Source organism: Pseudomonas sp. SDO52101_S400, assembly GCF_054071635.1.
On record NZ_JBSVWF010000029.1, the window covers coordinates 1 to 57383 of the forward strand.

General features: G+C 61.3%; 49 protein-coding genes (1 of these 49 running past the window's edge). 23 read left to right on the forward strand and 26 right to left on the reverse strand.

Translation table 11 applies throughout. From position 1 onward, the window contains the following. Positions 1-133: 133 nt before the first annotated feature. From ACW9HX_RS15920 to ACW9HX_RS15945, 6 genes are all read right to left on the reverse strand, one after another. Positions 134-1183 carry a CobW family GTP-binding protein gene (locus ACW9HX_RS15920; protein ID WP_457381331.1) on the reverse strand — a complete coding sequence of 350 codons (1050 nt, stop codon included), beginning with the start codon at positions 1181-1183 and terminating at the stop codon, positions 134-136. A 51-nt stretch (positions 1184-1234) separates the two neighbouring features. Beyond that, positions 1235-1897, reverse strand: a complete 663-nt coding sequence (locus ACW9HX_RS15925; protein ID WP_457381332.1) for a UbiX family flavin prenyltransferase — start codon at positions 1895-1897, stop codon at positions 1235-1237. Beyond that, entirely contained in the window at positions 1894-3279 is a 1386-nt protein-coding gene (locus ACW9HX_RS15930; protein WP_457381333.1) for a UbiD family decarboxylase, read from the reverse strand. The genes ACW9HX_RS15925 and ACW9HX_RS15930 overlap by 4 nt, the downstream gene beginning before the upstream one ends. 246 nt (positions 3280-3525) lie before the next feature. Then, positions 3526-4431, reverse strand: a complete 906-nt coding sequence (locus ACW9HX_RS15935) for an amidohydrolase family protein (protein WP_007952854.1) — start codon at positions 4429-4431, stop codon at positions 3526-3528. Between the two features lie 4 nt (positions 4432-4435). After that, entirely contained in the window at positions 4436-5365 is a 930-nt protein-coding gene (locus ACW9HX_RS15940; RefSeq protein WP_011334798.1) for an amidohydrolase family protein, read from the reverse strand. Positions 5366-5749: 384 nt separating this feature from the next. After that, positions 5750-6697, reverse strand: coding sequence for a LysR substrate-binding domain-containing protein (locus ACW9HX_RS15945; RefSeq protein WP_457381334.1), 948 nt, complete (start codon positions 6695-6697; stop codon positions 5750-5752). Positions 6698-6815: 118 nt separating this feature from the next. Between ACW9HX_RS15945 and ACW9HX_RS15950 the strand changes: the two genes are divergently transcribed. From ACW9HX_RS15950 to ACW9HX_RS15975, 6 genes are all read left to right on the forward strand, one after another. Next, entirely contained in the window at positions 6816-7280 is a 465-nt protein-coding gene (locus ACW9HX_RS15950) for a (2Fe-2S)-binding protein (RefSeq protein WP_457381335.1), read from the forward strand. Then, positions 7280-9487, forward strand: a complete 2208-nt coding sequence (locus tag ACW9HX_RS15955) for a molybdopterin cofactor-binding domain-containing protein (RefSeq protein WP_457381336.1) — start codon at positions 7280-7282, stop codon at positions 9485-9487. Before ACW9HX_RS15950 ends, ACW9HX_RS15955 begins: the two co-directional genes overlap by 1 nt. Positions 9488-9493: 6 nt before the next feature. After that, complete coding sequence (locus tag ACW9HX_RS15960) at positions 9494-10384, forward strand: LysR family transcriptional regulator (RefSeq protein ID WP_457381337.1); 891 nt, start codon at positions 9494-9496, stop codon at positions 10382-10384. A gap of 77 nt (positions 10385-10461) precedes the next feature. Then, on the forward strand, positions 10462-11952 hold the full coding sequence (locus ACW9HX_RS15965) for a helix-turn-helix transcriptional regulator (protein WP_457381338.1): 1491 nt from the start codon (positions 10462-10464) through the stop codon (positions 11950-11952). Positions 11953-12144: 192 nt separating this feature from the next. Then, positions 12145-12387 (forward strand): DUF1652 domain-containing protein, encoded by a 243-nt coding sequence (locus ACW9HX_RS15970; protein WP_457381339.1) that lies wholly within the window; start codon positions 12145-12147, stop codon positions 12385-12387. 921 nt (positions 12388-13308) lie between these two features. Next, the gene (locus tag ACW9HX_RS15975) at positions 13309-13962 is read left to right on the forward strand and encodes a trimeric intracellular cation channel family protein (protein WP_457381340.1); all 654 of its coding nucleotides are present in this window, start codon (positions 13309-13311) and stop codon (positions 13960-13962) included. Positions 13963-14015: 53 nt separating this feature from the next. On the opposite strand, the gene ACW9HX_RS15980 is transcribed toward ACW9HX_RS15975, so the two are convergent. Together ACW9HX_RS15980 and ACW9HX_RS15985 are read right to left on the reverse strand one after the other, a co-directional pair. Beyond that, a complete protein-coding gene (locus ACW9HX_RS15980; RefSeq protein ID WP_085687598.1) occupies positions 14016-14783 on the reverse strand; it encodes an SDR family oxidoreductase in 768 nt (255 codons plus the stop codon). Positions 14784-14821: 38 nt separating this feature from the next. Continuing rightward, complete coding sequence (locus ACW9HX_RS15985; RefSeq protein WP_085732037.1) at positions 14822-15889, reverse strand: phosphotransferase family protein; 1068 nt, start codon at positions 15887-15889, stop codon at positions 14822-14824. A 190-nt stretch (positions 15890-16079) separates the two neighbouring features. On the opposite strand from ACW9HX_RS15985, the gene ACW9HX_RS15990 reads away from it, so the two are divergent. Next, positions 16080-16475: a DUF4280 domain-containing protein gene (locus tag ACW9HX_RS15990; protein ID WP_085732036.1), complete on the forward strand. Its 396-nt coding sequence runs from the start codon at positions 16080-16082 to the stop codon at positions 16473-16475. 209 nt (positions 16476-16684) lie between these two features. Here ACW9HX_RS15990 and ACW9HX_RS15995 read toward each other — a convergent pair whose 3' ends face one another. The 11 genes from ACW9HX_RS15995 to tssB all read right to left on the reverse strand — a co-directional run bounded on the left by ACW9HX_RS15995 (position 16685) and on the right by tssB (position 29810). Further along, positions 16685-17227 carry a toxin-antitoxin system YwqK family antitoxin gene (locus ACW9HX_RS15995; protein WP_457381341.1) on the reverse strand — a complete coding sequence of 181 codons (543 nt, stop codon included), beginning with the start codon at positions 17225-17227 and terminating at the stop codon, positions 16685-16687. Positions 17228-17239: 12 nt separating this feature from the next. After that, positions 17240-19249 carry a type VI secretion system tip protein TssI/VgrG gene (gene tssI / locus ACW9HX_RS16000; protein ID WP_457381342.1) on the reverse strand — a complete coding sequence of 670 codons (2010 nt, stop codon included), beginning with the start codon at positions 19247-19249 and terminating at the stop codon, positions 17240-17242. A gap of 722 nt (positions 19250-19971) precedes the next feature. After that, on the reverse strand, positions 19972-20682 hold the full coding sequence (locus ACW9HX_RS16005) for a hypothetical protein (protein WP_457381343.1): 711 nt from the start codon (positions 20680-20682) through the stop codon (positions 19972-19974). 53 nt (positions 20683-20735) lie between these two features. Beyond that, entirely contained in the window at positions 20736-21374 is a 639-nt protein-coding gene (locus ACW9HX_RS16010) for a YopT-type cysteine protease domain-containing protein (RefSeq protein WP_457381344.1), read from the reverse strand. A 37-nt stretch (positions 21375-21411) separates the two neighbouring features. Then, entirely contained in the window at positions 21412-23952 is a 2541-nt protein-coding gene (tssH, locus tag ACW9HX_RS16015) for a type VI secretion system ATPase TssH (RefSeq protein WP_457381345.1), read from the reverse strand. 1 nt (position 23953) lies between these two features. Beyond that, positions 23954-24979, reverse strand: a complete 1026-nt coding sequence (gene tssG, locus ACW9HX_RS16020) for a type VI secretion system baseplate subunit TssG (protein WP_457381346.1) — start codon at positions 24977-24979, stop codon at positions 23954-23956. Beyond that, positions 24943-26736: a type VI secretion system baseplate subunit TssF gene (gene tssF, locus ACW9HX_RS16025; protein ID WP_457381347.1), complete on the reverse strand. Its 1794-nt coding sequence runs from the start codon at positions 26734-26736 to the stop codon at positions 24943-24945. Before tssF ends, tssG begins: the two co-directional genes overlap by 37 nt. Continuing rightward, on the reverse strand, positions 26720-27163 hold the full coding sequence (gene tssE / locus ACW9HX_RS16030; protein WP_457381348.1) for a type VI secretion system baseplate subunit TssE: 444 nt from the start codon (positions 27161-27163) through the stop codon (positions 26720-26722). Before tssE ends, tssF begins: the two co-directional genes overlap by 17 nt. A gap of 15 nt (positions 27164-27178) precedes the next feature. After that, the gene (locus ACW9HX_RS16035; protein WP_457381349.1) at positions 27179-27676 is read right to left on the reverse strand and encodes an Hcp family type VI secretion system effector; all 498 of its coding nucleotides are present in this window, start codon (positions 27674-27676) and stop codon (positions 27179-27181) included. A 77-nt stretch (positions 27677-27753) separates the two neighbouring features. After that, positions 27754-29238: a type VI secretion system contractile sheath large subunit gene (gene tssC, locus ACW9HX_RS16040; RefSeq protein WP_039767165.1), complete on the reverse strand. Its 1485-nt coding sequence runs from the start codon at positions 29236-29238 to the stop codon at positions 27754-27756. Between the two features lie 29 nt (positions 29239-29267). After that, the gene (gene tssB / locus ACW9HX_RS16045) at positions 29268-29810 is read right to left on the reverse strand and encodes a type VI secretion system contractile sheath small subunit (RefSeq protein WP_169430825.1); all 543 of its coding nucleotides are present in this window, start codon (positions 29808-29810) and stop codon (positions 29268-29270) included. A 228-nt stretch (positions 29811-30038) separates the two neighbouring features. On the opposite strand from tssB, the gene ACW9HX_RS16050 reads away from it, so the two are divergent. The 5 genes from ACW9HX_RS16050 to tssA are packed head-to-tail and all read left to right on the forward strand — an operon-like array spanning position 30039 to position 37543. Continuing rightward, the gene (locus tag ACW9HX_RS16050) at positions 30039-30485 is read left to right on the forward strand and encodes a type VI secretion protein (RefSeq protein WP_457381350.1); all 447 of its coding nucleotides are present in this window, start codon (positions 30039-30041) and stop codon (positions 30483-30485) included. Positions 30486-30531: 46 nt separating this feature from the next. Beyond that, entirely contained in the window at positions 30532-31863 is a 1332-nt protein-coding gene (gene tssK / locus ACW9HX_RS16055) for a type VI secretion system baseplate subunit TssK (RefSeq protein WP_457381351.1), read from the forward strand. An 18-nt stretch (positions 31864-31881) separates the two neighbouring features. Next, on the forward strand, positions 31882-32646 hold the full coding sequence (locus tag ACW9HX_RS16060; protein WP_457381352.1) for a DotU/TssL family secretion system protein: 765 nt from the start codon (positions 31882-31884) through the stop codon (positions 32644-32646). Beyond that, positions 32643-36464, forward strand: a complete 3822-nt coding sequence (locus tag ACW9HX_RS16065) for a type VI secretion system protein (RefSeq protein ID WP_457381353.1) — start codon at positions 32643-32645, stop codon at positions 36462-36464. Before ACW9HX_RS16060 ends, ACW9HX_RS16065 begins: the two co-directional genes overlap by 4 nt. Beyond that, positions 36461-37543 carry a type VI secretion system protein TssA gene (gene tssA / locus ACW9HX_RS16070; RefSeq protein ID WP_457381354.1) on the forward strand — a complete coding sequence of 361 codons (1083 nt, stop codon included), beginning with the start codon at positions 36461-36463 and terminating at the stop codon, positions 37541-37543. The genes ACW9HX_RS16065 and tssA overlap by 4 nt, the downstream gene beginning before the upstream one ends. Here the strand turns inward: tssA and ACW9HX_RS16075 are convergent. The 3 genes from ACW9HX_RS16075 to ACW9HX_RS16085 all read right to left on the reverse strand — a co-directional run bounded on the left by ACW9HX_RS16075 (position 37540) and on the right by ACW9HX_RS16085 (position 39775). Beyond that, positions 37540-38508, reverse strand: a complete 969-nt coding sequence (locus ACW9HX_RS16075) for a 2-hydroxyacid dehydrogenase (protein ID WP_457381355.1) — start codon at positions 38506-38508, stop codon at positions 37540-37542. The genes tssA and ACW9HX_RS16075 overlap by 4 nt on opposite strands. A 139-nt stretch (positions 38509-38647) precedes the next feature. Beyond that, the gene (locus ACW9HX_RS16080) at positions 38648-39172 is read right to left on the reverse strand and encodes a cysteine hydrolase family protein (RefSeq protein WP_457381356.1); all 525 of its coding nucleotides are present in this window, start codon (positions 39170-39172) and stop codon (positions 38648-38650) included. A 219-nt stretch (positions 39173-39391) separates the two neighbouring features. Continuing rightward, positions 39392-39775: a tautomerase family protein gene (locus ACW9HX_RS16085; RefSeq protein WP_096820206.1), complete on the reverse strand. Its 384-nt coding sequence runs from the start codon at positions 39773-39775 to the stop codon at positions 39392-39394. A gap of 273 nt (positions 39776-40048) precedes the next feature. On the opposite strand from ACW9HX_RS16085, the gene ACW9HX_RS16090 reads away from it, so the two are divergent. The 5 genes from ACW9HX_RS16090 to ACW9HX_RS16110 all read left to right on the forward strand — a co-directional run bounded on the left by ACW9HX_RS16090 (position 40049) and on the right by ACW9HX_RS16110 (position 44401). Then, positions 40049-40243: a hypothetical protein gene (locus ACW9HX_RS16090; RefSeq protein ID WP_064597508.1), complete on the forward strand. Its 195-nt coding sequence runs from the start codon at positions 40049-40051 to the stop codon at positions 40241-40243. A gap of 48 nt (positions 40244-40291) precedes the next feature. After that, positions 40292-40462, forward strand: a complete 171-nt coding sequence (locus tag ACW9HX_RS16095; RefSeq protein WP_249486693.1) for a hypothetical protein — start codon at positions 40292-40294, stop codon at positions 40460-40462. A 255-nt stretch (positions 40463-40717) separates the two neighbouring features. Continuing rightward, a complete protein-coding gene (locus ACW9HX_RS16100; protein WP_457381357.1) occupies positions 40718-41998 on the forward strand; it encodes an HAAAP family serine/threonine permease in 1281 nt (426 codons plus the stop codon). A 137-nt stretch (positions 41999-42135) separates the two neighbouring features. Beyond that, the gene (locus ACW9HX_RS16105; protein WP_457381358.1) at positions 42136-42753 is read left to right on the forward strand and encodes a ParB-like protein; all 618 of its coding nucleotides are present in this window, start codon (positions 42136-42138) and stop codon (positions 42751-42753) included. After that, complete coding sequence (locus ACW9HX_RS16110; protein ID WP_457381359.1) at positions 42743-44401, forward strand: SulP family inorganic anion transporter; 1659 nt, start codon at positions 42743-42745, stop codon at positions 44399-44401. Before ACW9HX_RS16105 ends, ACW9HX_RS16110 begins: the two co-directional genes overlap by 11 nt. A gap of 67 nt (positions 44402-44468) precedes the next feature. On the opposite strand, the gene acnB is transcribed toward ACW9HX_RS16110, so the two are convergent. Then, positions 44469-47078, reverse strand: coding sequence for a bifunctional aconitate hydratase 2/2-methylisocitrate dehydratase (gene acnB / locus ACW9HX_RS16115; RefSeq protein WP_457381386.1), 2610 nt, complete (start codon positions 47076-47078; stop codon positions 44469-44471). A 467-nt stretch (positions 47079-47545) separates the two neighbouring features. Here acnB and ACW9HX_RS16120 point away from each other — a divergent pair, with 467 nt between their 5' ends. Continuing rightward, on the forward strand, positions 47546-48016 hold the full coding sequence (locus tag ACW9HX_RS16120) for a DUF1289 domain-containing protein (RefSeq protein WP_457381360.1): 471 nt from the start codon (positions 47546-47548) through the stop codon (positions 48014-48016). 124 nt (positions 48017-48140) lie between these two features. Here ACW9HX_RS16120 and ACW9HX_RS16125 read toward each other — a convergent pair whose 3' ends face one another. Beyond that, positions 48141-49004 carry a universal stress protein gene (locus ACW9HX_RS16125; RefSeq protein ID WP_457381361.1) on the reverse strand — a complete coding sequence of 288 codons (864 nt, stop codon included), beginning with the start codon at positions 49002-49004 and terminating at the stop codon, positions 48141-48143. A gap of 159 nt (positions 49005-49163) precedes the next feature. Here ACW9HX_RS16125 and miaE point away from each other — a divergent pair, with 159 nt between their 5' ends. From miaE to ACW9HX_RS16140, 3 genes are all read left to right on the forward strand, one after another. After that, a complete protein-coding gene (miaE, locus tag ACW9HX_RS16130; RefSeq protein WP_457381362.1) occupies positions 49164-49772 on the forward strand; it encodes a tRNA isopentenyl-2-thiomethyl-A-37 hydroxylase MiaE in 609 nt (202 codons plus the stop codon). A gap of 139 nt (positions 49773-49911) precedes the next feature. Continuing rightward, entirely contained in the window at positions 49912-50619 is a 708-nt protein-coding gene (locus ACW9HX_RS16135; protein ID WP_457381363.1) for a winged helix-turn-helix domain-containing protein, read from the forward strand. Then, positions 50620-51906: an ATP-binding protein gene (locus ACW9HX_RS16140; protein ID WP_457381364.1), complete on the forward strand. Its 1287-nt coding sequence runs from the start codon at positions 50620-50622 to the stop codon at positions 51904-51906. A gap of 34 nt (positions 51907-51940) precedes the next feature. On the opposite strand, the gene ACW9HX_RS16145 is transcribed toward ACW9HX_RS16140, so the two are convergent. Both ACW9HX_RS16145 and moaA read right to left on the reverse strand, forming a co-directional pair. Continuing rightward, positions 51941-52840: a bestrophin family protein gene (locus ACW9HX_RS16145; protein WP_457381365.1), complete on the reverse strand. Its 900-nt coding sequence runs from the start codon at positions 52838-52840 to the stop codon at positions 51941-51943. A 27-nt stretch (positions 52841-52867) separates the two neighbouring features. Beyond that, the gene (gene moaA / locus ACW9HX_RS16150) at positions 52868-53866 is read right to left on the reverse strand and encodes a GTP 3',8-cyclase MoaA (RefSeq protein ID WP_457381366.1); all 999 of its coding nucleotides are present in this window, start codon (positions 53864-53866) and stop codon (positions 52868-52870) included. A gap of 357 nt (positions 53867-54223) precedes the next feature. On the opposite strand from moaA, the gene ACW9HX_RS16155 reads away from it, so the two are divergent. Together ACW9HX_RS16155 and ACW9HX_RS16160 are read left to right on the forward strand one after the other, a co-directional pair. Next, the gene (locus ACW9HX_RS16155) at positions 54224-56548 is read left to right on the forward strand and encodes an FdhF/YdeP family oxidoreductase (protein ID WP_096820196.1); all 2325 of its coding nucleotides are present in this window, start codon (positions 54224-54226) and stop codon (positions 56546-56548) included. 109 nt (positions 56549-56657) lie between these two features. Next, positions 56658-57383 carry the 5' portion of a cytochrome ubiquinol oxidase subunit I gene (locus ACW9HX_RS16160; RefSeq protein WP_457381367.1) on the forward strand. 690 nt of this gene lie beyond the right edge of the window, so only the first 726 of its 1416 coding nucleotides appear in the window; its start codon is at positions 56658-56660; its stop codon lies off the right edge, out of view.

Below are 57383 nucleotides of genomic sequence, written 5' to 3' on the forward strand. Positions count from 1 at the left end.
AGTCGACATCACTGTTCAATGACCCACCGCATTCGCGAGCAAGCCCGCTCCCACAGGTTTTGTGTTGTTCAAGAAATCCGGCATCGGTCATTCGTGCTGCGAAGCCGCCATCCACCGGCTCCGATGCCGGGTTTCAGCCGGCCAGGCAGGCGGCGAAGCCCTGGTTCAGCGCCGCCCGATCCAGGTCGCGGCCGATGAACACGATCTTGCTCGAGCGCGGCTCGCTGCCCCACGCGGTCGAGGCGCGGAACTCCACCAGGCTGTGCACGCCTTGCAGCACGTAGCGCTGGTCTTCGTTGGCCACCGCCAGCACGCCTTTCATGCGGTACAGGTTGTCGGCCTGAGCACTGCGCAACTCGCTGATCCAGCGGTGGAACGCCATCAGGTCGACGGCGCCGTCCACGGCGATGCCCACCGAGGACACGCTCGGGTCGTGTTCGTGGTCGGGCTCTTCAGCGTGGTGGTCATGGTCGTGGTGATCGTGATCGTGCTGATCCGCGCCGATCTCCATCAGCTTCTGCGTGCATTCGAAGGCGCCGATGCCGAGGATTTTCGACAGGTCGATCTGCGCATGGGTCGAAGTCACCAGATCCGCCGTCGCGTTCAATCCCCGGATCTTGCCGCGCAGGGTGTCCACTGCTTCAGCGCTGACCAGATCGACCTTGTTGATGACGATGCGATCGGCGCAGACGATCTGGTCCACGGCCTGATTGTCGACGCCGTCCAGTTGCAGGTCTTCCAGGTGCTGGGCGATGTGTTTGGCATCGACCATGGTCACGATGGCGTCGAGTTCGACTTCCTCGGCGATCGGGTCGTTGATGAAAAAGCTCTGGGCCACCGGGTACGGGTCGGCCAGGCCGCTGGTCTCGATCAGGATGTGGTCGAGCCGCACCGGGCGCGCTACCAGTTCGCGGACGATGCGCACCAGGTCCTCGCGGACTTCGGCGGTGCAGCAGACGCAGCCGTTGACCATTTCGTAGATCTCTTCGGTTTCGGAGCTGAGCACCAGATCGCCGTCGATGCCGACCTCGCCGAACTCGTTTTCGATCACCGCGATCTTGCGGCCGTGGTTCTCCTTGAGGATGTAATTGAGCAGGGTGGTTTTGCCGGCACCGAGGAACCCGGTGAGGATGGTGACCGGGATTTTGGTGTTCGGGGTCGGGGCGTTGAAGGGGGTGTTCATGTGAGGCTCCTTGGTGATTACCGGTGCACGAGTGGATTGTTTTTGTGGGAGCTAGCCTGCTAGCGATGGTGGTGTGTCATTCACCTGTGATGGCGACGGGTTGATTGCTTTCGCCAGCAGGCTGGCTCCCTCAGGGGATGTGTCAGGTGATGGTTCTTGCCATCGGCGGGCGACGCCGGCATCGAGGCCGAACAGGTCGAGCACACGACCGAGGCTGTGGTCGACCATTTGCGCCAGGCTGTCGGGGCGGGCGTAGAAGGCAGGCACCGGCGGGGCGATGATCCCGCCCATCTCGGTGACGGCGGTCATGTTGCGCAGGTGGGCGAGGGTCAGCGGTGTTTCGCGGGCCATCAGCACCAGGGTGCGGCGTTCCTTCAGGGTGACGTCGGCGGCGCGGCCGATCAGCCCCGATGACGTGCCGGTGGCGATCTCCGCCAGCGTCCTCATTGAACACGGCGCGACCACCATGCCCAGGCAGCGGAACGAACCGCTGGCGATCCCGGCGGCCACGTCATCGGCGCGGTGGTAATGGCTGGCGAGGGCGGTGACGTCCGCCAGTTTGTAGTCGGTTTCATGGGCCATGGTCAGCAGTGCGGCGCGGCTGATGATCAGGTGGCTTTCGATGTTCAGCTCGGCCAGCAGCTCCAGCAGGCGCACGCCGTAGATGAATCCGGACGCGCCGCTGATGCCGACCACCATCCGCTGACGGTTCACGATGGCAGACCATCGAGCAGTTGCCGGGCGCGTTCAAGCACGTCCTGATCCAGCTGCGCCTTGATCCCGTCAAACCCCGAGCCGCGCGTGGCATCCAGGCCCATGCGCGAGGTGGTGCCATTGACCGAGGACGACGGATCCAGCGGACTGCCGGGCAATCCGTCAATCGTGAAGATGTCGAGGTGCGGCTGGAAATGCGTGGCCAGCGCCCACAGCACCTGGCTGTCGTCGGTGAGGTCGATATCGCTGTCCACGGCGATCACGGTTTTCAGGTACGGGTCCCAACCGAGCAGGGCCAGCATGATCTGCCGGGCCTCGCCGTCGCGGCTCTGGTCCAGCGCCACGTAGCAATGGAAATGCGTGCCGGAGTTCGGGTAATGCACGGCGGTGACGGCGGGGAAACGCGCCTTGAGCTTCTCGCTCATTTCCGCTTCGCGGGGCAGCCGCGCCAGGGTCAGGTGTTCGGCATAGCGCCCGCCCATCACGTCCACCAGCCACGCGTCTTTGCGCCGCAGCAGGGTGTCGACGCGCAGCACGTTGTTGGTCGAGCGGTCCGAGGAGTAACCGCTGAACTCGCCAAACGGGCCTTCTTCGGCATAGGCCGCCGGGTCGATGGCGCCTTCGAGCACGAACTCGGCGTAAGCCGGCACGCCGATGCCGTAGCGCGGGGTCTTGACCAGTTCCAGCGGCGCACCGAACAGCCCGCCGGCCACCGCGCGTTCATCGCTGCCGTAAGGCAGGCGTGCAGCGGCGGCGAGCATGAACAGCGGATGCGCACCGACCACCATGGCCACGCGCAATTCTTCGCCGCGCTCGCGGGCGGTCTGCAACATCCGCCACAGGTGCCCCCGCGAGTGCAGGCTGGTGGCCAAGGCCTGACGCGCATGACGCATCGAGCGGTGGTAGCTCATGTTGGCGATGCCGGTGAGCGGGTCCTCGGCGATGATGATTGCGTTGGTGATGTACGGGCCGCGATCGCTGTCGAAATGCTTGAGCATCGGCAGCAGCGCCAGGTCCAGTGCTTCGCCTTCGAAGACTTCGTCGAGCACCGGGCCGGTTTCGACGTAACGCGGCGGGATCGGCTGGTTGGCGCGGGTCTGGAAGGTTTCGTGCAACTGCGCAGCGCCGACGCCGAACAGCCGGGCGATACGCCGCCGGGAGGCGAACAGATTGGTCGCCACCGGCACGCCGAGGTTGCCGACGTTTTCGCAGATCAGCAGCGGGTCGCGGCCCTGGGCGGCGAGGGCATCGACCAGGGCGGAGACGTCCTGATCGGCGGAAAGTGGATGGGTGACGGTCAGCACATCGTCCGGGTACTGGCGGCGATAGGCGTCGATGAATACGTGAAAATCCTGAGAGTCGCCGAGCGTCGAACGGGTCATGGTTTCACCTCGTAAAAAGCAGGCGCGCAGGGGTGAGGCTGGCGTTCGATCGACAAGCCGTTGGCCTGCCGGTCGAGCGAACGCCGGGTCATCTTCGCGCCTGTAAAGTCGCTGTGTGGCCTGTGGTGACACTGTTCCCCCTGTGGGAGCGGGCTTGCTCGGGAGTGCGGGGTGTAATTAAAAAGTGATGGGGACTGGTCGTCCGCTTTCGCGAGCAAGCCCGCTCCCACATTGGAATGTGTGTACCTAGAGGTAGGTCGTGGTCAGACGAATGTCCGCCTCGGCCAGGTCCTTGGGTGGCGGGGTCGGTTCGATCCCGCACAGCCGGGCGATGTTGTTGCCCAGGTAGTCCTCAAGGTGATCCTCGTCGATCCCCAGGCCCTGCGGCGCCGGCGAGCACAACACTTCCAGCTCGCGCAGCCACATGCCCGGTTCGTTCGGCGGCGAGTCGGTGCCGAACACGATCTTGTTGCGCGGCAGCTCCTTGGCGAACTCGACGATCCGCGACTGGAAGCACCAGCCGGATTCGCAGTACACGTTCGGCGTGTCCATCGCCATCCAGAACGCCTCGAACGAATAGTTGCCGCCGGTCTGGATGCCGAAGTGACCGATGATGAAATTGACCATCGGGAACTCGCGGATGATCGGGTAGAACATCGTCGGAATGGTATACGGGCCATCACCAGTGTGGATCAGCACCACGATGTTGTACTTGGCGCAGACCTTCATCGCCGGACGCAGCCAGTCCAGCGCCCGGTCCGGGCGATAGCCGTGCATGTTGGCGTGCAACTTGAGCATCTTGAAGCCGTATTCCTTGATGTGGAATTCCAGCTCTGCCGCACCGTTTTCCGGTCCCCAGCGCGGGTTGAAGTTAAAGTTGCCGATGAACCGGTCCGGGTACTTCACGCACAGTTCGGCGACGTAGGACATGTAGTCACGCACGCCCTCGCGGCCCCGGCGGTTGCCGTCGCGATAACCGGTGTTGCCCGGTGGTGGCTGGATGAACCCCATGTCGATCCGGCGCGGCTTGCCGTTGATCATGTACGGGCCATCCATGAGTTTGAGCATGCGCTCGCCGGTGAACGGCTCGCCGGTGTGGCGCCAGGCCTCGTCGACCAGGTTGGTGGGGTGCAGATGGGTGTCGATGATCATCGGTTCAGCTCCTGGCCAGTTGAGTGGTGACGGGGCGCTTGAGTTGCGCCTCTGCTTCGGAAACGGAACGCGGCGGCGGGGACGGCTGAAGGCCGATCATCCGTGCGGTGTTGTTGCCCAGGTAGTCTTCGAGGGTGTCCTCGTCGAGGTTCAGGCCCTGCGGCGGCTCGTGGCAGAGCACTTCGAGCAGGCGCAGCCACATGCCCGGTTCATTCGGCGGGGTGTCGGTGCCGAACAGGATCTTGTGGGTCGGCAACACCTTGGCGAACTCGACAATCCGCGATTGCAGGCACCAGCCGGACTCGCAATAGACGTTGGGCAGCTCCATCGCCCACTGCATCGGCTCGAACACGTAGACGCCGCCGGTCTGCACGCCGAAGTGGGCCATGATGAAATCGACGTTGGGGAATTCCTTGATCATCGGCACCCATTCCGACGGGATGCTGTAGGGCCCGTCGCCGGTGTGCAGCTTGACCGGGATGCCTAGCTCGGCGCATTTCTCGAAGGCCGGACGGACCCAGTCCAGCGCACGGTCAGGACGGTAGGCGTGCATGTTGGCCTGCATCTGCACCATCTTGAAACCGTGTTCCTTGACGTAGCGCTCGATCGCCTCGACGCCGTTTTCCACGCCGCAGCGCGGGTTGTAGACGAAGCAGCCGATGAAACGGTCCGGGTAGGTCTGGACCATTTTCAGGGTGTAGGCCATGTAGGCGTCGATGGATTCGCGGCCCGACAGTTCACCGTCGGTCCAGGTGTAAATGGTGTTGCCCTGTGGTGGCTGGATAAAGGCTTTGTCGATGCGGCGAGGCTTGCCGTTGACCATGTACGGGCCATCCATCATCTCCAGCAGACGCTCGCCGGTGAACGGGTCACCGTCATGCCTCCAGGCGAGGTCCACCAGATCGGTGGGATAGCAACTGATATCGATGATCATTGAAGTCGATCTCCTGATAGCGGGGAAGGGAGCCTTGCGGCTCACAGCATCCACGTCCCGGGCAATCGGCCGTTTCTATGCGCGGCACTCGCGCATTCCCTCGCCTGTTCGCATCCGGCCCGGGTGGGTGGTTGCTTGAGGCGAGTATTGGAAGGCGGGGGAGGGTTCGTACAATATTAATTGGGTGGGGTGGTGATACTTCTGGGATATGGGCTTTGATCAAGAGCACGGCCTGAGATCAAGAGCCCCTCACCCCAGCCCTCCCGAAACGTCGGACCGCCCGGAGGGAGAGGGAGCCGACCGAGGTGTCTTGCGTCATACATCGACCTGAAAGATCGAGTCGATTATGGATTCACAGCTGAGCTTTCACGTCGGCGTAGTTCGTCAATATTCCCCATTCGGTCCCCTCTCCCTCCGGGAGAGGGCTAGGGTGAGGGCAGCATTCTCAAGTGTACTCAGAGCCAACTGTTTGATGATCTCAACAACAGGCCCCACCCGCTCAGCCTGCCCATGCGGCCACACCGCATAAAGATTGTAATGCGCCGCAATCTGCGCCTCGTTCAACGCCACCAGCCGCCCGCTGCGCAACGCATCGGCAGCCAACAATCCCCGCACCAGCCCCGCACCAACGCCAGCCTCGGCAGCCGCAATCAAATTCGCCGCGTTATCAAAAACGACGCGGGCAGCGGGCTCCACCGCCGGCATGCCCGCCGCATCCAGCCACGGAATCCACGACCTGCGCGTATACCCCAGCAACGGCAATTCAAGAATCTGCGCCGGGCTCAGCGGCACCTGCAAACCATGCCGCTCCAGCAACGCCGGGGACGCCACCGCCAACACCCGATCCCCGCAGATCTGCGTCATTTCGCAATCGTCCCAATCGCCATAGCCATAGCGCAGCGACAGGTCCACCCGTTCGAAGGTGCTGCGATCACTGCGCGGCATCGACAGGATCGTCACTTCGTAATCCGGCAAGCCGTCGAGCAGCTGCGGCAGGCGCGGATTGAGCCAGCTCTGCGCCAGTTCGCTGTCCACATCCAGAGTCAGACGCTGGGCCACGCTGCGGTTTTTCACCGAAGACAACGCCCGGTCGATCTGCGCCAGTCCATCCGACAGCACGCTGGCAAACAACTGCCCGGCATCGGTCAGGTTGCTGCCGCCGCCTTCGCGCACGAACAGCGGCTGGCCGATGAATTCTTCGAGGGCTCGGATCTGCTGGCTGATCGCGCTGTGGGTCAGGTCGAGCTTGCGTGCGGCACTGGAGAAACTGCCGCTGCGCGCCGCGTGGATGAACGCGCTCATGGACTGCACCGACGGGTATCGCTTGTACATGTTGTTAGTCCTGCTTACACCGGTTGGCAGAAATCGTCGCTGGCCGCGTGTTGCCTGGGCTTCCAATAATCGATGACCAGGCCCGCACAAAGACGGGCCGCTCTTTTGGAGCCTGACAATGATTGCATTCACGGTAAACGGCGAACGACGCGAGCTGGATGAGGCGTCCCCCTCCATGCCCTTGTTATGGGTGTTGCGTGATCAGTTGAAACTCACCGGCACCAAGTTCGGTTGCGGCATGGGCCTGTGCGGTGCCTGCACCGTGCACCTGAACGGTGTCGCGGTGCGTTCGTGCCAGTTGCCGCTGGCCGCCGTCGCGGGCCACAGCATCACCACCATCGAGGGCTTGTCGCCCAACGAAAGCCATCCGCTGCAACTGGCCTGGGTCGCCGAAGATGTGCCGCAATGCGGCTACTGTCAATCCGGGCAGATCATGTCCGCCGCCGCGCTGCTCAACACCGGGGCGCCGGTCAACGACGACTCGATCCGCAACGCTATGTCCGGGAATATCTGCCGCTGCGGCACCTACGGGCGGATCAGCAAAGCGATCAAACGTGCGGCGAATGCGCCGAAGGAGGCGTGATGAGCCTCATCGACGGCACCCTTCATGAACCCTCGCGCCGGGTGTTTCTCAAGCAGGCGGTGACAGTGGCGTCCGGTCTGGCGATTGCGCTGTACCTGCCTTGCGGTGCGGCGGCGAGTGAGCCGAAAACCTCGGCCACCGAGTTCGAACCTAATGCCTGGGTGCGTGTGCTGCCCGACGGCACGGTGAAACTGGTGGTGCACAAGCACGACTCCGGCACCGGCACCCAGACCGCACTGGCCGCGTGCGTGGCGGAGGAGCTGGACGTGAATCCGATGACGGTGCAGGTCATCACGCCGGAGGATCCGTTCTTCGAAACCTACATTCATCCGGTCTGGAAAGTCTTCTCCACCGGCGGCAGCACCAGTGTGTCGCTGGAATACGATCGCCTGCGCATGGCCGGCGCCACGGCGCGGGCGCTGCTGATCAGTGCGGCGGCGCAGCAGTGGAACGTCAGCCCCGACAGCTGCTCCACCGAAGACGGCCGGGTCGTGCATGCATCGAGTAAACGCAGCCTCGGCTACGGCGAACTGGCCGGCGCGGCGGCGCATCTGCCGGCGCCGGCCAACGTCACGCTGAAGGATCCTGCGCAGTTCAAGTACATCGGCAAATTGCGCCACAAACGCGATGCGGCGGCCAAGGTGTGTGGGCGTTTCAAGTACAGCATCGACGTGCAGTTGCCGGGGATGCTGGTGGCAGTGATCCAGCGTGCACCGGTGGTGGGCGCCAAGGTTGTCGCGGTGGATTCGGCAGCCGCCTTGCAGGTGTCGGGTGTGCGCAAGGTGATCGCGATTCCGGGCCGGCCGGACGTGCTCGGCGGCAACCTCGAAGGCGTCGCGGTGCTGGCCGAAACGTTCTGGGTGGCGCAGCAGGGACGCCAGTTGCTGGAGATCAAATGGAGCGATTCCCCGCTGGCCGGCTTCGACAGCGCCGAGCTGAGCAAAGCGCAGATCGCAGCGATCAGCGATCCGGCAACGCAAACCGTCAAAGCCATGGCCCAGGGCGATGTCGCCGGGCAATGGCCGAGCGCGGCGAAGCTGCTCGAAGCCGATTACACCATGCCCTACAAGGTGCAAAACCCGCTGGAACCGATCTGCATCACTGCGCAGGTCAAGGACAAGGCGATCACCTATTGGGGCGGCGTGCAGGTACCGTCGTCGGCGCTGGAAGCGGCGCAGACCGTGTGCGGCATCGGCAAGGACAAGGTCACCATTCACGAACTGGTGTCCGGCGGCAGCTTCGGTGCGCGGGAAGCCAAATACTGGCTTTTCGAAGTCGCGTATCTGGCGCAGCAGTCAGGTGTGCCGGTGAAGCTGCTCAACAGCCGCGAAGACGAAATGCACGCGCTGTTCAATCATCCGGCTACCTTGCACCGGGCAAAAGGCGCACTGGATGCCCAGGGCAAACTCACCGCACTGCAACTGCATGCGGTGTCGCCGGCCTCGCCGGAACAGTGGGAGCCGGGCTATTTCGAGCGCCCGGATCACATGGATTACAGCACCACCGAAGCCATCACCGCGTGGGACTTCGCCTATCGTCCGCCGCACCTGGAATTGAACTGGGTCAAGCACGAAAGCCACGTGCCCAGCGGCTGGTATCGCTCGGTGAGCTTCATTCCCAACGTGTTCGCCGTGGAGAGCTTCATGGATGAACTGGCCCATGCGGCCGGTGAAGATCCGCTGGCGTTCCGACTGGCCAACATGCAGGAGCGGCCACGGCATGTCGCGGTGTTGAAACAAGCAGCGGAGCGCGCCGGTTGGGGCCAGAAATTGCCGCCGGATACGGCGCTGGGAATCGCCACCAATCAGGGCTACACCAGTTTCATCGCCGTGGTGGCGCGGGTCGCGAAGGTGGACGGCAAGGCGCGGGTCGAAAAGCTGACCTGCGTGGTCGATTGCGGTCTGGCGGTGTCGCCGGGCGGAGTCGAGGAGCAGATTTACGGCGGGCTGATGTGGGGCCTCGGCCATGCGCTGTTCGATCGCCTCGACATTCAGCAGGGCAGGGTGGTGCAGAGCAACTTCCACGACTATCGCGTCACGCGCATGTCGGACATGCCGCTCGTGGACATCCTCGTGCTCGATGGCCAACCGGACAAACCGGGTGGCGTCGGAGAGTTGGGAAGTCCGTCGGTGGTCCCGGCGATCGCCAATGCGCTGTTCAGCCTGACCGGGGTGCGTCAGCGTTCAACGCCACTGAACCTGGGGTAAGCCGCCATGGACCTGCGTTTGCTGCGGTACTTCATGGCGCTGGCCGATGAGCTGCATTTCGGCCGCGCCGCCGAACGGCTGCACATCTGTCAGCCGCCGCTGAGCCAGCAGATTCGCTTGCTGGAGGAGGAACTCGGCACGCCGCTGTTTGAGCGCAGCCACCACCGGGTCGAGCTGACGGCGGCGGGGCAGATGCTCAAGGAGCAGGCGCCGCTGGTGTTCGAACAACTCGAGCGGGCGCTGGACCTGACCCGCCAGACCGGGCGCGGGCAACTGGGCGAGCTGGAAATCGGCATGATCAGTTCGGTGATGGTCGGCGTGCTGCCCAAGGCGTTGCATCTGTTTCGCGAGCGCTATCCGCAGGTGACATGGCGCTTGCACGAAATGACCCCGGCGGCCCAGGTCAAGGCGCTGAAAGAAAAACGCATCGACGCCTGCGTGTTCCGGGTCGGCTATGACGACCCGCAGTTGCGCAATGAATTGCTGATCCACGAGCCGATCCATGTGGTGATGCCGGCGGAGCACCCGTTGGCCCGGCGCGAGGTGCTGGCACCTGCCGACCTCGCGCAGGAGCCGTTTGTGGCACTGGAACTGAAGCAGTCGCGGTTCGCCAATTTTCTCTATCAATGCTGCATTCAGGCCGGGTTCACGCCACAGATCCGCCAGCAGGTGATCGAGGTGCAGACCTTGCTCAGTCTGGTTCGCGCCGGGTTTGGCGTGGCGCTGTTACCCGCATCGATCGAGCAGTTGGCCCCCGCAGGGCTGGTGTTCCGGCGCCTGACCCCGGCGCTGCCACAAGTGCCGCTGTACGCGACATATCGGGCGGACGATGCCTCGCCGGTGCTCAAGCTGTTTCTCGATACGCTGCGCGAACTGGTCGATCACACATCGCGTTAATCAGGGGCAAAGTTGCCCGGCACGATCACAACGGCCTGCGGTCGTAATCTTCACACGCACGTACTTGTGGAGAGCCAATGAGCCGGGACGTCCTGACCACCGAAACCAATCGCCGTCAGTTGCAGCAGATCATTGCCGGCCTGTCCGACGGGGTGATTCTGCTGGAACTCGACCAGACGATTCTCTGGGCCAACGAGGCGGCGCTGGCCATGCATGGCGTCAGCCGCATCGGTGAACTGGGCAACAACGCCGGGGAATACGTCGAGCGCTTCAATCTGCGCTATCGCAACAACCACACGCTATCGCTGGAACAGTACCCGATCAGTCGGGTGGCCGCCGGCGAAACCTTCAGCGACGTACTCGTCGAAGTCACCCCGCGCAGTGACGAGGAGCGTACCTGGGTGCATAGCGTGCGCAGCATGGTGTTGACCGACCGCGATGGCGAGGTCGAGTCGCTGGTGCTGATCATGAGCGACGTCACCGATTGGGCCAATGCCGAGCAACGCTTCGAAAAAACCTTCAACGCCAACCCGGCGCCGGCGGTGATCTGCCGTCTCAGCGACTTGCGTTACATCAAGGTCAATCCGGGGTTCCTGGAGATGACCGGCTACACCCGCGATCAGGTGATCGGCGCCTCGACTTATGAACTGGATATTCTCGAACAGGCCGAGCGCAAGGACCTGGCTATCCAGCGCCTGCGCGATGTGGCAACCATCCCGCAGATGCAGGCCGAATTGCGCTTGCCGGACGGTGGCAGCAAACAGGTAATCGTCGCCGGCCAGCCGCTGGTGCTCAACGACGAGGACTGCATGCTGTTTTCGTTCGTCGACATGGAGCCACGGCACAAAGCCGAGGTCGCTCTGCGTCAAAGCGAGGAACGGTTCGCCAAGGCCTTTCGCCTGACCCCGGTGCCGATCCTGATCTGCAGCGCCGACGAGCAGCGGCTGATCGACGTCAATCAGGCCTTTCTCGACGCGCTGGCTTACGAGAGCGACGACGTGCTCGGCAAGACCGTCGCACAACTGGACTTCATCGATGAGGCAGCGGAGCGCGCTCGGTTGCTGGCGGCGCTGGAGAAAACCGGCCGGGTTGATCGCGTCGATATGCGGATCCGCAAAAAGGACGCTGAACTGCTGGAGTGCGCGGTGTCCGCCGACACCGTCAACATCCAGGACTCGGTGTGCTATCTGCTGGTGCTGATGGACATCACCGAGCGCAAACGTACCGAACTTGAACTGGTGGCGGCGATTGAAGAGGTGATGAAGGATGCTTCGTGGTTCAGCCGTACGCTGATCGAAAAACTGGCCAATGTGAAGAAGGTCAATTCGCCGCAATTGCCGAGTGTGTCGTTCACCGATCTCACCGCCCGCGAGCGCGATGTGCTGGGGCTGATCTGTGAGGGGCTGGCGGACAAGGAGATTGCTGCGCGGTTGAAACTGGCGCCGAACACGGTGCGCAATCATGTGGCGACGGTGTATTCCAAGCTCGATGTGCACAGTCGCAGCGAGGCGATTGTCTGGGCTCGCGAGCGTGGGTTGTTTTCGGGCAGCAGCAGGGGGCAGCGGTAAGGTGCAAATGCACTAGTTCATGGGGTGCAAATTCGGGTGTTTGAAGTGACGGGCTGTTCTTAGTCTGGTGAGGTGCGATACGGGTTTTTGTTCGTGATCGTGTTCCTTTTGAACCTGCTAATGGATCAGCCCCATGAATGTGTTGTTTTTCATTGAATCTGGCTTGTTGCGTCGTAGTGCGGAGCTTGCCCGATGATCTATCTGGCGCAGTTGCGGGCGCAGCTTGAGCGCAGTTTTTCGCCGTTGGCTTGTGAGTGTGTGGTTGATGGGGATCATTCGCTTACGGTGAAGTTGTATCACCCGGCTTCCGGGGAGGTTGATCTGGTCATTAGTGGGTTGAGTCTGGATGCCTTGCGTACTCCGGAAGCGGTGGATGCCTTGGTTGATGAGTTGCGGTATGAGCTTGAGAGTAATTCTTTGCGCTCGTCGGGGTGAACTTGGCGGCCTTTGGGCCGACCATGCTCTGGGTTGGTTTGGGTGAATATCCGCTTTTTCGGGTGTTGCGGCTGGCGGTTTCGCCCTGACGGCGAGTCCCTTTTGGCAAACGCCCGGAATGCCGGCCCAGCCAAAAGGAACCAAAAGGTCTGTGCCCTGACGTTCGGCACCTCGCTTTGGCTCGGTGTTCCTTCGCTCCGGGATTGATCCGGGGGGCATCGCCTACGGTTTGCTTCGCTGCACCTCCTCTCGATGTCTTTGGCTTCGCCAAACGGTCGCTGCGCTCCCACCCCCGGATCAATCCCTCCACTCAGCCTGCCGACGGGCCTGTGAGTCAAAAGCTTTACTCGAGCTAACGCTCATCGTGTTGAGTGGTGGAAGCAAAGACAGGCGCGGGATGTTTGCTTTTTAAGATCCGAGTTCACCTCTGTATGTCACGTCGGCGTACCTCTCCCAAACAACTCGGTCAGTCCCCTCTCCCTCCGGGAGAGGGTTAGGGTGAGGGCTGGTTCTCAAGGTTGTTCAAGAATTTGTCGGAACACACGGTCCGCTTGCTCACCCCACCCCAAAATCGACAGCCATTTCCCCCCAATCCCACCATTTCACTGGCACTCACCCCCCACTGGTCTATAAGGAATGAGTGGTTCGGTTTCCATAACCGGGCGTTGTTCTGCTCGGAGACGGGAGTTTTCTTCCATTCATCGCGGGTCATCCTATGAACAATCCTGGGAAACGCGTGTGTTTTTCGTTGTTGTCGGCTTTCGCTCTGGTGCTGCTCAGTGGCTGTGCCAGTCCTCCACCCCCTCCGCCGGCAGCACCGCCTCCTCCACCTGAGCGGACTTGTCAGGTCATGGAAAATACCGAGGTCGCCGGTGATGCCTACGCCGACGGGCAAGTGACTCGACACATCACCAAGACCCGTTGCGTCACTCAATAGGCCGGGCGCCGTTGAAGGCGCGGGTCGAGTGGATTGTGCTGGTGGCCGATCTGGTCGGCACCGCGGTGTTTGCGGTTGAAGGCGCGATTGCGGCGATGCGCAGTCAGCTCGATCTGCTTGGGGTGATGGTGATTGCGTTCATCGTTGCGCTCGGTGGCGGGGTGACCCGTGATCTGCTGATCGGCGCTACGCCGCCCAAGGCTGTGGCGGACTGGCGTTATCCGGCGCTGGCGTTTGCCATGGGCGCGGTTGCGTTCGTTTTTCATGAGCAGGTGCTGGGCTGGTCCGGTTCGACCTTGATCGTGCTGGATGCGGCGGGGTTGGCGTTGTTTGCCGTGGCCGGGGCGCAGAAGGCGTTGAATTTCGGGATCTCGCCGTTTGTGTCCATGCTGATGGGCACGATTACCGGGGTCGGTGGCGGTGTGCTGCGTGACATTGTGCTGGCAAGAGTGCCGGTGGTGTTACAGGCGGATTTGTATGCCAGTTCGGCGTTTGTCGGCGCGGCGGTGTTGATCGTCGGACGCAGGTTGGGTGTTCCGCCGGTGGCGGCTGCGTTGCTGGCGGGGGCGGCGTGTTTGTTGTTGCGGTTGTTGTCGGTGCATTTTGGCTGGCAATTGCCGAAGGTTCTGGAGGCATGAAAAAGGCAGCCCTTGGCCCCTTGGGCTGCCTTTTCTATTGCGTCAGCGGCGGATCAGGACAGGAAACCGCCGTCCACGTTCAGCGATACGCCGGTGGTGTAGCTCGACGCGTCGCTCGCCAGGTACAGCACGGCGCCGGCCATTTCGCTCGGGTCGGCCACGCGTTTGAGCGGGATCTGGGTCAGGGCCTGTTTCAGGATCGCGTCGTTCTTCACCAGGGCCGAGGCGAATTTGGTGTCGGTCAGGCCGGGTAGCAGGGCGTTGCAGCGGATGCCGAACTGCGCGCATTCCTTGGCGAAGACCTTGGTCATGTTGATCACGGCGGCTTTGGTCACCGAGTAGATGCCCTGGAAGATCCCCGGCGAAATGCCGTTGATCGACGCCACGTTGATGATGCTGCCGCCACCGTTTTCGCGCATCAGCTTGCCGGCTTCCACCGACATGAAGAAGTAGCCGCGGATGTTCACGTCGACGGTTTTCTGGAAGGCGCCGAGGTCGGTGTCCAGCACGTTGCAGAACTGCGGGTTGGTCGCGGCGTTGTTGACCAGGATGTCCAGGCGCCCGAACTGTTCCTTGATCCCGGCGAAGACCTGGCTGATCTGCTCCATTTCGCCGATGTGGCAGGCAACGGCGGTGGCTTTGCCGCCAGCGGCGATGATGGCGTCGGCCACGTGCTGGCAGCCTTCGAGTTTGCGGCTCGAAACGATCACATGGGCGCCTTGCTGGGCCAGTAGTTTGGCGATGGCTTCACCGATGCCACGGCTGGCGCCGGAGACGAAAGCGATCTTGCCGTCGAGGTCGAACAACTGAGTCTTGGACATGGGATTCCCTTGTAGTAAGCCTTGTTATAACGCCGTCATCAGAGGCTGGATTTGGCAATGACCTGCAGGCTCATCTGCTCCAGCAGTTTGTTCATGTGAATGAACTGCGCAAAGCGTTTGTCCTGGGTCTGGCCATGGAAAAAGCGGTAGTAGATCTGCTGCACGATGCCGGCCAGACGGAACAGGCCGTAGGTGTAGTAGAAGTCGAAATTGTCGATCTGGATGCCCGAGCGCTCGGCGTAGTAGTCGACGAATTCGCGACGGGTCAGCATGCCCGGCGCGTGGCTTGGCTGGCGGCGCATCAGTTGCACCGGTGCCGGGTCGTCGGCCTGGATCCAGTAGGCGAGGGTGTTGCCCAGGTCCATCAGTGGATCGCCGAGGGTGGTCAGTTCCCAGTCGAGTACGCCGATGATCTGCATCGGGTTGTTCGGGTCGAGGATGACGTTGTCGAAGCGATAGTCGTTGTGGACGATGCTGGAGGTCGGGTGGTCGGCCGGCATCTTGTCGTTGAGCCAGGCTTTGACCTGTTCCCAGTGCGGCGCGTCCGGGGTCAGGGCTTTTTCGTAGCGTTCGCTCCAGCCTTTGATCTGGCGGGCGACGTAGCCTTCAGGCTTGCCCAGATCGCCCAGGCCACAGGCGTTGTAATCGACCCGGTGCAGCTCGACGAAACGGTCGATGAAGCTCTTGCACAGGGCTTCGGTTTTCGCTGCGTCCAGACCCAGTTCCGGCGGCAGGTCCGAGCGCAGGATGATCCCTTTGACCCTTTCCATCACGTAGAACTCGGCGCCGATCACCGACTCGTCGGTGCAGTGCACGTAGGCTTTCGGGCAATACGGGAAGCCGTCGCGCAACTGGTTTAGGATGCGGAATTCGCGGCCCATGTCGTGGGCGGACTTGGCCTTGTGGCCGAACGGCGGACGGCGCAGGACGAATTCCTGATCCGGGTATTCCAGCAGGTAGGTCAGGTTCGACGCGCCGCCGGGAAACTGGCTGATCTGCGGCGTGCCGGTCAGGCCCGGAATGTGCGCCTTGAGGTACGGATCGATCAGGCTGGCATCGAGTTCTTCGCCAGAGCGGATACGGGTGGACTGGTCAGTAAGCGCCATGCTTATCCCTTCTGCTTATTTTGGAGGCCAGACATCATTGGCTAATCTAATGGCGCGCTCGGGCGGTCACAAGCGCGGCTCGGTCTTATAGGTTAGCGTGTTGCACGATAATCACCTTTGGGAATGTGCGCGGCGGGCCGCTGGCGACTAAGGTTGAGCGTGAATGCCTTGTTCAGAAAGGAGCTTTGAAATGGGCTGCCCGCAAGTCTGTGCCAGCGCCACTCTGCAATGCAGTTTCGGTGCCGCGCCGGCGGTGCTCAACGTGCTGCCGGTCAACCGCACGCTGACCGGCGGGATGCCGGCGGCGAACATCATGGATCATATTCCGCTGGTCAATGTCACCACCTTCGGTATGTGCATGAGCATGGCCAACCCGATGGTCGCCGCTGCCACGGCGGCGGCATTGGGCGTACTGACGCCGATGCCGTGCATTCCAGCTACTGCCTCGCCGTGGATCCCCGGCGGAGCGCCGACGCTGCTATTGGGCGGGATGCCGGCGATCGATGCCAACAGCACGTTGATGTGCAACTGGGCGGGGGTGATCAAGATCGTGATGCCGGGGCAGATGCAGATGTTGATTCCCTGAGATTTTGCGTTTATCCGAATACCGCCGCCCCTCACCCCAACCCTCTCCCGGAGGGAGAGGGAGCCGACGGAGGTGTCTCACGTTCTACATCGACCTGATCGACCGAGTCGATTATGGATTCACAGCAGATCGCTCATATCGGCGTAACTCGCCAATATTCCCGGATCGGTTCCCTCTCCCTCCGGGAGAGGGCTAGGGTGAGGGGCTTTTCAGGCCTGCTGCGGATCCGTCCACTTGCGATACCACCAGCGCACCCGCGAAATCGGCTTGCCGTCGGCATCCAGCGGTCGCCCGTCCTCGGCAAATCCCTGTTCCGGCTCCATCAACTGCCCATTCAGATAACGCGCATCTACCGCCGGTTTACCGTTGGGATGAAAGCGCTGATAACGCCCCTCGCGTACGCCGTCGCGATAGAACTCGGCCTCCGCCACTTGCCCATCGGGAAAGTAATTGAACGCTTCGCCATGCAATAACCCGCGCCGGTAGGTGGCCTTGCGCTGCAACCAGCCTTCGGGCGCATAAAAACTGGCGACGCCTTGCAGCTTGTCACGCACAAACGGCATCTGCGCCGAGACCTTGCCGTTGGGGTGATAGAGCAGGGACGTGCCCTGCAATTCGCCCTGGCTGTAATTCAGGTCTGCCTGCTGGCGACCGTCATCCTTGATGTTCAACGGGCCGTCGAGTTGCCCGTCCTGCAGACGCCCCTTGAGGTGTTTGTCATCCTGCTGCAAGTCCAGCGGTGTGATCGCCATGGCTTCTCCCTGTCAGTTGACCTGCACCAGCCCGCCCTTGATGGTCAGCATGCCGCCGCCGTCCACGGTCTGTGAGGCCGCGCCCTTGTTGGTCAGGCTGATACCGGCATCGTTGGTCAGCGTTGTTCCGGCCTTGTTGTCCAGCGAAGTGCCGGCCTGGTTGGTCATGGCGGTGCCGGCCTTCTGGGTGATCGAGGTGCTGGCCGAAGTGGTCAGATCTGCACCGCTCTTGATCGTGAAACTGCCGCCGCTTTGCAGCGTGAGGGTGCCGCTGACCTTGATCGTCAGGTTGCCGTCCACCGTCAGGCTGTAATCGCCGGTGACCTTGTCGGTGTAGTTGCCGCCAGTGCTGTGATTCTGGTCGGCGCCGACCTTTACCGTACGGCTGTCCTTCACGTCGAGGCTGTCGCTGCCGGTCTGGATGGTCACGCTGCGTTTGCCTTTCTCCAGCGTCACGGTCTCGTCGCCGTCCTTCACCGTGCGGGTGCGGGCATTCTGTACGGTGAGGGTTTCATCGTGGCCGACGGTGGCGGTGGTGTCGTTGAGCACGTTGATCTTCAGGTCTTTCTGCGCTTGCAGGAACACCTCTTCGGCATCCTTCTTGTCCTCGAAACGCAGCTCGTTGAACCCGCCGCCCCCCTTGGACGACTGTGTCTTGATCCCCGACTGGGTCTGGTTGGCGGGCAAGGCATAGGGCAGGGTGTTGTCACCGTTGTAGACGCAACCGGTGACCAGCGGTCGATCCGGATCGCCATCGATGAAGGTCACGATGACTTCCTGGCCGATACGCGGCACGAACTGCATGCCGAAACCCTTGCCGCTCCAGGGCAGTACTACGCGCACCCAGCAGGAACTGGTTTCATCGTTCTTGCCGTCGCGATCCCAAGGGAACTGCAACTTGATCCGGCCGTACTCGTCGGTCCAGATTTCTTCGCCGGACTTGCCGACGACCATCGCGGTTTGCGGATGCATGCGCGGTTTTGGTGTCGTGCGTGGCGGCCGGAACGGCGTGGCTTTGGGGATTGCTTCGAAGCGGTTGCGATAGCTTTCGTGGCTGGCGTCGTGGGTGACCCGCGTGACGACCCAGTCGATGTTCAGGCTGGCGTCTTCGTGGCCATCGAGGGTGAACCAGTGGCCCGGGATCAGCCAGCGGCAATCGCTTTCGCCGACGAAACGTTTCTCCTCGCTGCGCAAACCGTCGACCCGCTGCTTGGTCAGCGAATCACCCCGAGCCTTGGCGTTGTAACCACCCGGATGCTCATAGATCGAGCGCGGCCCGGCGACGGCTTCGGCCTGACCGTAAAGTGAAGTGGTCGGCGTGGTGAACTCGTAATCCGTCGCTCGATACACCCCGGCCACGGCCTGTATACACACTTGCCCGGAGCGGATGCCATGCAGCTCACGCTTACCCATTTGCTGACCCAGATACTTGACCTTCGGGCCGTTGGGGATCTGCACGAATGCATCGTTGCTGTCGCCCAGAACCAGCGTGTGCTTGCCCTCGTCGTGGGTGAAAAACCAGAAGATGCCTTCCTCCTCCAGCAGCCGCGAGACGAAGGCGAAATCGGTCTCGCCATACTGCACGCAGTATTCGCGCGGGGTGTAACTGCCGGTCAGCGAGAGTTTGAAATCAGTGAAGCCGTGGGCCTTGAAGATCGTTGTCACGATGTCCGACGTGGCGAGGTTCTGGAACACGCGGTTGTTGCTGGCCAGGGTCAGCCACCAGAGCCAGGGTCTTAACACCAGCTGATAGCGCTCGGCAGTGGCGTCGGCAGGAAGCTGGCGAATCTCGGCGACTAGCGCGTCGAACGAGCGGAGTTGGGCGTCGTTGTGCAGGGTGGTGGTGACATGGGTGGCGACGGCGCTGGTCAGGGTGAGTGTGGTGCCGTCGTTGAGGCCGTTGAGTATTTGCGAACCGAGCACGTTCAGGGCTTCATCGCCGGACAATGACTCAGGGTAAAGCGGCGACAGCGAAGTGGCGGTGAGGGAGAGGGTGGTGTTGCTGTCGGTGGAGCGCGGCATCGAAACTCCTCAAGGTTACTGGCCCCGGGCTTCAACCGGTGATGTAAAAAAGCGTCAGATCCGGGGGGCAGGACCAGATTGAATCAGTGGAACGATTCCATTGTTCAATGTGCGATACCGCGTCTGGGGGGCTTGTTTCCTGTCTGAATGGCATGGACACCGTTTTCCCAATCGTGATTGTCGCGATTCGAAAGCAGGAAAACCTTGCCCAGCGGAGGCGAGTAGACAAGGCAACCAGGATCCCAATAGGTAATGGGACCCGGTGCACGGTTATCGTTGATATTTACATGGGTGCATCCCATCTCATCCAGAAACGCGGCGAGGTAGGAACAGAAATCCATGGACGCCATTCCATGGGGACCCCACATAGGGTTAGGTCCGAAAGCGTGGCCTGCACCCAGCCAGATGTCGAGATGGGTCAAGTGGCCGATGCACAAAATCATGTCTCGAATCGTGAAACATGCTTTGTGGAAGTTCTCTGTCTGGTCCAGAGAACTGTTGTGTATATGGGTCAGGCAGCCCTGGTTATTTCTATGCACGACTACATTCAAGCATGGTCCGGCCCCGGTAGTTCCCAAGGGTCTGGAATTGGAGTATCCCCAGTCGTCCATGTTTATTTGGTAACAGTCGGCTGGGTTGATTTCGCCGTTTAAACCGAATGCTGTCTCTAACGTAGGCATGAATTGTCCTTGATCTAATCTGTCCGTGTATAAAGCGATTGGCTACATGACCGCACAAAGCGGGGTTCTTTCGGCCTCGGCCTTGGTCTCAACAGTCGGCGCGCCGGTAAATGGGAAATATTTCCAATGAAACTGAAGTTCACCAAGGGTTTGCCGGGCCATGGCAAGCACTGCACAATCCTTTTTGGCGTCTGAAGTACTCATGAAGAGCTCGCAAAGACTCTTTGCAAACTGCACGTTGTCTTTGCAGGAGTTTAATGAGTTCTGGAGCTCATCCAGTTTTTGAATGAAGTTTTCGATGTGGTTACCAATGCTGTTCGCAGGTGAATAAGACAACATTGGATGGCAGACGCCGATACTTTTACCTTCAAGCCAGTCTCCCAACGTGAATTTACCGACCCAGCCTTGGTACAGGATTATCTCTTTCCCTGTTTTCTGGAACGCCATCCCATGTTCCCAGAGCTGCGGCGTATTGCCGTTGCCGAGATCGGCACCAAAATTCAATACGAGTGTGTACACCCCATCCGCAGAAAATGGAGTGATGGGAGTGCCTTTCTGGGGGGTGCTTATGTACTCGACCCCGCACAGTGTTTTCACAATTTTTTGCATGACCGTTGTACAAGTGTCGGTTTTAAGCAGCCTGTCTTTTTTTAGTATCAGGTTTATTTTTTCTCTTGTTTCGGCGGTGTAATTGTTTTTGTTCAGTTTTTCAAAGCTTGAACTCTGTCCGATGGAGGAACTGGGAATGGCCATGATGAGGACGGCTCTCTGTATTAATGAAAAGGCAGGGTCCTTTTGCTTTCAGGTCAACTGAAGCCCCATATTCGATAGCCCTTCGACAAGCCTTGATTGTAGGAGGCCGCAACGGCATCCAGGCAGCGGGTGACACCTTCGGAGCCCTCCAGTTTGAATTCGCCGAAGTTAGGGTCGAAAAATACACAACTGCTGCTTTTGCCAAAGAATGCCCACGGTCTGAAAAAAGCCACGGAGTGCCCGCCCAACGTGCCTTTGATCGATAAGATGAAGTACCGACAGGAAGACGTCAGCACGAACTCTCCAATGGATTTTCCGGCAGTAGCGAAGCTTTGATAGGTTTCCGCTTTTTTCTGCCCCAGCGTCCCCAACCCGCCAGTCCTTAGCGCCGACAGTGTTGCCGCCGATGGTGAGTCGGCCGAGTCGCCGCTGATGTCCAGATAGTCGGACTGGAAGTCTGATGCCTGGCGCGCCGTACGTTGCTCATGCAACAGTCCGGTCTTCAAGGTCGGTTTCACAATTTCGCTGAGGTAGTCGTTTCCGTTTTTCTTGGCGATAAGCCAAGCGGTACTGACCCCTCGACAGATTCCGTCTCTATTGTCGGCGACGAGTAAAAGAAAGCTGGATTGGCCGAAGGCGTGGATACCTTCTCCATGCCCTTCGATTTTGTCGCATATGGTTTTGTAGCTCATGCGGCCTCCCTGATCCTGATGACGCGCTTGCGCGCAACTACTCCAACACCCACTCCGCCAACTTACCCGTCACCTGCGACATCAACACGTTCTCGACATCCCGCGCACCCGCTGCGCTGCATTTGGCGAGCACTGCTTTCACAATTCCTGAATCAAATTCGAATTGCTTGCCCGTTGCCGCCTTGTAGCGGCCGCGCAGTTTTTCCAGCTTCGCCAAGACAATCCCTTCCAGCGTCGCCTCATCCAGCGGCCGGTACGCAACCACCGTCATGCGTGCCAGAAACGCCGGGCGGAAGGCTTGCAAAAGGACTTTGTGCAGCGCCTCGTTGAAGGCGTCAGAGCCGATCTGTGACACGGGCGTATCGAGCAACAGCTCGGCCCCGACATTGCTGGTGGCGAGCATCACGGTGTTCTTGAAGTCCACCACCAGCCCGGTGCCGTCCTCCATCAAGCCTTTATCGAAGACGTTGTAGAACGCTTCCAGCACATCCGGATGAGCCTTCTCGATTTCGTCCAGCAACACCACCGAATACGGTTTGCGTCGTACGGCTTCGGTCAGTACGCCGCCGCTGCCATAACCGACGTAACCCGGCGGGGCGCCCTTGAGTTGGCTGACGGTGTGGGCTTCCTGATATTCGGAGAGGTTGATGCTGATCAGATTGCGTTCGCCGCCGTACAAGGCATCGGCCAGCGCATACGCGGTTTCGGTTTTGCCAACGCCCGTGGGCCCGACCAGCAAGAACACACCGACAGGTTTTTGCGGATCGGTGAGCCCGGCGCGATAGGCCTGGAGACGCTGGGCAATGGTTGCCAGCGCTGTGGTCTGGCCCATCACACGCAAGCCCATGCGTTGGCCAAGCGTACGTACCGCGTGAGCTTCGTCAGCCAGCATTTTGCCGACGGGAATTCCGGTCCAGCCTGCGATCACCGCAGCCACGGTCTTGCTGTCGACCTGTTCGGGGACCAGCGGATCATCCTGGCGAATCGCATCGAGCCCGGCTTCCAGGCGCAGCAGTTCGGCGGCCAGGTGATCGATGCGGCTGTCAGTGGCCTCGTCGGGTTTGTCGCTGTCGGCGCGTTCACTGAGGTCGAGCAATTCGCGGCGGGTGTCGAGCAGTTCGCGCACGGCGACGCGCTCTTCGCTCCAGCGGGTTTCCAGTTCGCGGATCGCCTGGACGTTGGTCTTCGATTCACTTTCCAGCAAGGTGATGCGTTCGCGGTGATCGAGCCCTGTGGCTTGTTCGCGGCGCAGGCGTTCGACTTCTTCTTTCAGGCTTTGCTGGCGATGGCGCAGGCTCTCCAGCGGTGGCGGCACGTCGTGCTGGCCGAGGGCGACCCGGGCGCACGCGGTGTCGAGGACGCTGATGGCTTTGTCCGGCAACTGACGGCCGGAGATGTAGCGGTGTGAGAGTTTCACCGCGTCGTGGATCGCCGCATCCAGCACTTGCACACCGTGGTGCTGTTCGAGTTTGGCAGCCACACCGCGGAGCATTTCCACGGCGGTGATTTCGTCAGGTTCCTCGACCTGCACAAGCTGAAAGCGGCGGACGAGGGCCGGGTCTTTCTCGAAGTATTTCTTGTATTCCATCCAGGTCGTGGCGGCGAGGGTGCGCAACTCGCCTCGGGCCAGCGCTGGCTTGAGCAGGTTGGCTGCATCGCTGCCGCCCTCGGCACCGCCGGCGCCGATCAGTGTGTGGGCCTCGTCGATAAACAGGATGATCGGCTTGTCGGCGTTGCGCACCGCGTCGATCACACCTTTGAGTCGTTGTTCGAATTCACCTTTGACCCCCGCGCCTGCCTGCAACAGGCCGAGGTCGAGCACCCGCAGGCTGACTTCCTGCAACGACGGCGGTACGTCTGCGGCGGCAATGCGCAGCGCCAGGCCTTCGACCACGGCGGTTTTGCCCACGCCCGGTGCGCCTACCAGAATCGGGTTGTTTTGCCGGCGCCGCAAAAGAATATCGATGCACTGACGAATCTCGCCGTCGCGACCAACGATCGGGTCAATGCGCCCGGCGTGGGCGTCGGCAGTCAGGTCCTGGGTGTATTGATCCAGCACCGAGTCCTGCCGAGGTGCAGGATTTCCGGAGGACATTGAGCGCGGGCCGACGTGCTCGCGGGAGTTTTCGGTCCAGTCCAGCAGATTCGCCCGCAAGGCTTCCTTGGGGATTCGCAGCAGTGACGAAGCACTGTTGAGCAGCAGGCTGCGGCGCTCGTCACGGTCGATCAAGGCCAACAGCAGAAGCCCGGAACGAATACCGTCGATCCCCAACACGCTGGCCTGCACCACCGCGTCTTCCAGCAATCCCAGCGTGTGCGATGACAGTGCCGGGGTGCGGGTACTGCCAGCCTTGAACAGGTCCAGTGCCTTGTTGATTTCAGCTGTCAGTGCATCCCGTTCCAGCCCGAAACGTGGCAGCAGGTACGCGAAATCACCTCCTTCGATGTCGAGCAGTTCCAGCAACAGATGCTCGATTTCGACAAAGTGATGCCCGCGCTGCAAACAGCGCTGGGCGGCGCGTTCGAGGGCGCGGCGGTTGTCCGGGTTGAGGCGTCCGATCAGGCTGGCCAGTTCCATTTCAGGTGATCTCCAGCTGACGAAGACGGGTTTCGATGCGCTGCACAGTGAGGCTGGCCTGCCGTTGCAATCCGCCGTTCCAGCTCAGCAGCACCGGGGCCTGGCGACCGAGCTTCATCGGTCCGGCACCACGCACCAGCATCACCAGTTTCACGTCCAGATCCGGGCCGAAATACAGCGCCGCCAGGCTCGCCAGTGCGGGGTGCGCTTCACCGTCCGGCAAGAAACGCCCGGCCTGCGCCGAAGACAAGGGGCCAAGCGTCAGGCGAATCCCCGCGTGTTCATCCCAGACCCGAGTACCGGCCACGGCGCTGCGTCCGAGTTGCAGGTTGCGTCCGCCGGCCTTCATCACGCTGCGGCTGGCAGCCGGAATCTCACGCCATGCGCCTTCGTAGGCGCTCAGCTCCACCGGTACGGAAAACTGCTCGCGGACAACGGCTGCGAACCCCGCCAGAGATCGGCGGCCATCGGCGTAGAGCGCGGTGCAGGCCAGAACGGCGCAGTCTGGAATCCCTTGGCGTTCTTGCAGGGACTTGGGCAACAACCCGGTCAGCGCCCGCAATTGCGCTTGCACCGGCGAAGCGCCGGGCGTGGTAAAGCCGAGGGCGATCCGGTGTTTGCGCATCACCTTGTAGAGCAGGCTGAGCAGCCGATGCTGGAACAGATCGAGAAATTCGGCGGGCGCGAGATCCTTGGCCCGGGCCCGTTGTTGCAGCCATTCCTGATAGGCGTAGGGCAGCGGGCCGTCGGGACCGCCGAGGCCGAACATCGGAGTGTTCAGGGTCAGTGGTTCGCCCGGTTTTTCCTCAAGGCTTTCGATCTGGCTGGCGGCGAACACTGGCGTCAATGGCCCGCGCAGTTTCAACGCTTCGGTCTGCGGGGATGTACCCGAGCCAAGGGAATCGGCCTGCGGCTGTTCGCGCTCCAGCAACAGCAACGCCTGCAACCATTCGAATGCCTGCGGATCGCGGCGCAGTCGCTGGCCCAGCGTCAGAGCGACAGGGGCATGCCGGCTTGGGGTTGCCATGCCTTGACCTCCTTGTCAGCCTGCATGAGCACCGTGCGCACAAAGCGATTGGCCGTGGCGTACACCGAAAAGAACTGCGCGAGTACCGCCGAGAACAACACCGCGCTGCTGCCGACGAAATGTTGCGGATCGAGCTGCAATTGCACTTCGAGTCCATTGCGCCAGCCACGCCAGGCATCGGCGCCGACGTGGCCGATCACCCGTTCGCAAGCGAGGCCCAGCAAACCTTCGATCTGGCGCAGGGCGCTGGCTTCATCGCGCAGGTTATGCAGATGAAGAATTTCCTTCAGTGCATCCAGGGCCTGTGGCCCTTCGACCAGCGACAGATGATTGAGGGTCAGTTGCGACACCAGTCGCCAGCGTGAATCGCCGTCCAGTCGCGGCAGACTCTGCGGGCTCGGCGGATTGCGCAGGCGTGCCCACGCCACCGGCCCCGGCCGCTCGAATCCCAGCGGCGTACCGGCTGGCAGGCTCTGGGCCAGATGCCGGTTGGTGCACAGCAGTTCGGCCGTGAGGCTGTAGTCGGGCAGGTCGGTTTGCGGTTCAAAACGGGTGTCGACGACGCTGACCAGAAGATCACTGCCGAGCCGGTTCGGCGACTGGCCACTGACTCGCCGCGCATGCCAGTAACGCTGTTGATCGCCGCCGCTGTGCTGGCTGCCGTAATACGCCGGCAACCGTTGCACGCCGGCATTGGAGCTGGAGCGCATCCCTCGAATACTGTGGATCTCGACGCTGTTTTCCCGGTGGCTGTCGGCGATCAACCGGTATTCGCTGCGGGTGCCGTCGGGGCGCAACGGCTCGGAGGTGCGTGGGAACAGGTTGATCACCGGTGCACAGCCCAGTGCGATATCGCTGGCCTGCAAGTGCAAACGGCCGGCCGGTGCACGGTCGAAAACGATGTAGAGGTAGAGCGTCTGGCTGTCGCTGGAAACACCGCCGAGTGGCAGGTCGAAGAAATGAAACTTCTCGGGAAACGTAAAGTACTCTGCCAGAAGACGCATGCCCGGATGCACACCGTCCTCGTCCGGCAGCAAGACTTCGTCGTCGGCGAACCCGACGATCTGCGGCAGTCCCTTCAACTTCGCCGGAATACTTCCCGGTGAGCCTGCGAGTACCTGCACTGCATGAGCGCCGAGCAAGTCATAGAGGCCCGCGTTGATCACCGGTGAGGCGGCCAGATGAATGCGTAAACTTTCGATGTTCAGCTCAGACCATCGGCTTTCGCCAAGGCAACGCAGGCTCAGGCGCAAAGCCGAACGAGACTGCGCCACACCGGTCAACGCCTGGGCTTCGTCACTGCCGAGCAACAGTGCTTCAGTCACTTCGATCGGCCACAACCGCACCGCAGCACTGGTGCGAAAGTGAATGCTTTCGCCCTTGCTGGTGGTGACGAACAGCGGAGTGTCCCGGGGCAAGGGATAGCCGCCGTCGAGTTTGCCTTTGCTCGGGTCAGGCTCGAACTGCACGATGGCGCAAGACGGCAGCGGGCGCACGGCCAAGGGGTAGAGCTGCTCCAGCAACGCATCGCTGAACTCGGCGTAGTCGTCATCCAGACGCCGTTGCAGACGCGCCGCGAGCAGGGCGAAGCCTTCGAGCAATCGCTCGACGTGCGGGTCCGGGCATTCACCGGGAGACAGTTCCAGCCGCCGCGCAACCTTCGGATAGCGCTCGGCAAACTGGCTGCCGGCGTGGCGCAACCAGGTCAGTTCGCGTTGGTAGTAGTCGAGCAGTTGCGGGTCAATCGAGTCGCTCATGGCGCACCTCCAGCCCCTCGTTGCCCGGCTCGATGACAAATGCCACCGGCCAGTGCTGCGAGCCGCTGCGCAATTCGCCGAGCAGGCGGATGCTCAATCGCTGTGGCTGTTCGGGCAGGGGATTGACCTGAACCTCGCCCAGCAGCAGGCGCGGTTCGAAATGGGTGACGGCCTCGCGAATGTCCCTCGCCAGTCGACGACGGTCATCGCTGCGCTGTTGTTGCAGGGCGCTCCAATCGGCGATGCCGTAGTCGATCACGCTGGGCGGGGAGGTCAGCGGCCGTGGGCCGCGGCGAGTGTTGAACAGGCGCGACAGTTCCGTGTGCACCGAGTCGAGCAGCCCTTGCAGATCGAACGCCTGCGCGACATCGGACTCGCTGCACGCGAGGCGTTCGAACAGCGGCGCAAGGATACCGGTGCCTGCCATGGCCGGGGCGCCTGGTTAGCTGACCAGCTTGTTGGCGGCCAGATCCCAGGTCGAGGCAGCCGTGCCTTCCTTGGTGCCGTCGTCCTTCTGCGCGGTCAGCTCCCATTTGATTTTGGTGAAGTTCAGGGACAGGGTTTCCACCGGTTTGCCACCGGTACCGCCACTGACGCTGACGTTGGAAATCACCACATTGGTCAGGGTGTAGACAATGAACGGAAGCAGTTGGCCGCTGCCTTCGGCGGCGTTGCGGCCGATGGTGATCTTGGCTTCCGGAATCGGTTTGCCAGCGCAGCAGTATTCGTTGAGGGACGGCGTCGAGGTGTCGACGAATTTGGTCAGAGTGAACTCGCCGACATGGGGTTTGCCCGACGTCCGTTCCGAGTTGCTGACATCGTTGGTGACTTGCATCGCCACGTTGTGGCTGTAGGACATGACTTCGATCTTGTCCGCAAATCCCTCGAGCAGGCTGTCGCCTTTGATGTCGCCGCCGAGGTCGAGAATGATTGCATCCATCGCTTGAAACTCCTGAAGGTTATCGCGCTAGACAAACGGGGGAGCGCCCGCAGGGAAATCCTGCGGGCGCAGGCAGGTCAGGCTGCTACCGGAGGCGGCAGGGTGGCGACCAGGCGGATCGATGCCGTCAGCTCTTCCAGCTGGAAGTGCGGCCGCAGGAACACGGTCGCGCGATAGGCACCGGGTTTGCCGGCGACTTCGGTGACGTCCACCCGCGCTTCACGCAACGGGTACTGCGCCTTGATTTCCTGCGGCGCGTTGTCGTTGATCAGCACGTAGTCGGCGATCCAGTTGTTGAGGTAGGTCTGCACGTTGTCGCGGGTCATGAAACTGCCGACCTTGTCGCGCATGATCACCTTCAGGTAATGGGCGAAACGCGAGGCGGCGAGCACGTACGGCAACATCGCCGAGATGCGGGCGTTGGCGTTGGCCTCGTTGGTGTTGTAGACCTTGGACTTGTTGGTGGTCTGGCCGCCGAAGAACACCGCAATGTCGCTGTTCTTCTTGTGGCACAGGGCAATGAAGCCCAGGTCGTTGAGTTCCTTCTCGCGGCGGTCGGTGATCGCCACTTCGGTCGGACATTTCAGCGACAGATCACCGGAGCTGGTGCGGAAAGTATGCGCCGGCAGCCCTTCGACCGCGCCGCCACCTTCAGCACCACGGATCGCTGCGCACCAGCCGTACTTGGCAAAGGCTTCGGTGATGCGTTGCGACAGCGCCCACGCGGCGTTGCCCCACAAGTATTTGCTGTGGTCGGTGCCGTTGGTGTCTTCGACGTAGTTGATGCCTTCCACCGGTGAGGTATCCGGGCCGTAAGGCAGGCGCAGCAGGAAGTGCGGCAGCACCAGCGAGACATAGCGCGAGTCTTCGCTCTCACGGAACGAGCGCCATTTGATCAGCTCCTGGCTCTCGAAGACCTTCGACAGATCACGCGGCACGGCCAGTTCGGTGAAGCTGTTCATGTCGAACAGACGCGGGCTGGCGGCAGCGATAAACGGGGCATGGGCGGCCGCGGCGACGTTCGACAGTTTCTCCAGCAGGCCAATGTCCTGCGGGTGGCGGCCGAAAGTGTAGTCACCCACCAACAGGCTGAACGGGTGGCCACCGAAGGTGCCGTATTCCTCTTCGTAGATCTTTTTGAACAGGGCGCTCTGGTCGAACTCGACGGCTTTTTCCAGGTCGTTCTGCAACTCTTTCTGCGTCACGTTGAGCAGGCGCAGTTTCAACCGGGTGCTGGTTTCGGTGTTCTGCACCAGCATGTGCAGGCCACGCCAGGACGCTTCGAGTTTTTGCAGGTCCGGGTGATGCAGCACTTCGTTGAGCTGGGCGCTGATCAGCTCGTCGATCTGGCTGATGCGGTCGTTGATCATCGCCACGGTGTCCTTGTCGATGGCCATGCCTTCGTCGAGTACCTGGGTGGCGAATTCCGCGAGCATGTCGCGGGCGTAGTCCTGCTGGCTGTCGTCATGGGCCATGCGGCCCTCGGCGATGATCCGGTCAAGCAGGGATAAAGTTTCGGCGGCAGCATTTTCGCTGGCTTGATTCTGGGCGGCGGCGGGCATGGCGAATTCTTCCTCGGTCAGGTGGACGATCAGGCTTGCGGTTCGGCCGGGGCCTCGGCATCAGCTGCCGGGACAGCGGTGTCCGGGCGGGCCGATTTGATCTCTTGCAGGCCTTCGGTGTTGGCGATCACGTCGCGCAACAGCTTGTCGAGATCATCGTTGCCGTCGAGTTTGGTCAGCAGGTCGCGCAGGCGCTGACGGGCTTCGAACAGACGGCGCAGCGGGGTGACTTGCTCCACCACCTTGACCGGGTCGAAATCGTCGATGTGTTTGAAGTTGAGTTCGATGTTCAGCTTGCTGTCGTCGCCGCTGAGGGTGTTGTTGACTTGCAGCGTGGCGCGGGGGCCGATGGAAGCGAGCACTTCGTTGAAGTTGTCGCGGTCGATTTCGGTGAAGCGTCGTTCGGTCAGTTTCGCCAATGGTTCGAGCGGCTTGCCCGAGAGGTCGGCCAGGATCCCGACGACCAGCGGCAATTCCTTTTTCTCGATGGCGTTGCCGATTTCGACGTCATAGGTGATTTGCACTCGGGGCGGGCGAACCCGGTCGAGCTTGTGCTGGGTACTTTCTGCCATGTCGGCGGACTCCGATGCGATGAGCGGGCGCAATGCATCGGGGAGGCCCGTTCATCGCTTTCCCTTGCTGGACCACAGGTTAGAAAGGGAGGCAGATGACCTGTCGTTCCTTTGACAAACCTTCCACATTCGGCTGTAGGAACCGAACTACCCAAGACGCTAGAACAGGTCTATAAAAATGCAAGCGAAAAACATTTTTGGACTGCCTCGCGAAAAGGAAAATTCATTTTGTCTGGACGACTTTTTCTAACAATCGGTTTTGCGCTGCTCGCGGGGTGTTCGTTCTTCGGGCCGAAAGTCGACCTCGACAGCCTGACTCTCGACGTCGCGCCCAAGGCCAATGACGACACGCCGATCGCTGTGGACTTCATTGCGGTCAACGATCCGGATCTGCTCAAACAATTGTCGGGCATCAGCGCCCAGCAGTGGTTCGCCGGCCGCGAGCAGTACCAGCGCGACTATCGTCAGTTGATGAGCGTGTGGGGACTGGAGCTGGTGCCGGGGCAATTCATCGACCGCCAACCCTTCCCGCTGGGGGGCAAGCGGGCCGCTGGACTTTTAGTCTTCGCCAGCTATAACACACCCGGAGCGCACCGCTTGCGGCTGGACGATCAGAGCGATGCGTGGCTCAAGTTCGACAGCCGCGAGATGAGCCTGGTCAGCAAGGAAAACTGAAAAACACCGTCCGCCGCCGGTTCGCGGTGCAGTCGAAGGGAGTCGTATGAGTCTGCTACCTGACGCGGTCTGCTGGCATGAAGGCATGCAATTGCTGCCACAGCATTTTCAGTTGCAGGGCCTGCGGGCCGAGGCGCTCGGCGCGCATCTGGCCCAGGCCTGCAATCCGTGGTTCTTTGGGGTCAGTCACATGGAGTTCGACCCTTCGGCGATGAGTGCCGGGGTGGTGCGTGTGATGTCCTTGCAGGGAACGATGCCCGATGGTTTGCCGGTCAATCTGCAGGCGGGTGTCGGGCCGTTGCTGGAACTGGATGTCGGCCCGTCGATCAACGAAACCGACGATGCAACGGTCACCGTGTATCTGGCAATCAGCCCTTTGTGGCGTGCCGGTCAATTGCTGCCGCTCAAGGGCCGTTTACAGTCGGTGGTCGGCGAAGCTCTGCCGGATCTCACCAGCGGTGAGTTTCCCGAATCGATCACGGTGTGGCGACCCAATCCACGGCTGTGCACGCAACTGAACAAAGCCGATTCGATCTGCCTGCCGCTGCTGAAAATCCGCAAGGAGGGCGGCGGTTTCCTGCCGTTGCCCTATACACCGCCAACGCCGGTCCTGTTACCGGAGTCGCCGCTGGGTCGGCGGATTGCCGGGCTCTGCGCGCGGGCCCGGGAGAAATGTATGTTTCTCGGCGGGCGTCTGCGTCAGGCACAACAGTCCGGCAATCAGGACGATGCGCTGGAGATTCGCCGTCAACTGACCGCGTTATGGACGCGACTGCCGGAAGTCGAAGGCTCGCTGAACAGCCGCATCGCTCATCCGCAGGCATTGTATGTGCAGTTGCTGGGGCTGGCGGGTGCCTGGTCGGCGCTGGATCCGCTGGCAGGTGTGCCGTCGTTTGCACCGCTGGATTTTTTCGAATTGCAGCGTGGATACGAACCGCTGCTCGACTGGCTGGAAACCACGCTGGAACTGATCCGCGCCGGTTATCGCAGCATCGCCTTCGAACGCAGCGAACACAGTTTTTCCATTCAGTTGCCGGACGAACAACCCAGTCAGCGACTGGTCATCGGTCTGCGCATGCCCAACGGCGCCAGCGAACAGGCGGCCGGCGAGTGGTTGCGCGGGTCGATCATCGCTTCGGCGCCGCACATTGCCTTGCTCAGCCGTCAGCGCATGAGCGGCCTGACACACCAGGCCATGAGCCGCAGCGAACAAGTGGCCTACAGCGTCGGCGACGATACCCGACTGTTTGTGGTGACGGCTGAAGGCAACTGGTTCGACGCGCAGTTGCCGCTGATGATCGCCGCGCCGGCCACCCGGTTGACCAGCAGTCCGTGGCAAGTGGTGCTGTTTGTCGCCCAGAACAGTGAAAGTGCCTGATCACACAAGGAACGCCGTATGTCGCAAGGAAGTGCCGCAAGCCTTGGGTTGCAGGACGCACCGTTGAGCAGCGCGTTCCGTCAGACGTGGCAGCAATGGCAACTGGACTGGACTCAATTGCCCAAGGACATCGAGGACGATGCGGCGCTCGTCGAAACCGTGGTCGAGCTGTCCACCCAGGCTTCACAGCGTTTGTGGCGTACGGCGTTTTCGCGGGTCGGCGACTCGGCGACCGAACAGGTCAAGGCGCTGGTGTACGCCTTTGTGGCGCTGGTCGATGAAACCCTGCTGTTCAGCCCATGGCCGGGGCAGGGTGCCTGGCAGGAAAAGCCGTTGGAGTCGCGCCTGTATGCCAGTCGTCAGGCGGGTGAGCAACTGCCGGCGGCGATTCAAACCCTTCTTGATGAACAGCAACCCACCACCCGTGACCTCGCCAACGTCTACCTGCAATGTCTGATCCTCGGTTTCCACGGGCGCCTGCGCGGCGAGCACAGTCAGGCGCAATTGGAAAAATGGCGGCTGGCACTGTTCACCTTTGCCTGGCAGGACGAGGCCAGTTACGACGATGTCAGCCAGCGCCTGATGCAGCCGTCGCTGGCTGCGCCGCTGCAACTGCCGGTGCGCACGGCGTTGCCGGACGGCTTCCGTCTGGCGTTGGGCATTCTGGCGATGGTCTTGTTGCTGACCGGGATCGGTCAGTTCTTGTGGAGTGACATTCGTTCCGAGCTGGAGCCGGTGCTGCAAACCACCGACTCGATGGCGGCGCCGGAGCAAGACTCATGAGTACCTTGACGATCGTCGCGTGGGTGGTCGCCGTGGTGTTGCTGCTGGTGATCGTCGGTGTGGCGGTGTGGTGGCTGCGCACTCGAAGCGGCGCGGCGATCCGCAGCTTCTATCTTGCAGTGCGGCATATGGAGCAAGAGCAGGGCACTCACGATCGCTATCAGTTGCCATGGCTGCTGATGCTCGGCGATGAAGTCCAGGGCACGCAACTGGTGACGGAATGGCGCCTGCAACCCACCGACAAACCGGCCTGGTTCGGTCGTTGGTGGTCGGACCCCGAAGGCGCGGTACTGGTAGTGCCCCAAGGTCTGTTTCTGCCGGAAGACGGCATGCATCTGCAACGTGGCGGCTGGTGGCGATTGCTCGGGCTGATCCTGCGCCTGCGCAGCAAGCGCCCGCTCGACGGAGTGATCTGGACAGTGCCGGCCAGTCGCCTGGGCAATCTGGAGCAAGCGACGCAGTTGGGGCTTGCGGCGCGCCGACGCTTCATCGATCTGCTGCAGCGCTTTGGCCTGAGTGTGCCGGTGTACGTGATCGTCACCGGCCTTGAGGAGCTGCCGGGGTTTCAAGACCTGATCAGTGCGCTGCCGGATGAGGCACGCGAGCGCACGTTGGGCTGGTCGTCGCCATTTGCGCGGGATGCGGTGTGGCAGGGGCAATGGAGTGATCAGGCGCTGGATCGGCTGCACCGCGCCGTCGCCGAAGCAGTGATTGAAATCGGCACCTTGTCCGGGAATCTGAGTGCGGATCTCTATGCCTTGCCGGAGCGTCTCGAAACGCTGCGACGTGGTTTGCAAAACGTTCTGGAGCCGGTGTTCCAGGGCAACGCGCAGGGCGAGGCACCGTGTTTTCGCGGCGTGTATTTCAGCGCCAATCAACCGGCCGACGACGCACTGGACGGCTTCAGCGCCGATGACAGTGGCTTGCAGCGCAGCGTGTTCATGCGGCAGTTGTGGCGCCAGCGCCTGGTCGGCGAGCGTGGTCTGGCGCTGGGCGTGCCGCGCCTGTTGCGCCTGCGTCAGCGTTGGCAACGGCTGACGGCCGGCGTGGCGCTGGTGGTCGGGGTTGTCTGGGCGCTGGCGATGTTCTGGGTGTGGAACCAGTCGGTCAAGGACGCCCATGAACTGGCGCGGCTGATGCAGGGCGCGCACAAGAGCTACGTCACGGTCACCGATGACGCACACCGCGTCGAGCCGACCCGGCGCAACGTACAAAGCTTCTGGCGGGTACTGGAAAAAGCGCCGCACTGGCACTACGTGTCGCTGGCGTTCCCGTCTTCGTGGTTTTCTTCTGTGGACGTGAAGATCGAGCGGGCCGTGTTCCAGGCTGCCCAGCGTCATATGGTTGAGCCGCTGCATGCGTTGCTGGTGGCGGAGCTTGCGAAGATCAAGGCGATCCGCACGACGGATCGGCGCAACAGCGTCGAAAGCGAAGACCCGGCGCAGTGGCAGAACTACCAGAAAGCCACGGACCTGGTGGACCGGGCGCTGCGCCTGGAGCAACAGAACCAGTTGTTCGCCGAGGTGCAGAACAATCAGCGGGCCCCGCTGGACGACCTGGTGCAACTGAGCAACAACGCGCTGTCGCTCAACCTCAACGCGGCGACGGTGCCCCACGCCGCTTATTACAACCGGCTGTTGGCGGCGGGGGACAGCGGTGATTTGCAGGCCCTCGATCTGAGTGTCGAACGGCCGCAGATTGTCAGCAACTTCAACGGGCTGATGGAGCGCTGGCTCGATCAGTATTTCCTGGCCGACAATTTCGTCAGCAAGGCCGGCTACCTCAAGCTGCACCTGGAGCAGCTTGAGGCCGGGAGTGGCAACAGCCTCAGCGAGCTGGAAGACCTGCGCGCGCTGATCGATGACCTACAAGCGGCGATTGCCCTGACCAATTCGACCTGGAGTCGCGGCAAGGGCCAGGAACTGGTGCCGGGCTACCGTGAATTTCTCGACAAGGTGCGCAAAAGCACGTTGCTCGGGCCGGCGGTCGAGCAACAACTCGACGCCCAGGCGGGCAAGCTGCAGCAGAGTTTCCGCGATCAGTGGATTGCTCAGGTCGGTTCGCGCGGCAACTTGCTGGTGCAGCAGGGCAGCGGGCAACTGGCGTTGCAGGATCAGGTGGTGAAACTCAATAACGCGGTGCAGGCGCTGTTCAAGCGGGACTTCGTGTCCATCGCCATGCGGGCCACCGAAGATAACGTCAACCTGCAAGGCCAGACCGTCGATGGCGACGATCTCAATACCTCGCTCAACTACTTCACCAGCTACAAGAGTTATGTCGCCGAAGAACTGCCGCGCATTCCGCCGATTTATCGCGACGCGTTGCTGCAAGCGGCCGAAGGCGCGGCGGCGCAGGCCATGTGGTTGAGCCTGAAGGATCACAACGACCAGACGCATCCGTACGCCGTGTTCAATGTGCAGGCCGAGCAGGCCATGGCTTTGCAGAAGGCTTTTGTCGAGGTCCATCGCAGTGATCTGGCGGCGCGTCTGCAAAGTGCCTTGAACCGTCGGGCCATGGCGCAGATCGTCAACGGTCTGGATGAAATCACCGCGCAACCGCTGTTCGGTGGCCGGACTGAAATCAGTCAGTGGGACGGCTCGAAAAACCTCGGCCTGCAACTGTACGGCGCCAGCGATGTGCAGGATTTGAAGCTCAGCCTCAAGCAGCAATTCAACACCATGCTCGGCATCACCGAAAGGCGCACTTCGGCGTTGCAGTGGCTGATGACCCAGCAGGGCAATCTGTCGGCGCTGGATTACGAGCGGGTGACCCAGTTCAGCGCACTCAACGACGAACTGCTCAAGTACAAGGATTCGAACCCGGCCAGTTCGCCGGCACAGATCGAGCAATTGGTCAGTCGCGATTTCATTGAAATGGACACGGGCTCCTGCGTGCAGGTGTTACAGACCGCCAATCTGGCAGGCGGGCGCGGCACCCTGGCGATGCGAGCGGTGGAGTTGCAACAGTCGGCCATGCAGCGTTGCCAGTACCTGCAACAGCAGCAGGCCGCAGCGGCGTGGAATGAGCTGGCCAACTATTTCAATCAGTACCTGGCCGATCGCTTCCCGTTTGCCAACGGCGTGCAGGCGCAGGATGCCGACCCGGCGCGGGTTCAGCATTTTCTGGAGATCATCGATAAACGCCTGCCGGTGGCCCAGGCCGGACTGGTGCTGAGCCAGACCCCGGAACGACTGGCAGCGGAAGATTTTCTTAACCGTTTGAAGCAGGCGAGCCTCTGGCTGACCCCGCTGTTCGTGCGTGACAAGAGTGGCATTCTCGGGGTCGAGATGGACGTCCGCTGGCGTACCGACCGCGATGATGAGCGTGGCGCCGATCAGGTGATCGCCGGGGGCTTGCTGGCCGGCAGTCAGCAGATCAGCTATCCCGCCGCCGAGCAGCAGAACCTGCGCTGGATGGTTGGCCAGCCGATCCGCCTGACCCTGCGCTGGGCGCGCAACGGCCGCGAGCGCCCGGTCAACGATCCGCTGCAACCGAACCTGGTGGTGCGCGACATGGAGGCGGGGTGGGAGTACGGCGGGCCATGGTCATTGCTGCGGCTGATGCGCGCGCATTTCTCGGTCCAGCGCCAGCCAAGCATGGATTACACGGATTTCCCCTTGACCTTGCGCCTGCCGGTCACCGCACTCAACGACAGCGTCACCACGGAGTTCACCCGGATGTTCGTGCGTCTGTCGTTGATGAGTCAGGGCTCGAAACTGCCGTTGTCGATTCCACCGTTGCCGACCCGGGCGCCGCGTTCGCCGTTCCAGGTGACCGGCACCACCGCCGCCATTGAATCCCGCGAGGAGGGCCTGTGAGCCTGCCATCTGCAACCTTGCCCGACCTGATCGATCAGTTGCTCGCACCGGTCAGCGCCGATACGCCGTGTGGTGCTGATCTGCGTTATGAACGCGAGTTCGATCAATTGCGTGACCTGCGCCGTGAAGACGATGCGAGCCTGCCGACCGGAGTCTGGCAATCGACGCTGAAACAGGCGAACTGGCCGGCAGTGGAAAAACTCACCACGACCTTGCTGATCGAGCGCAGCAAAGACCTGATGCTCAGCGCCTGGCTCGGCGAGGCCTGGTTGCATCTTCAGGGGCTGGACGGTTTGCCCGGGAGCCTGGCGCTGATCGCGGGATTGTGTGAGCGTTATCCCGAGCAGTTGCATCCACGGGCCGAGGAAGGTGATCAGTCGTGGCGGGTGATTCCGCTGGAGTGGCTGGTGCGTCGGTACAGTGAGGTGCTGCTGACCCGGGTGCCGCTGTTCGGCTCCCACAACAGCGATTTCGAGGCGTACAACCTGGAAACCTGGCGCCGCTTGCAGGTGCAGCAGGTGCAGGTCAACGACAGCAAGAATGCCAAGACTTCGGCAGAGACCGCACGCAATGAACAGAAGAAGCTCAGCGAACAGGTGCGCGCCACGCCATTGGCATTCTGGCTGCGCCAACAGGGCAATCTGCTGCTGAGCCAGCAACACCTGCAGCGCCTGAACGCCTGGAGCGATACGTATCTGGGCGATCTAGGGCCAGGTTTTCAGCCCTTGCAGGACATCATTCAAGCGCTGCTGAAACTGGTTCAGGAGTTCATCGCCATGCACCCGCAAAAACCGGCGCCGGTCGCCGCTGTCGAAGCCCCTGTGGTGGAGGCGCCGCCGGTCGATGAAGCACCCGTGGCGGCGCAGGTCTTTCGTGAGCCGGGGAGCCGTGAAGAGGCCTATCGGCAATTGCTGCTGATTGCCGAGTATCTGGCCCGCACTGAACCCCACAGCCCCGTGCCATACCTGATACGGCGCGGGGTGGAGTGGGGCAACAAGCCGCTGAGCGAACTGCTCGGCGAGTTGATCTCGGCCGACGCCGAATCGCGGCGGCTCTGGACGTTGCTCGGCGTGCTTTAGTGCACGCGCTGGTTATTCTGCTTCGGCGGCAGTGTCAGCGGTGTCAGCACCGGTTCCCCGGCAAAGAACGCCACCAGGTTTTTCCCCACCAGCTCCACGGTGCCCTGGGTGGCTTCCGGTGACAGGCCGGCGACGTGCGGGGTGAGAATCACGTTGCTCAAGGTTTTCAGCACATCGGGTACCCGTGGTTCGTGGTCGAACACATCGAGTGCGGCGCCGGCAATTCGACGTTGTTCAAGCGCGGTGATCAGGTCTGCCGTGTTGATCACGCTGGCGCGGGCAATGTTGACGATAAAACCTTTAGGGCCCAGCGCATCCAGCACGGGACGGGTCACCAGATGCTGGCTGCCGATGCCGCCGGGTGTCGCCACCACCAGAAAATCCGAGGCCCGGGCCAGTTCGGTCGGGGTCGAGCAGAAGGCGTAGGGCACATCGTTGCGCACCTGGCGGTTGTGGTAGCTGATCTCCATGTCGAAACCCAGGTTCGCGCGTTTTGCGATGGCCATACCGACCGCACCGAGCCCGAGAATCCCCAGCCGCTTGCCTGCCAGGGACGGGCGCATGATCTTCGGCCATTCGCCACGGCGTACGGCGGCATCGCAGCGCGGAATGTCGCGCACCAACGCCAGCAGCAGTGCCATGGCATGGTCGGCCACCGACGAGGCATTGACGCCGGCGCCGTTGGTCACGGTCAGCCCCCGGTTGCTGGCGGCTTGCAGGTCCACCTGTTCGTATCCTGCGCCGATCACGCAGATGATTTTCAGTGCAGGCAATGCAGCGATTTCTTCAGCGTACAGACCCAGCGGGCCACGGGTCAGTACCGCGTCGATGCGTGCACCATGGACGGCAATCGCCTGGGCACGTTCGGCGGGCGTCGGGGCGAGAATCAGGTGAAAGCCCTGTCGTTCGAGAATGGGCAGGTAGTCATTGATGGTTTCAACCAGTACCAGAACGGTGGCGGGCATTGCTCGGCTCCTGTGATCGTCGGCGTGTCGGTCGCGAAAGTCGTGTCAGAGTGCTGATTCCAGAGCGGTTTGGCAATGGCCGGCACTGCCCCGCACCAGCCAGTGTAGGAGCTGATACGGAGAGCGCGTGGGCGCTTCGTCAGAAGGCAACGTCGGCAGTGTTGATCAACCGCGCGAACGCCGCGCCGAGGGTTGCGTTGTGGTGCTCGATGATCGCCTGGGCCGGTAGTGCGGGTGTGTCCATGCAAGTGTGGGCATCGGCTACCAGCAATGGTTTGAAGCCCAGATCGGCAGCGGCGCGGCAGGTGCTGTCGATGCAGAACTGGGTTTTCATGCCGACGATGTACAGATCTTCGATTTTCGCGGCGTTGAGTTGTTGAGCCAGATCTGTGCCGTGGAAGGCATTGGGGCGGGATTTGTCGATGAAGGTGGCGTTTTCAGCGGCCAGCTCAAGTGCTGGCAATAACTGCCAGAACGCACTGCCGGCGGCAATCGGCGAGCCAACCGGCCCAGTGTGGCGCACGGCAAGGATCGGCACTTGCCGTTGGCGTGCCCGGGCGATCAAGTGCTGGATGTTGGCGAGCATACGTTCGCCGTCGTAGGGTTCTTCCTGACCCTGGAACAGGCCGACCTGCATATCGATGATCAACAGTGCTGCGGACATGGTGTTTCTCCTTGGGTACCAAACTTGCCGCACGGACGGGAGAAACAACAAGGCCCCGTCCATTGCTGGCGGGGCCTTGGGTTTGCTGCGCTGGATTTACCTCAGGCGCAAACACCACGACCCGCCGATGGCGGTCGTGGTGGTACGGGTGAGGTGCAACGCGCAAAGGTTCATGGGGCCGATCATGCTGGCGGCGTCAACGGGCTGTCAACAGATGCATCAACTGGCGTACTGGGCGATGCCGTTGCCGAATGACCAGTTTTCTTTCTTCACTTCCACCAGATTGATGAACACATCCTCCAGACGGATCGACAGGTGCGTGTTCAGGTTCTGGGCGATGGTCTGGTACAGCGCCTTTTTCTGCTCCAGCGTTCGACCCTCATTGAGGGTGATCTGGATGATCACCAGTTGGTCGCTGCGCTGGATCCCCAGGTATTGCGTATCAAAAATGAAATGCTCGCCGTCGTGTTCGGCCAGGATCTGGAAGTTGTCGTGCTCCGGAACGTTGATCGTGCTGCGCATGGCGGCGTAGATCTGCTCGCCGACGCGTTTGGCGAAGGTCGGGTCGGGGCGTTTCTTGAGTTCGACACGGACGAGGGGCATGAGAGGGCTCCATGGGGCAGGGGACTGGAAGCGGCTGCCAGTCGGTTCGCAATTGGGTATAGCCGAAAAATGCCATTGGGTGAGGCTGTTTAAAAACGTTAGGAAATGAACGCACCGTCCTGCGGGATTTACGGATGTTGCCTACGAGTGCTGCCGGATTTATCCGCTATACGGCGAGATGTGAAGCACGAAACCATAGAGAGCAGGACAGGACGCGCTCTTCAGGATGGAGCAGCGGCCTGGACGGAAATCGCCATCAGCCAAGGAAGGCCAATGCTTCAAAACAACCGCGAAAATCTGGAACTCGACAGGCTGCATAACGAAACGCGAAAACTGGTGGCTGAAAGGCAGAAGCTTCTGGCGGAAGAGAAGAAGCTGAAGTGGGAGACGTATTTTTATCCAGTCGCGGTAGTGGCCGGCGTGTTAACGGCAAGCGCGGCATTAGCGGGCGTCTTTTTCAAGTTTTGAGCGTTCGTTTTCGCAATCTTCAGACACATGACCCAAAAGGAAATCAACATGAGCACCTATGACGCCAAAGCCAGAATGGAACAACTGGAGCGGGAACACGATGAGTGGGCCGAGAAAATACGTATAAAAAACAAGAAAGAAATGCGCCCGATCTGGGGCTTGCTGGGTCTGGGCATCTTCTGCATGTCCCTTGGCTTCATATTGGCCCGGTCGATTTGATCGGGTTTACCCATGGCACATTCGGCGCCGGTACTTGCCATAAAACGACATCTGGCGTATCTGGCGCCGACAGAGTTTTTTCCAAAAACGACATTCGTCCGATCTGCTCCGCACAACCATTCCTCAGCTAAGTCTTTGCTTCCGCTCATTTATCGCGGAGAATCGCGCCCCTGTTTCGGCCGGAGCATGTCTGTCGGTTTTTTCCGACGCGTCCTGACCGAGTGGCAAGTGACCGGAATGCGGAGATCCGACCGGATGAATGATCAGGCCAATAGCGTCGAACAACGCTTTGAAGCTGCAGCACCAGCGCAACTGTTGAGCTGGAATCGCCATGACACTACCTGGATGTTGGGACTGTTTGGGACGGCCATCGGCGCCGGTACCCTGTTTTTGCCGATCAACGCAGGTCTGGGTGGCTTCTGGCCGCTGGTGATCCTCGCGTTGCTGGCATTCCCCATGACTTTCTTCGCACACCGCGGTCTGACCCGCTTCGTGCTTTCCGGTCGCGAAGGCGCCGACATCACTGAGGTGGTGGAACAGCATTTCGGCATCAAGGCCGGTGCGCTGATCACCTTGCTGTACTTCTTCGCGATCTTCCCGATCCTGCTGATCTACAGCGTCGGCCTGACCAACACCGTCGCCAGCTTCCTCGAACACCAATTGCACATCACGCCGCCGCCCCGCGCGCTGCTGTCGTTCGTGCTGATCCTCGGCCTGCTGGCCGTGGTGCGCTGCGGCGAGCAAGTGATCGTCAAGGCCATGAGTCTGATGGTGTATCCGTTCATCGTTGCGCTGCTGTTCCTCGCCGTGTACCTGATTCCGCACTGGAATGGCGGCATCCTGAGCACCGCTTCGCAGGTGCCGGCTCCTTCGGCGTTGCTGCACACGCTGTGGCTGGCGATTCCGGTGATGGTGTTCTCGTTCAACCACTCGCCGATCATTTCGGCATTCGCGGTGGACCAGAAGCGTCGTTACGGCGTTCACGCCGACGAGCGCAGCTCGCAGATCCTGTCCCGCGCCCACCTGCTGATGGTGGTGATGGTGCTGTTCTTCGTCTTCAGCTGCGTGCTGACCCTGTCGCCAGAGCAACTGGCTGAAGCCAAGGCGCAGAACCTGTCGATCCTGTCGTACCTGGCCAACCACTTCAGCAACCCGACCATCGCGTTCGCAGCGCCGTTGATTGCGTTCGTGGCCATCTCCAAGTCGTTCCTCGGTCACTACATCGGTGCCAGCGAAGGTCTGAAAGGCTTGATCGTCAAGAGCGGCAAGCGCCCGGGTGCCAAGGCTCTGGATCGGATCGTTGCGGCATTCATGCTGCTGGTGTGCTGGATCGTGGCGACCCTGAACCCGAGCATCCTCGGCATGATCGAGACCATCGGTGGCCCGGTCATCGCGGCGATCCTGTTCCTGATGCCGATGTATGCGATTCGCAAAGTACCGGCAATGGCCCGCTATCGTGGTCAGGCGTCGAACGTGTTTGTCACCGCCGTAGGCCTGGTGGCAATCTCTGCGTTGATCTACTCGCTGACGGCTTGATTCCAGGCCCGCAGCATCCAGGCGGGAGCGAGCCATTCGCTCCCGCTTTTGCAAGACCTCCTCAGTGCCTGATCCAGGGCACACATCCCAAGGCATAAACGGCTACGCTTGAAAGGCACTTTTCCCGGAGATGCCTCATGCCCCGTGCCCGACCGCAACTGATCAGCGCCAAACTGGAAAAACTTCATCCTACCCAGCTCACGGTCGGCCTCGCCGAAGTCGCTGACAAGCGTCAGGAATGGAAGAAACTCAAACGCAAGGAGCGGGCGGCGGCGCTGGATAACCACTGGTTCCCCAGTGTGCTCGGGCCTGAAGGCGTCTATTACATTGTCGATCACCACCACTTCGGTCTTGCGCTGATTCAGGAAGAGGTCAAGAAGGCGTCTTTGCTGGTGCTCAAGGACCTGTCATTTGTCGATCCGGTAACGTTCTGGAGTGTGATGAACTTCAACCAGTGGGCGCATCCCTATGATGGGCGCGGTGCGCGGCGCACCTTCGAAGCCATTCCAAAATCCATCGTCGATCTGCAGGACGACCCTTATCGCAGCCTTGCCGGACGCTTGCGCCGGGCGGGTGGCTACGCCAAGGACGCCACGCCCTACAGCGAATTCCTCTGGGCAGACTTCTTCCGCAGCCGTATCGCCAGCGACCAGATCAACGATCTGACTCCCAAATTACAGACCAAAGCCATGAACCTGGCGCGCAGCCAGGAAGCTCGGTATCTGCCGGGGTGGGTGGGTCCGATTGTCAACTGAACCCCTAAGCGCTGCTTCCCGACCCGAAGTACAAAGTCGCAGTCAGGACTTGCTGGCCGGGCTGTCGATTGCCGGCCTGTTGCTGCCCGAGGCGGTGGCGTATTCCAGTATCGCTGCGTTGCCGCCCCAGGCCGGGGTGATCGCGTTGTTTGCCGGGCTGTTGTGTTACGCGCTGATGGGCACCAGCCGGTTCGCCGTGGTTTCGGCTACTTCATCCTCGGCAGCGGTGCTGGCGGCGGCAACTGCCTCGTTGGCCGGTGGCGATCCGGCATTACGCCTGAGCCTCGCGGTCGGTCTGGTGTTGATGACTGGCGTGCTGTTTCTGCTGGCGGGGCTGTTCAAGCTCGGCAGTGTCACTTCATTTATTGCCAAACCGGTGTTGCGCGGATTTGCCCTGGGGCTGGCAGTGACGATCATCCTCAAACAGGTGGCGAGCGTCGTCGATGTGCACCTGACGGACAGCAACCTGATTCGCTTTCTGCCGCAGTTGCTGGAGCAGTGGCCGCAATGGAACCTGGCGGGCGCCGGGGTCGCGGTGGTGGCGTTGCTTTTGCTGATGCTCTGCGCGCGGTATCGCCGGATGCCGGGCGGACTGATCGTCGTAGCGCTGGGCATTGCCGCCAGTCAGTGGCTGAACCTGCCGGCCCACGGGGTGAAGCTGATCGGAGTCATCGATCTGGCGCTGGAGATGCCACGCCTGCCGAACATGCCGTTTGCCGACTGGCTGCGCCTCGGCGAGCTGGCGTTTGCCATGGTGATGATTCTGTATGCCGAGTCCTATGGCTCGATCAGCTCGTTTGCCTTGAAGCACGGCGACCGGGTGTCGTCGAACCGCGATCTGCTGGCCCTCGGTGCGTCGAATCTGTTGTCGGGCCTGTTCCATGGCATGCCGGCCGGGGCAGGGTACTCGGCAACTTCGGCCAACGAAGCGGCGGGGGCTACATCACGGTTGGCGGGTGTCGTCGCGGCGGCCGTAGTGCTGCTGATCGTATTGACGGTGCTGCCGTACATCGCCATGACCCCGGAGCCGGTGCTGGCCGCGATCGTGATTCACGCCTTGGCGCGGGCATTGAGTCTGCAACCGCTGGGCCGCTACTTCATCTGGCGTCGTGACCGCTTGCTGGTGATCTGCGCGGTGGCGGCGGTGCTGGTGCTGGGGGTGCTCGACGGCTTGCTGCTGGCGGTGGCGATCAGCGTGGTGCTGATGCTGAAACAGATGTCCTCGGCGGATATCCAGGTGCTGGGGCAAATGGGCGGCGGTCATGATTATGTTGATGTGCAGCGTCATCCGGATGCCCGGGAAATCCCCGGCGTGCTGATCGTGCGGCCGAGCGAGGCACTGTTCTTTGCCAATGTGGAACGGATACTCGGCGGCGCGCTTCGGCTGGCCCGCCATGCGCCGGCGACGGTGCACACGATCATCCTGAGTCTGGAAGAGTCGCCGGATCTGGACGGCACCAGCATCGAGGCGCTGGAGGCTTTCTTCCTGCAGGTGCGGGCCGAGGACAAACTGTTGATTCTGGCGCGCCTCAAGCATGAGGCGCAGACCGTGCTGGCACAATTGCCGGAGCTGGAACGCGAGCAGGTGCTGTTGAGTGGTTTGAGTGTGGATGAGGCGGTGCAGCAGGCACTGAAGCTCAATGCTTGAGTTTCCGGAGGCATAAAAAAACGCCGCTCATCTCGCGATGGGCGGCGTTTTTCATTGCGTTGCAGCGTTAGGCTTGAACGACCGGAATCTTGGCGTTCGCAGCAGCTTCACGGAACTCGGCAATCTGGTCGAAGGACAGATAGCGGTAAACGTCGGCCGCCATGCTGTCGATCTTGCCAGCGTATTCCATGTACTCCTCGACGGTCGGCAGGCGACCCAGGATCGAGGCAACGGACGCCAGCTCAGCCGAAGCCAGGTAGACGTTCGCGCCGTCGCCCAGACGGTTCGGGAAGTTACGGGTCGACGTCGAAACTACGGTGCTGTTCGGCTCAACGCGTGCCTGGTTACCCATGCACAGCGAGCAGCCTGGCATTTCCATGCGGGCGCCGGCCTTGCCGTAGATGCCGTAGTAGCCTTCTTCGGTCAGTTGGTGAGCGTCCATTTTGGTCGGTGGCGACAGCCACAGACGGGTTGGCAGCTGACCCTTGACCTGATCCAGCAGTTTACCGGCAGCGCGGAAGTGACCGATGTTGGTCATGCACGAACCGATGAACACCTCGTCGATCTTCTCGCCAGCAACGCTGGACAGCAGACGGGCGTCGTCCGGGTCGTTCGGCGCGCACAGTACAGGCTCGCTGATGTCAGCCAGATCGATTTCGATGACTTCGGCGTATTCGGCGTCGGCATCGGCTTCCATCAGTTGCGGGTTGGCGATCCAGGCTTCCATCGCTTGGGCACGACGTTCCAGGGTGCGCGCATCGCCGTAGCCTTCGCCGATCATCCAGCGCAGCAGGGTGATGTTGGACTGCAGGTACTCGGTGATCGACTCTTTCGACAGCTTGATGGTGCAACCGGCAGCCGAACGTTCGGCCGAGGCGTCGGACAGTTCGAACGCCTGTTCCAGGGTCAGACCTTCCAGGCCTTCGATTTCCAGGATGCGGCCGGAGAAGGCGTTTTTCTTGCCTTTCTTCTCGACGGTCAGCAGACCGTTCTGGATGGCGAAGTAAGGAATGGCATGAACCAGGTCACGCAGGGTGATGCCAGGTTTCATTTTGCCTTTGAAGCGCACCAGGATCGATTCCGGCATGTCCAGCGGCATGACGCCGGTGGCTGCGGCGAACGCGACCAGACCGGAACCGGCCGGGAACGAGATGCCCATCGGGAAACGGGTGTGCGAGTCACCACCGGTACCCACGGTGTCCGGCAGCAGCATGCGGTTCAGCCACGAGTGGATGATGCCGTCGCCCGGACGCAGGGAAACACCGCCGCGGGTCATGATGAAGTCAGGCAGGGTGTGGTGGGTGGTCACGTCGATCGGCTTTGGATAAGCCGCGGTGTGGCAGAAGGACTGCATCACCAGATCAGCGGAGAAGCCCAGGCACGCCAGGTCTTTCAGTTCGTCACGGGTCATTGGACCGGTGGTGTCCTGAGAACCGACGGTGGTCATCTTCGGTTCGCAGTAGGTGCCAGGACGAACGCCTTTGCCTTCTGCCAGACCGCAGGCCTTGCCGACCATTTTCTGCGCCAGGGTGAAACCCTTGGTGCTTTCAGCCGGAGCTTCAGGCTTCTTGAACAGATCGAATGCTGGCAGACCCAGTTCGGCGCGAGCCTTCTCGGTCAGGCCACGGCCAATGATCAGCGGAATACGACCACCGGCACGGACTTCGTCCAGCAGCACAGGGGTCTTCATTTCGAAGGTGGTGATGACTTCGTCGGTACCGTGCTTGCAGACTTTGCCAGCGTGCGGGTACAGGTCGATCACGTCGCCCATGTTCATGTTCGATACGTCGAACTCGATTGGCAGTGCGCCGGCATCTTCCATGGTGTTGTAGAAGATCGGAGCGATTTTGCTGCCGAAGCAGAAACCGCCAGCGCGCTTGTTCGGCACGTAAGGGATGTCGTCGCCGAAGAACCACAGAACCGAGTTGGTCGCGGATTTACGCGAGGAACCGGTACCGACCACGTCGCCGACGTAGGCGATAGGGAAGCCCTGGCCGCGCATTTCTTCGATCTGCTTCATCGGGCCGGTCTTGCCTTGCTCGTCCGGAACGATGCCGTCACGGGCCATTTTCAGCATGGCCAGAGCGTGCAGCGGGATGTCTGGACGCGACCAGGCGTCTGGAGCAGGGGACAGGTCGTCGGTGTTGGTTTCGCCGGTCACCTTGAAAACGCGCAGGCTGATCTTGTCGGCCAGCACAGGGCGCTTCTTGAACCACTCGCCGTCAGCCCAGGATTGCAGCACGGCCTTGGCGTGAACGTTGCCGTTCTTGGCTTTTTCAGCCACGTCGTGGAAGGCATCGAACATCAGCAGGGTGTGCTTGAGTTCTTCGGCAGCCACTGGCGCCAGCTCGGCGTTGTCCAGCAGATCTACCAGGGTCACGATGTTGTAGCCGCCCTGCATGGTGCCGAGCAGTTCTACAGCGCGCTTCTTGTCCAGCAGAGGGGAGGAAACTTCGCCCTTGGCCAGTGCGGAGAGGAAACCAGCCTTGACGTAGGCGGCTTCGTCCACTCCTGGTGGAACGCGATTGGTGATCAGGTCAACGAGGAAAGCTTCTTCGCCAGCCGGAGGATTCTTCAGCAGCTCGACCAGGCCTGCAGTTTGTTCGGCGTTAAGCGGCTGGGGAACGATACCCAGTGCTGCGCGCTCTTCGATATGTTTGCGGTAGGCTTCAAGCACAGTTATTACCCTCATCAGTGGTCCCAAATGGCTGTCCGGGACGCTCGTCGCGAAATGCTCGTACTCATGCGCTGCACGGCGTTGTGGGCCGCTTAGCCAGAATTACCGAACATTCCTTACAGAAGCTGCTTTCAAAGTTTTACGCCTGCAGAACGGGGAGCTGATGAGGGTTGGCGTTGGGTTTTTCCCCGCTGGAAAAACCTTTCGCCAACACCGCTCTGAAGGAACGACTGTGCTCGTGACGCTTTGAAAACAGCTTCTAACGGACATTGGCGCCTAAAAGGCTGGCTGATTCTACGGCAAAAAAAATTTAAAGGTAAGTCGCGCTCTATTGGACTTTGGTGGCGTTGTGAGCGGCGGGGCAAACCCTGATCCAGCGCTTGTCCCTGACGTTTGAGGGGTGATGAATGCCGGACAAAGGGCTAACATGCCGACCTGTTCCGCGTTTCAAGTGTTTTGCCCATCCTATGCCCAATCAGACCATCAAGACTCCCTGCGTCGGCCTTTGCTCCACCGTTTACGGTGATCTGGTGTGCCGTGGCTGCAAGCGTTTCCACCACGAAGTGATCCACTGGAACGGTTACAACGAGGAAGAAAAGCGTGCGGTGTGGCTGCGTCTTGAGCAATTGCTGTCACAAGTGATGACCAGCAAGGTCGAGGTCTTCGACTCTGCGCGCCTGCGCCAGCAACTGGAGCAGCGCAAGATCCGCTTCGTGCCGCATCAATCGGAATATTGCTGGGCTTATCAGCTGATCGCCCGGGGTGCGCGGGTGATCATTAATCTGGAAGCCTATGGGATGGTGCTGCTGCCGGAGTTTCGCGACTGGAACCTGCCGGAACTGCGCGATGCCATTGATCGGGAATTCTTCCTGCTGTCGGAAGCGCACTATCAGCGCTACATCGCACCCGGTTTCCTGAAGGATGCCCTCGGCGATTGATCTATTGCTATCGCTGGCAAGCCAGCTCCCACAGTAATGGTGTAATGCTCTCGATGTTGGACACACCTAAGTCCCTGTGGGAGCTGGCTTGCCAGCGATGACGGCCTTACAGGCGCCACATTACTTAATGCTTCACCGCCAACTCGACCAAATGGTCTTCAACCTCCTGCGGCTTGAGCACCAGCACATCGCTCTCCAGCGCATCCAGCACCACTTCGGCGGTATTGCCGATCAACGCCCCTGACAATCCGGTGCGCGCCACGGTGCCAATCACCGTCACGGCGGCCTGCAGCTTGTGCGCCATGAAGGGAATCAGCACATCCGCCGGGCCTTCCTCGACATGCAGATGCTCGTCGTCGACATCGAACTCAGCCTGGAACGCCCGGCACTGCTCGCGATAGCGTGCCTCGATGGTTTCCTTGAGCTGGAAGGTCGGGTCCGCCGCTGAAAGCATCGGCGACGGATGAGCGGTAATCACGTGCAGATGCCCCTTGGCCAGGCTCGCGATGTCATAGCCGTGGTCGATGATGGTGGTGTGCAGGTGGCGGTGTTCGCCATCGGCGTTGCCCACATCGACTGCCGCCAGAATCACCTTGTCCTTCCAGGACGCGGAAGTTTTCACCAGCAGCACCGGGGTAGGGCAGTGGCGCAGCAGTTTCCAGTCCGCCGGGGTCAGCAGGGCCTTTTTCAGCGAACTGTCGGGGAAATGCTGCTTGATCACCAGCCCGCAACCTTCGGCCTGCTGCACGTCGATGATGGTTTCGTGCAGGCTCTCGTTCCACGCCTGCTCGGTCGTGACGCTGTAGCCGTCCGCCAACAGTGCGGCCTTGAGCACGCTGAGCATGCCGGCGTGATCGTGCTTCTTGTCGCAGACCAACAGGTGCAGATGGGCCTGGGTCACCCCGGCGATCAGCTTGGCGCGCTTGAGCGCCAGGCTTTCCGCGTGTTCGGGTTCAATGACCACCAGAATGCTGCGAATGGCTTGCATGAGTGAGTCTCCAGCAATGAAAAGGCACGGCGTTGCACAACTATAGTTGCTGCTCATCCGTCCGCGACTTGATGCATATCAACGCGGGCGGCTGGTGGTCTGCCGACAGGCCGGTATAATCGGCGCCCTTCGCTCGAACACCTTTTGACCGTGAGCCCCATGATCCTTCCCGAAATCCACGAATTCCTTGGCTGCCGCACGCCAGACGCCTGGGTCCAGGCCGCGCTGGCCGATCAGGAAACCCTGCTGATCGACCACAAGAACTGCGAGTTCAAGGCCGCCAGCACCGCGTTGAGCCTGATCGCCAAGTACCATTCCCACGTCGATCTGATCAACATGATGTCGCGTCTGGCCCGGGAAGAGCTGGTGCACCACGAACAGGTCATGCGCATCATGAAACGGCGCAAGATCGAACTGCGCCAGCTCCACGCCGGCCGTTATGCCTCGAGCCTGCGCAAAGTGGTGCGCAGCCACGAACCGGTGAAACTGGTCGACACCCTGGTGGTTGGCGCCTTCATCGAAGCGCGCAGTTGCGAGCGGTTCGAAGCGCTGGTGCCGCATCTGGACGAAGAACTCGGCAAGTTCTACTTCGGCCTGCTGAAAAGCGAAGCCCGGCATTTTCAGGGTTACCTGAAACTGGCCTACCAGTACGGCGACGCCAAGGACATTGCCCTGGTGATCGAGAAAGTCCGCGCCGCCGAGCAGGACCTGATCGAATCGCCGGACGAGGAATTCCGTTTCCACAGCGGCGTGCCCGTCGCGGCATGAATTGTTAAAAACTCTTAAGAGCATGAAACATCAACGAAAACCGGCCCAAGTGGCCGGTTTTTGCTGCCCGCGATAATCGTCTTGCCTGCGAATGCCGCCATAATGTCGCCCACTTCACTGAGGGTTGGCGACGGTTGTTATGGATAACCTGGGTTTTGGCAGAGTCCTGCTGGTGGAAGACGATGAGCGCCTGGCCGCGTTGATCGCGCACTTTCTCGAACAACATGGCTTTGATGTGCGCACGGTGCATCGCGGCGATCTGGCCGTGGCCGCGTTTCTTGAATTCAAGCCCAAAGTCGTGGTGCTCGACCTGATGTTGCCGGGGCAGAGCGGCCTGCACGTGTGCCGGGAAATCCGCAGCGTATCGGACACGCCGATTGTCATCCTGACCGCCAAGGAAGACGACCTCGACCACATTCTGGGTCTGGAGTCCGGGGCCGACGACTACGTGATCAAACCCATAAAACCACCGGTATTGCTGGCGCGTCTGCGGGCGCTGCAGCGCCGGCAGGTGCCGGACAGCGGCGTGGTCAGTTCGCTGGAGTTCGGCAACCTGTTAATCGATCGCAGTTGTCGCGAGGTGCGTCTGGCGGGCGAGTTGATCGAGCTGACCACCATGGAATTCGAACTGCTGTGGCTGCTGGCCAGTGCCGCCGGCAATATCCTGTCGCGCGATGACATCCTCAACCGCATGCGCGGCATCGCTTTCGATGGCCTCAACCGCAGCGTCGACGTGTACATCAGCAAGTTGCGCAACAAACTCAAGGACAATCCCCGCGAACCGGTGTGCATCAAGACCGTGTGGGGCAAGGGCTATCTGTTCAATCCGTTCGCGTGGGAGCTGTAGATGCTGCGGTTATTTCTCGGGCTGTTTCTGGTGATGACAGTCGGGCTGGTGGCGGCGCTGCAAACCGTCGAACACACCTTCAACGCGCTGCTCGACAACCAGATGCAGGCCTACAACCGCGAGGCGGTGCGGGGCCAGGCCTGGTCGCTGATCGAGCACATGCGTGACCAGCAAGGTGCGGCGCGCGAGGCGCAGCTGGAGGCGTTGCGCCCGCACTACGGGTTGACATTGAGCCTGGTCGAGGCCGATCAGCTGGACCTGAATGAACGGGAAAAAGCCGAGCTGGCGCAGAACCTGCTGGTCATCCGACACGATTACACCCAGTTCATCAGCAACATCGATGGCGGCTCGCAGTTGCTCAGCATCAAGCTGCCGCCCGAGCCGAGCCTCATGCCGTTCTACATCGCAGCGGCCTATCTGATGCTGGCGGTGCTGCTGGGTATCGTCCTGTACTTCTGGGTCCGTCCGCATTGGCGCGATCTGGAAAAGCTGCGACTGGCCGCCGAGCGTTTCGGCGACAACGACCTTTCGGCGCGAATCCAGCTTTCCAAGCGCTCGAACATTCGCGATCTGGCCGAACACTTCAACCTGATGGCGGCGCGCATCGAAGGCCTGATCGCCAATCAGCGCGAACTGACCAATGCCGTGTCCCATGAACTGCGCACGCCGATTGCCCGTCTGTCGTTCGAACTCGACCAGCTCAAGCAGCAGCCGGACGCCAGCCAGAACCGCGAACTGATCGCTGACATGTACGCCGACCTTGGCGAGCTGGAAGAAATGGTCTCTGAATTGCTGACTTACGCCAGCCTCGAACGCGGCGCGACCGTGATCAGCCGCGAGAATATTCAGGCCGCCAACTGGCTCGACAGCGTGGTGGGCAGCGTGGCCCTGGAAGCCGAGGCCGCCGGGGTGCAATTGCTGATCGGCGAATGCCGGGTCGACGAGGTACGGATCGAGCCGCGTTTCATGGCGCGGGCAGTGATCAATCTGCTGCGCAATGCCATTCGTTATGCCGAGCAGCGGGTCGAGGTGTCGCTGGTGCGCATCGGCGATCAATACGAAGTGCAGGTCAATGACGACGGGCCGGGTGTGCCGCTGGCAGGTCGGGAGAAAATCTTCGAACCGTTCTCGCGCCTGGACGCCAGCCGCGACCGCCGCACGGGGGGCTTCGGCCTGGGGCTGGCATTGGTGCGGCGAGTGTCGCAATCCCATGGTGGCCAGGTCGAGGTTGGCGATTCACCGTGGGGCGGGGCGTCGTTTCGCATGACCTGGGCGCATCTGGATTGATTGAATTTCCTCCCCCGAAGGGGAAGGCGTCGGATCAACTCAGCACGTAGTCCACCGGTTTCAGCGCCGGCGGCAAAGGCTCGGTGCCCAGCTCCGACAGAATGTCCCGCTCGATGCTGCGCACCAGCGCATCGGTCGGCAGGTCATTTTCATCCCGACCGAACGGGTCCTCCAGCTCATCGGCAATCGCATCCAGACCAAAGAACGTGTAGCTGACAATCGCCGTGAACAGCGGCGTCAGCCAGCCCAGCGGTTCGGCCATGGCGAACGGCAGCAGGATGCAGAACAGGTAAATCGTGCGGTGCAGCAACAGGGTGTAAGGGAAGGGCAGCGGTGTGTTCTTGATCCGCTCGCACACCGCTTGCGCCTGGGTCAGGCTGGTCAAGTGATTGGCCAGCAGCATGTAGCGCCATTCGCTGAGATCGCCGGCCTCATGCAAATCGGAACATTGCTGGCCGACGGTCTGCAGGATCCGCCCGCTGTAGTCCGGCACCTGTGGATCGTGTTGCGGGGTGATCCACTCGGCGCTGGCGGCGGCTTCGTCTTCCCGGCGCAGTCGCGCATTCAGCGCGTGGGCGAAACCAGCGAGGTTGAGCAGCAACAGGCGGCGCTGCGCGGATTCGCGGATGACATGGGTTTCACGGATCACCGAGCGCACATGCACGATCACCTCGCCCCAGGCCTTGCGCGCTTCGTACCAGCGGTCGTAGCAGGCGTTGTTGCGAAAGTTCATGAAGATCGACAGCGACAGGCCGAGCAGGGTGAACGGCGTGGCGTTGACCTTGGTGAAGTTGCTCGGGTGGAGCATTTCCACCAGCACGATCGCCGACGCCAGCAGCGTGACCATCAGCGTGCGCAGGGCGATGCGCTTGGCAATCGACCCCTTGAGGGTAAACAGAACGGCGAACTGATTGATCTTGGGCCGGATGATCATGCTTTTTTGCCTTGAAAACGTGGCGGCTCAGCCGCCGGTCATGTTCATGAAACGCACCACTTGCACGTCGTCGTTCACTTCAAAGTTGTGCCGGTAAGGCTTGAGTTTCATCGCGTCGATGATCGCCTTCTCCAGCCGTTCCGGTTGACCCGGATGAGCACGCAGCACGGCTTTCAAATCCACCGAATGCTCGTTCCCCAGACACAGTAGCAAACGCCCCTCGACCGTCAGCCGCACCCGGTTGCAGGTGCCGCAGAAGTTGTGGCTGTGGGGCGAAATGAACCCCAGCCGAATATGCGGCGCTTCTGCCAGCCGCCAGTAGCGCGACGGGCCCTGGGTCGACTCGGCGGAATCGATCAGGGTGTGGCGTTCGGCGATCTTTTCGCGCACCTGCGTGCTGGAAAAGAACGACTCGGCGCGGCTGTGTTCGCTGATGATGCCCAGCGGCATTTCCTCGATGAAGGAAATATCCAGATCCCGTTCGATGGCGAACTGCACCAGATCGTTGATCTCGTGATCGTTGCGGCCCTGCATCACCACGCAATTGAGTTTAGTGCGGGTAAATCCGGCGGCGCGCGCGGCGTCGATGCCGTCGATCACTTGTGCCAGGTCGCCGGTGCGGGTCATTTGTTTGAAAAGCACAGGGTCAAGGCTATCGAGGCTGACGTTGAGGCGCTTGACCCCGGCGTCGAACAGCGGGCTGGCGAGTTTGCCGAGCTGCGAGCCGTTGGTGGTCAGACACAGTTCACGCAGGCCGGGCAGGGCGGCGATCTGCTTGCACAACCCGACGACGCCGGGACGAATCAGCGGCTCACCGCCGGTCAGGCGAATCTTGCGGGTGCCCAGCGCAACGAAGCTCTGCGCCAGTTGATAGATCTCCTCCAGCGTCAGCACCCGCTGGCGCGGCAGGAACTGCATGTCTTCAGCCATGCAATACACGCAGCGAAAGTCGCAGCGGTCGGTGACCGACATGCGCAGGTAGTCGACGCGGCGGTTGTAACCATCGATCAAGACGCGCTCTGACATGACAGCCTCGCTTGGGTGAAATCCGCTATTGAAGGGATTGGGTCGGCGCAGGTTATGAGCAACTTCGAACAGCGTCCAATCACTATTAATGACCGGCCGATTGATGCTGTCGATGATGAAATAATTATTCGCTGATTTTCTATTCTTAGTTTTGCAAGTGCCCGGATTTAAAGGGGTTTAGTCCGTGATAGATGCTTTCGATAACACAGTCATTAATAGCGATTAGACAAGTTTTTGCAGCGGTTCATATCCTTGGCCCCGTCAAACGAAATGACCGCTTTTGAACTTGAAAGTCAGTCGTCGCTGTTTAAATCCGATCAGGTTTTTTGCCTGTGTGCATCGTCATGGAGAAGTCCCATGTCACAAGTCGACCGTTACAAACCCTACAAGGGCGCCGCTGCGGGTTGGGGCGCTGTGATCAGCCTCACCAAGAACTGGCTGGGCAGTGAAAACGCCCTGAAAAACATCCGCGCCATGCTCAAGACCAACCAGAACGGCGGCTTCGACTGCCCCGGTTGTGCCTGGGGTGAAGCACCCGGCGCGAGCATGCTGAAGTTCTGCGAGAACGGCGCCAAAGCGGTGAACTGGGAAGCCACCGGCCGCCTGGTCGATCCGGCGTTCTTCAACAAGTACACGGTGTCGACGCTGGCCGAGCAAAGCGATTACTGGCTCGAATACCAGGGCCGGATCACCCATCCGATGCGCTACGACGCACGGGTTGATCGCTATGTGGAAACCACCTGGGACGAGGCGTTCGCACTGATCGCCAAGCACCTCAAAGGCCTGAAATCGCCTCACGAGGCCGAGTTCTACACCTCGGGTCGCGCCAGCAACGAAGCGGCGTTTCTCTATCAGTTGTTCGTCCGCGCCTACGGCACCAACAACTTCCCGGACTGCTCGAACATGTGCCACGAAGCCAGTGCGGTGAGCATGGGCGAGACCCTGGGCGTCGGCAAAGGCACCGTGGTCTATGAAGACCTGCACCACGCCGACGCGATTTTCGTGATCGGCCAGAACCCCGGCACCAACCACCCGCGCATGCTCGAACCGTTGCGTGAAGCGGTGAAGCGTGGCGCGCAGGTGGTGTGCATCAACCCGCTCAAGGAGCGTGGGCTGGAGCGTTTCCAGAACCCGCAAAACCCGATCGAGATGCTCAGCAACGGCTGGGAAGCGACCAACACCGCGTACTTCCGTCCAGCCTTGGGTGGCGACATGGCGATGATCCGCGGCATGGTCAAGTTCCTGCTGCAATGGGAGCGTGAGGCCCAGGCCACGGGCGGCGAACCGGTGTTCGATCACGCGTTCATTGCCGAGCACACGTCGGGCTTGGACAGCTATCTGGCCGAAGTCGATGCCACGAGCTGGGAGCACATCGTCGAACAGTCCGGCGTGCCGCTGCATGACATCGAACTGGCAGCGCGGATGTATGCCCGCGCCAAGAGCGTGATCATGTGCTGGGCCATGGGCCTGACCCAGCACGTGCACTCGGTGCCGACCCTGCAGGAAGTCATCAACCTGCAACTGCTGCGCGGTAACGTTGGCCGTCCGGGTGCCGGGCTGTCACCGGTGCGTGGCCACAGCAACGTGCAGGGCGACCGCACGATGGGCATCAACGAACTGGCGCCGAAAGAGCTGATGGACGCCCTGGAAAAGCGCTTCAACTTCAAGGTGCCGCGCATGCACGGCCACAACACGGTCATGGCGATTGGTGCCATGGAGCGTGGCGAAGCCAAGGTGTTCATCGGTCTGGGTGGCAACTTCGCCCAAGCCACGCCGGATACCCCGCGCACCCACGAGGCGATGCGCAAACTCGACCTGACCGTGCACATTTCGACCAAGCTCAACCGCAGCCATCTGGTGACCGGGCGTGACGCATTGATCCTGCCGTGCCTGGGCCGTACCGACATTGACGTGCAGGCCGAAGGTCCGCAAGGCGTGACCGTGGAAGACACCTTCAGCATGGTGCATTTGTCGTTCGGTCAGTTGAAACCGAAGTCGGCTCACCTGAAGTCCGAGCCAGCCATCATCGCCGGCATCGCCGCTGCCACGTTGGGCAAGCACCCGATCGACTGGGAATGGGCGGTGGGCGACTACGGGCGCATCCGCAACCTGATCGCCGACGTGATTCCGGGCTTCGAGAATTTCAACGAGAAGCTGTTGATCCCCGGTGGCTTCCACCTCGGCAACGACGCCTCCGACCGTGTCTGGAACACCGAGTCCGGTAAGGCCCAGTTCACTCCGTGTGTGCTGCCGGAACATCTGATCAGCGAAGGCGTGCGCAACTTGCCGGTCAAACCGCATCTGATCCTGCAAACCATGCGCTCACACGATCAGTACAACACCACGTTGTACGGCCTCGACGACCGTTATCGCGGGGTTTACGGCATGCGTGACGTGGTGTTCGCCAACGAGCAGGACATCCGCCGGCTCGGTTTCGAACCGGGGCAGAAGGTCGATCTGGTGGCGCTGTGGGGTGACGAGCGTGAGCGTCGGGTTAGCGGTTTCACCCTGATCGCCTACGACATACCAGCGGGGCAAGCCGCCGCTTACTACCCGGAGACCAATCCACTGGTGCCGCTGGAAAGCTACGGTGATCGCACTTACACGCCTACCTCCAAGTTCGTGGCGATCCGCCTCGAAGCGGCCGAGGCGAGCAACCTGATCCCGTCGTCGGTGGCCTGACCGACCCACGCGATCCAACCCTTTTGCAATTTGACTGGCTGCAGGCGTTCGCGCCTGGCGGTGGCCCGGCCGTGTGCTGCCGCTTTTCAGCCTTGATGAGGACATCATCATGTTCAACCTGGAGGCACTGGACCTGGCGCGAATTCAATTCGCGTTCACGGTTTCGTTCCACATCATTTTTCCGGCGATCACCATTGGTCTTGCGAGTTTCCTGGCGGTGCTCGAAGGCCTGTGGCTGAAAACCCACAACGACACTTACCGCGATCTCTACCATTTCTGGTCGAAGATCTTCGCCGTCAACTTCGGCATGGGCGTGGTGTCGGGTCTGGTCATGGCGTACCAGTTCGGCACCAACTGGAGCGGGTTTTCCGACTTCGCGGGCAGTGTCACCGGGCCGCTGCTGACCTATGAGGTGCTGACCGCGTTCTTCCTCGAGGCCGGTTTCCTCGGGGTAATGCTGTTCGGCTGGAACCGCGTCGGCCGTGGCTTGCACTTCTTTGCCACGGTGATGGTCGCCATCGGCACGCTGATCTCGACCTTCTGGATTCTCGCCTCCAACAGCTGGATGCAGACCCCGCAGGGTTTCGAAATCGTCGACGGTCGGGTGATGCCGGTCGACTGGCTGGCGATCGTGTTCAACCCGTCGTTCCCCTTCCGCTTGGCGCACATGGCGATCGCCGCGTTCGTTGCCACGGCGTTCTTCGTTGGCGCTTCGGCGGCCTGGCATTTGCTGCGTGGCAACGACACCAAGCCAGTGCGCAAGATGTTTTCCATGGCGCTGTGGATGGCGCTGATCGTGGCGCCGATTCAAGCGGTGGTCGGTGACGCCCATGGC

Excerpts from the sequence above, each read along its gene's own strand:
- tssF (WP_457381347.1), bottom strand. The coding sequence starts at position 26,736 with ATGAGCGACTCGATTGACCCGCAACTGCTCGACTACTACCAACGCGAA.
- ACW9HX_RS15985 (WP_085732037.1), bottom strand. The coding sequence starts at position 15,889 with ATGGCGCTTACTGACCAGTCCACCCGTATCCGCTCTGGCGAAGAACTC.
- ACW9HX_RS16095 (WP_249486693.1), top strand. The coding sequence starts at position 40,292 with ATGAGCACCTATGACGCCAAAGCCAGAATGGAACAACTGGAGCGGGAA.
- tssG (WP_457381346.1), bottom strand. The coding sequence starts at position 24,979 with ATGGCAACCCCAAGCCGGCATGCCCCTGTCGCTCTGACGCTGGGCCAG.
- tssH (WP_457381345.1), bottom strand. The coding sequence starts at position 23,952 with ATGGAACTGGCCAGCCTGATCGGACGCCTCAACCCGGACAACCGCCGC.
- tssE (WP_457381348.1), bottom strand. The coding sequence starts at position 27,163 with ATGGCAGGCACCGGTATCCTTGCGCCGCTGTTCGAACGCCTCGCGTGC.
- ACW9HX_RS15980 (WP_085687598.1), bottom strand. The coding sequence starts at position 14,783 with ATGTCCAAGACTCAGTTGTTCGACCTCGACGGCAAGATCGCTTTCGTC.
- ACW9HX_RS16145 (WP_457381365.1), bottom strand. The coding sequence starts at position 52,840 with ATGATCATCCGGCCCAAGATCAATCAGTTCGCCGTTCTGTTTACCCTC.
- ACW9HX_RS15920 (WP_457381331.1), bottom strand. The coding sequence starts at position 1,183 with ATGAACACCCCCTTCAACGCCCCGACCCCGAACACCAAAATCCCGGTC.
- ACW9HX_RS16120 (WP_457381360.1), top strand. The coding sequence starts at position 47,546 with ATGCCCAATCAGACCATCAAGACTCCCTGCGTCGGCCTTTGCTCCACC.
- ACW9HX_RS16060 (WP_457381352.1), top strand. The coding sequence starts at position 31,882 with ATGTCGCAAGGAAGTGCCGCAAGCCTTGGGTTGCAGGACGCACCGTTG.
- ACW9HX_RS16005 (WP_457381343.1), bottom strand. The coding sequence starts at position 20,682 with ATGGCCATTCCCAGTTCCTCCATCGGACAGAGTTCAAGCTTTGAAAAA.
- ACW9HX_RS15940 (WP_011334798.1), bottom strand. The coding sequence starts at position 5,365 with ATGATCATCGATATCAGTTGCTATCCCACCGATCTGGTGGACCTCGCC.
- ACW9HX_RS15935 (WP_007952854.1), bottom strand. The coding sequence starts at position 4,431 with ATGATCATCGACACCCATCTGCACCCCACCAACCTGGTCGACGAGGCC.
- ACW9HX_RS16135 (WP_457381363.1), top strand. The coding sequence starts at position 49,912 with ATGGATAACCTGGGTTTTGGCAGAGTCCTGCTGGTGGAAGACGATGAG.
- ACW9HX_RS16065 (WP_457381353.1), top strand. The coding sequence starts at position 32,643 with ATGAGTACCTTGACGATCGTCGCGTGGGTGGTCGCCGTGGTGTTGCTG.
- ACW9HX_RS15945 (WP_457381334.1), bottom strand. The coding sequence starts at position 6,697 with ATGTACAAGCGATACCCGTCGGTGCAGTCCATGAGCGCGTTCATCCAC.
- ACW9HX_RS15995 (WP_457381341.1), bottom strand. The coding sequence starts at position 17,227 with ATGGCGATCACACCGCTGGACTTGCAGCAGGATGACAAACACCTCAAG.
- tssK (WP_457381351.1), top strand. The coding sequence starts at position 30,532 with ATGAGTCTGCTACCTGACGCGGTCTGCTGGCATGAAGGCATGCAATTG.
- ACW9HX_RS15930 (WP_457381333.1), bottom strand. The coding sequence starts at position 3,279 with ATGACCCGTTCGACGCTCGGCGACTCTCAGGATTTTCACGTATTCATC.
- ACW9HX_RS16010 (WP_457381344.1), bottom strand. The coding sequence starts at position 21,374 with ATGAGCTACAAAACCATATGCGACAAAATCGAAGGGCATGGAGAAGGT.
- ACW9HX_RS16125 (WP_457381361.1), bottom strand. The coding sequence starts at position 49,004 with ATGCAAGCCATTCGCAGCATTCTGGTGGTCATTGAACCCGAACACGCG.
- ACW9HX_RS15970 (WP_457381339.1), top strand. The coding sequence starts at position 12,145 with ATGATCTATCTGGCGCAGTTGCGGGCGCAGCTTGAGCGCAGTTTTTCG.
- ACW9HX_RS16140 (WP_457381364.1), top strand. The coding sequence starts at position 50,620 with ATGCTGCGGTTATTTCTCGGGCTGTTTCTGGTGATGACAGTCGGGCTG.
- ACW9HX_RS16075 (WP_457381355.1), bottom strand. The coding sequence starts at position 38,508 with ATGCCCGCCACCGTTCTGGTACTGGTTGAAACCATCAATGACTACCTG.
- ACW9HX_RS15950 (WP_457381335.1), top strand. The coding sequence starts at position 6,816 with ATGATTGCATTCACGGTAAACGGCGAACGACGCGAGCTGGATGAGGCG.
- miaE (WP_457381362.1), top strand. The coding sequence starts at position 49,164 with ATGATCCTTCCCGAAATCCACGAATTCCTTGGCTGCCGCACGCCAGAC.
- moaA (WP_457381366.1), bottom strand. The coding sequence starts at position 53,866 with ATGTCAGAGCGCGTCTTGATCGATGGTTACAACCGCCGCGTCGACTAC.
- ACW9HX_RS15965 (WP_457381338.1), top strand. The coding sequence starts at position 10,462 with ATGAGCCGGGACGTCCTGACCACCGAAACCAATCGCCGTCAGTTGCAG.
- ACW9HX_RS16155 (WP_096820196.1), top strand. The coding sequence starts at position 54,224 with ATGTCACAAGTCGACCGTTACAAACCCTACAAGGGCGCCGCTGCGGGT.
- tssC (WP_039767165.1), bottom strand. The coding sequence starts at position 29,238 with ATGCCCGCCGCCGCCCAGAATCAAGCCAGCGAAAATGCTGCCGCCGAA.
- tssB (WP_169430825.1), bottom strand. The coding sequence starts at position 29,810 with ATGGCAGAAAGTACCCAGCACAAGCTCGACCGGGTTCGCCCGCCCCGA.
- ACW9HX_RS15955 (WP_457381336.1), top strand. The coding sequence starts at position 7,280 with ATGAGCCTCATCGACGGCACCCTTCATGAACCCTCGCGCCGGGTGTTT.
- tssI (WP_457381342.1), bottom strand. The coding sequence starts at position 19,249 with ATGCCGCGCTCCACCGACAGCAACACCACCCTCTCCCTCACCGCCACT.
- ACW9HX_RS15960 (WP_457381337.1), top strand. The coding sequence starts at position 9,494 with ATGGACCTGCGTTTGCTGCGGTACTTCATGGCGCTGGCCGATGAGCTG.
- ACW9HX_RS16085 (WP_096820206.1), bottom strand. The coding sequence starts at position 39,775 with ATGCCCCTCGTCCGTGTCGAACTCAAGAAACGCCCCGACCCGACCTTC.
- ACW9HX_RS16080 (WP_457381356.1), bottom strand. The coding sequence starts at position 39,172 with ATGTCCGCAGCACTGTTGATCATCGATATGCAGGTCGGCCTGTTCCAG.
- ACW9HX_RS16100 (WP_457381357.1), top strand. The coding sequence starts at position 40,718 with ATGAATGATCAGGCCAATAGCGTCGAACAACGCTTTGAAGCTGCAGCA.
- ACW9HX_RS16105 (WP_457381358.1), top strand. The coding sequence starts at position 42,136 with ATGCCCCGTGCCCGACCGCAACTGATCAGCGCCAAACTGGAAAAACTT.
- ACW9HX_RS16035 (WP_457381349.1), bottom strand. The coding sequence starts at position 27,676 with ATGGATGCAATCATTCTCGACCTCGGCGGCGACATCAAAGGCGACAGC.
- ACW9HX_RS15990 (WP_085732036.1), top strand. The coding sequence starts at position 16,080 with ATGGGCTGCCCGCAAGTCTGTGCCAGCGCCACTCTGCAATGCAGTTTC.
- ACW9HX_RS16090 (WP_064597508.1), top strand. The coding sequence starts at position 40,049 with ATGCTTCAAAACAACCGCGAAAATCTGGAACTCGACAGGCTGCATAAC.